Source organism: Ruegeria halocynthiae, assembly GCF_000743705.1.
In the GTDB taxonomy this organism is placed as follows: domain Bacteria; phylum Pseudomonadota; class Alphaproteobacteria; order Rhodobacterales; family Rhodobacteraceae; genus Ruegeria; species Ruegeria halocynthiae_B.
Genome location: NZ_JQEZ01000003.1, coordinates 805,508 through 861,703 on the forward strand (window position 1 = coordinate 805,508; position 56,196 = coordinate 861,703).

56 protein-coding genes, 2 pseudogenes and 1 riboswitch (2 of these 59 only partly in view) are annotated in these 56,196 nt (G+C 58.1%); of the genes and pseudogenes, 26 read left to right on the plus strand and 32 right to left on the minus strand.

From position 1 onward, the window contains the following. The 3 genes from JT51_RS14570 to JT51_RS14580 form a co-directional block, all read right to left on the minus strand. Positions 1–669 carry the 5' portion of a DMT family transporter gene (locus JT51_RS14570; RefSeq protein WP_037313868.1) on the minus strand. 267 nt of this gene lie to the left of the window's left edge, so the window shows 669 of its 936 coding nt (coding positions 1–669); its start codon is at positions 667–669; its stop codon lies beyond the left edge, outside the window. A gap of 144 nt (positions 670–813) precedes the next feature. Next, positions 814–1,227, minus strand: coding sequence for a group III truncated hemoglobin (locus tag JT51_RS14575; RefSeq protein ID WP_037313870.1), 414 nt, complete (start codon positions 1,225–1,227; stop codon positions 814–816). A 49-nt stretch (positions 1,228–1,276) separates the two neighbouring features. Next, complete coding sequence (locus JT51_RS14580) at positions 1,277–4,195, minus strand: error-prone DNA polymerase (RefSeq protein ID WP_037313872.1); 2,919 nt, start codon at positions 4,193–4,195, stop codon at positions 1,277–1,279. Positions 4,196–4,386: 191 nt separating this feature from the next. Here JT51_RS14580 and JT51_RS14585 point away from each other — a divergent pair, with 191 nt between their 5' ends. After that, positions 4,387–6,039 carry a DUF6504 family protein gene (locus JT51_RS14585; protein WP_037313873.1) on the plus strand — a complete coding sequence of 551 codons (1,653 nt, stop codon included), beginning with the start codon at positions 4,387–4,389 and terminating at the stop codon, positions 6,037–6,039. A gap of 18 nt (positions 6,040–6,057) precedes the next feature. On the opposite strand, the gene JT51_RS14590 is transcribed toward JT51_RS14585, so the two are convergent. Next, positions 6,058–6,783 (minus strand): SDR family NAD(P)-dependent oxidoreductase, encoded by a 726-nt coding sequence (locus tag JT51_RS14590; protein ID WP_037313875.1) that lies wholly within the window; start codon positions 6,781–6,783, stop codon positions 6,058–6,060. A gap of 167 nt (positions 6,784–6,950) precedes the next feature. On the opposite strand from JT51_RS14590, the gene JT51_RS14595 reads away from it, so the two are divergent. From JT51_RS14595 to JT51_RS14610, 4 genes are read left to right on the plus strand one after another with little or no spacing between them, the layout of a single operon-like run. Next, entirely contained in the window at positions 6,951–8,285 is a 1,335-nt protein-coding gene (locus JT51_RS14595; protein ID WP_037314369.1) for an NAD(P)/FAD-dependent oxidoreductase, read from the plus strand. Further along, on the plus strand, positions 8,236–8,781 hold the full coding sequence (locus tag JT51_RS14600; RefSeq protein WP_051927573.1) for a hypothetical protein: 546 nt from the start codon (positions 8,236–8,238) through the stop codon (positions 8,779–8,781). The genes JT51_RS14595 and JT51_RS14600 overlap by 50 nt, the downstream gene beginning before the upstream one ends. Further along, positions 8,781–10,004 carry an MFS transporter gene (locus tag JT51_RS14605; RefSeq protein WP_037314377.1) on the plus strand — a complete coding sequence of 408 codons (1,224 nt, stop codon included), beginning with the start codon at positions 8,781–8,783 and terminating at the stop codon, positions 10,002–10,004. Before JT51_RS14600 ends, JT51_RS14605 begins: the two co-directional genes overlap by 1 nt. Further along, a complete protein-coding gene (locus tag JT51_RS14610; RefSeq protein ID WP_037313877.1) occupies positions 10,001–10,612 on the plus strand; it encodes a DUF3833 domain-containing protein in 612 nt (203 codons plus the stop codon). The genes JT51_RS14605 and JT51_RS14610 overlap by 4 nt, the downstream gene beginning before the upstream one ends. 133 nt (positions 10,613–10,745) lie before the next feature. Here the strand turns inward: JT51_RS14610 and JT51_RS14615 are convergent, their stop codons facing one another. From JT51_RS14615 to JT51_RS21530, 8 genes and pseudogenes are all read right to left on the minus strand, one after another. Further along, a complete protein-coding gene (locus JT51_RS14615) occupies positions 10,746–11,762 on the minus strand; it encodes a porin (RefSeq protein WP_037313879.1) in 1,017 nt (338 codons plus the stop codon). A gap of 286 nt (positions 11,763–12,048) precedes the next feature. After that, complete coding sequence (locus tag JT51_RS14620) at positions 12,049–13,203, minus strand: energy transducer TonB family protein (protein WP_037313881.1); 1,155 nt, start codon at positions 13,201–13,203, stop codon at positions 12,049–12,051. Next, positions 13,200–13,577 (minus strand): ExbD/TolR family protein, encoded by a 378-nt coding sequence (locus JT51_RS14625; protein ID WP_037313883.1) that lies wholly within the window; start codon positions 13,575–13,577, stop codon positions 13,200–13,202. Before JT51_RS14625 ends, JT51_RS14620 begins: the two co-directional genes overlap by 4 nt. Continuing rightward, positions 13,574–13,900, minus strand: coding sequence for a biopolymer transporter ExbD (locus tag JT51_RS14630; RefSeq protein ID WP_037313885.1), 327 nt, complete (start codon positions 13,898–13,900; stop codon positions 13,574–13,576). Before JT51_RS14630 ends, JT51_RS14625 begins: the two co-directional genes overlap by 4 nt. Before the next feature lie 31 nt (positions 13,901–13,931). Further along, positions 13,932–14,597 carry a MotA/TolQ/ExbB proton channel family protein gene (locus JT51_RS14635; RefSeq protein WP_037313888.1) on the minus strand — a complete coding sequence of 222 codons (666 nt, stop codon included), beginning with the start codon at positions 14,595–14,597 and terminating at the stop codon, positions 13,932–13,934. Then, entirely contained in the window at positions 14,594–15,025 is a 432-nt protein-coding gene (locus JT51_RS14640; protein WP_037313890.1) for a hypothetical protein, read from the minus strand. Before JT51_RS14640 ends, JT51_RS14635 begins: the two co-directional genes overlap by 4 nt. A 336-nt stretch (positions 15,026–15,361) precedes the next feature. Beyond that, positions 15,362–16,195, minus strand: a complete 834-nt coding sequence (locus JT51_RS14645) for a dimethylarginine dimethylaminohydrolase family protein (RefSeq protein ID WP_051927574.1) — start codon at positions 16,193–16,195, stop codon at positions 15,362–15,364. A 168-nt stretch (positions 16,196–16,363) separates the two neighbouring features. Continuing rightward, a pseudogene (locus JT51_RS21530) lies at positions 16,364–17,111 on the minus strand (IS5 family transposase). Positions 17,112–17,370: 259 nt separating this feature from the next. On the opposite strand from JT51_RS21530, the gene JT51_RS14660 reads away from it, so the two are divergent. The 10 genes from JT51_RS14660 to JT51_RS14705 all read left to right on the plus strand — a co-directional run bounded on the left by JT51_RS14660 (position 17,371) and on the right by JT51_RS14705 (position 28,886). After that, positions 17,371–19,059, plus strand: coding sequence for a sensor histidine kinase (locus tag JT51_RS14660; protein WP_152563357.1), 1,689 nt, complete (start codon positions 17,371–17,373; stop codon positions 19,057–19,059). Beyond that, positions 19,056–20,393, plus strand: coding sequence for a sigma-54-dependent transcriptional regulator (locus JT51_RS14665; RefSeq protein WP_037313895.1), 1,338 nt, complete (start codon positions 19,056–19,058; stop codon positions 20,391–20,393). Before JT51_RS14660 ends, JT51_RS14665 begins: the two co-directional genes overlap by 4 nt. Further along, complete coding sequence (locus tag JT51_RS14670; RefSeq protein ID WP_051927575.1) at positions 20,390–21,637, plus strand: ABC transporter substrate-binding protein; 1,248 nt, start codon at positions 20,390–20,392, stop codon at positions 21,635–21,637. Before JT51_RS14665 ends, JT51_RS14670 begins: the two co-directional genes overlap by 4 nt. A 264-nt stretch (positions 21,638–21,901) precedes the next feature. Further along, a complete protein-coding gene (locus JT51_RS14675) occupies positions 21,902–23,218 on the plus strand; it encodes an ABC transporter substrate-binding protein (protein WP_200876090.1) in 1,317 nt (438 codons plus the stop codon). A gap of 142 nt (positions 23,219–23,360) precedes the next feature. Continuing rightward, positions 23,361–24,257 (plus strand): branched-chain amino acid ABC transporter permease, encoded by an 897-nt coding sequence (locus JT51_RS14680; protein WP_037313898.1) that lies wholly within the window; start codon positions 23,361–23,363, stop codon positions 24,255–24,257. Then, positions 24,254–25,234: a branched-chain amino acid ABC transporter permease gene (locus tag JT51_RS14685; RefSeq protein WP_037313899.1), complete on the plus strand. Its 981-nt coding sequence runs from the start codon at positions 24,254–24,256 to the stop codon at positions 25,232–25,234. Before JT51_RS14680 ends, JT51_RS14685 begins: the two co-directional genes overlap by 4 nt. Before the next feature lies 1 nt (position 25,235). Then, the gene (locus tag JT51_RS14690; protein WP_051927576.1) at positions 25,236–26,033 is read left to right on the plus strand and encodes an ABC transporter ATP-binding protein; all 798 of its coding nucleotides are present in this window, start codon (positions 25,236–25,238) and stop codon (positions 26,031–26,033) included. Beyond that, positions 26,027–26,686, plus strand: coding sequence for an ABC transporter ATP-binding protein (locus JT51_RS14695; protein WP_037313900.1), 660 nt, complete (start codon positions 26,027–26,029; stop codon positions 26,684–26,686). Before JT51_RS14690 ends, JT51_RS14695 begins: the two co-directional genes overlap by 7 nt. A gap of 2 nt (positions 26,687–26,688) precedes the next feature. Further along, positions 26,689–27,861 (plus strand): iron-containing alcohol dehydrogenase, encoded by a 1,173-nt coding sequence (locus JT51_RS14700; protein WP_037313901.1) that lies wholly within the window; start codon positions 26,689–26,691, stop codon positions 27,859–27,861. An 80-nt stretch (positions 27,862–27,941) separates the two neighbouring features. Further along, a complete protein-coding gene (locus JT51_RS14705; protein WP_037313902.1) occupies positions 27,942–28,886 on the plus strand; it encodes a cyclase family protein in 945 nt (314 codons plus the stop codon). A gap of 125 nt (positions 28,887–29,011) precedes the next feature. Here JT51_RS14705 and JT51_RS14710 read toward each other — a convergent pair whose 3' ends face one another. From JT51_RS14710 to JT51_RS14720, 3 genes are all read right to left on the minus strand, one after another. Beyond that, on the minus strand, positions 29,012–29,722 hold the full coding sequence (locus tag JT51_RS14710; RefSeq protein WP_037313904.1) for an IS6 family transposase: 711 nt from the start codon (positions 29,720–29,722) through the stop codon (positions 29,012–29,014). A gap of 88 nt (positions 29,723–29,810) precedes the next feature. Beyond that, positions 29,811–30,158, minus strand: coding sequence for a cupredoxin domain-containing protein (locus tag JT51_RS14715; RefSeq protein ID WP_081894702.1), 348 nt, complete (start codon positions 30,156–30,158; stop codon positions 29,811–29,813). Then, entirely contained in the window at positions 30,158–30,682 is a 525-nt protein-coding gene (locus tag JT51_RS14720; protein WP_037313905.1) for a DUF4142 domain-containing protein, read from the minus strand. The genes JT51_RS14715 and JT51_RS14720 overlap by 1 nt, the downstream gene beginning before the upstream one ends. A gap of 139 nt (positions 30,683–30,821) precedes the next feature. Between JT51_RS14720 and JT51_RS22390 the strand changes: the two are divergent. Further along, positions 30,822–31,058, plus strand: a pseudogene (locus JT51_RS22390) (cupin domain-containing protein); the annotation flags it as partial. Between the two features lie 100 nt (positions 31,059–31,158). Continuing rightward, positions 31,159–31,776: an AraC family transcriptional regulator gene (locus JT51_RS22395; RefSeq protein ID WP_327285342.1), complete on the plus strand. Its 618-nt coding sequence runs from the start codon at positions 31,159–31,161 to the stop codon at positions 31,774–31,776. A gap of 200 nt (positions 31,777–31,976) precedes the next feature. Here JT51_RS22395 and JT51_RS14730 read toward each other — a convergent pair whose 3' ends face one another. The 6 genes from JT51_RS14730 to JT51_RS14755 form a co-directional block, all read right to left on the minus strand. Beyond that, complete coding sequence (locus JT51_RS14730; RefSeq protein WP_051927578.1) at positions 31,977–33,008, minus strand: branched-chain amino acid ABC transporter permease; 1,032 nt, start codon at positions 33,006–33,008, stop codon at positions 31,977–31,979. Continuing rightward, complete coding sequence (locus JT51_RS14735) at positions 33,005–33,871, minus strand: branched-chain amino acid ABC transporter permease (RefSeq protein WP_235216183.1); 867 nt, start codon at positions 33,869–33,871, stop codon at positions 33,005–33,007. Before JT51_RS14735 ends, JT51_RS14730 begins: the two co-directional genes overlap by 4 nt. 16 nt (positions 33,872–33,887) lie before the next feature. Continuing rightward, on the minus strand, positions 33,888–34,598 hold the full coding sequence (locus JT51_RS14740; RefSeq protein ID WP_037313909.1) for an ABC transporter ATP-binding protein: 711 nt from the start codon (positions 34,596–34,598) through the stop codon (positions 33,888–33,890). Further along, positions 34,595–35,365, minus strand: coding sequence for an ABC transporter ATP-binding protein (locus JT51_RS14745; protein ID WP_037313910.1), 771 nt, complete (start codon positions 35,363–35,365; stop codon positions 34,595–34,597). The genes JT51_RS14740 and JT51_RS14745 overlap by 4 nt, the downstream gene beginning before the upstream one ends. Positions 35,366–35,384: 19 nt before the next feature. Continuing rightward, on the minus strand, positions 35,385–36,713 hold the full coding sequence (locus JT51_RS14750) for an ABC transporter substrate-binding protein (RefSeq protein ID WP_037313911.1): 1,329 nt from the start codon (positions 36,711–36,713) through the stop codon (positions 35,385–35,387). A 213-nt stretch (positions 36,714–36,926) separates the two neighbouring features. Further along, positions 36,927–37,874: a LysR family transcriptional regulator gene (locus JT51_RS14755; protein ID WP_051927579.1), complete on the minus strand. Its 948-nt coding sequence runs from the start codon at positions 37,872–37,874 to the stop codon at positions 36,927–36,929. A gap of 140 nt (positions 37,875–38,014) precedes the next feature. Between JT51_RS14755 and JT51_RS14760 the strand changes: the two genes are divergently transcribed. The 4 genes from JT51_RS14760 to JT51_RS21790 all read left to right on the plus strand — a co-directional run bounded on the left by JT51_RS14760 (position 38,015) and on the right by JT51_RS21790 (position 41,826). Next, entirely contained in the window at positions 38,015–39,256 is a 1,242-nt protein-coding gene (locus JT51_RS14760; protein WP_037313913.1) for a Zn-dependent hydrolase, read from the plus strand. Between the two features lie 251 nt (positions 39,257–39,507). Further along, a complete protein-coding gene (locus JT51_RS14765; RefSeq protein WP_037313915.1) occupies positions 39,508–40,095 on the plus strand; it encodes an MOSC domain-containing protein in 588 nt (195 codons plus the stop codon). 228 nt (positions 40,096–40,323) lie between these two features. Then, entirely contained in the window at positions 40,324–41,367 is a 1,044-nt protein-coding gene (locus tag JT51_RS14770; protein WP_200876091.1) for a dimethylarginine dimethylaminohydrolase family protein, read from the plus strand. A 225-nt stretch (positions 41,368–41,592) separates the two neighbouring features. Further along, positions 41,593–41,826, plus strand: a complete 234-nt coding sequence (locus JT51_RS21790) for a hypothetical protein (RefSeq protein ID WP_152563358.1) — start codon at positions 41,593–41,595, stop codon at positions 41,824–41,826. 250 nt (positions 41,827–42,076) lie between these two features. On the opposite strand, the gene dxs is transcribed toward JT51_RS21790, so the two are convergent. The 6 genes from dxs to JT51_RS14800 all read right to left on the minus strand — a co-directional run bounded on the left by dxs (position 42,077) and on the right by JT51_RS14800 (position 47,334). Further along, complete coding sequence (gene dxs, locus JT51_RS14775) at positions 42,077–44,005, minus strand: 1-deoxy-D-xylulose-5-phosphate synthase (RefSeq protein WP_037313916.1); 1,929 nt, start codon at positions 44,003–44,005, stop codon at positions 42,077–42,079. 16 nt (positions 44,006–44,021) lie between these two features. Beyond that, the gene (locus JT51_RS14780) at positions 44,022–44,888 is read right to left on the minus strand and encodes a polyprenyl synthetase family protein (RefSeq protein ID WP_037313917.1); all 867 of its coding nucleotides are present in this window, start codon (positions 44,886–44,888) and stop codon (positions 44,022–44,024) included. Continuing rightward, positions 44,889–45,131 carry an exodeoxyribonuclease VII small subunit gene (locus tag JT51_RS14785; protein WP_037313918.1) on the minus strand — a complete coding sequence of 81 codons (243 nt, stop codon included), beginning with the start codon at positions 45,129–45,131 and terminating at the stop codon, positions 44,889–44,891. Then, a complete protein-coding gene (locus JT51_RS14790; protein ID WP_037313919.1) occupies positions 45,128–46,054 on the minus strand; it encodes a histone deacetylase family protein in 927 nt (308 codons plus the stop codon). The genes JT51_RS14785 and JT51_RS14790 overlap by 4 nt, the downstream gene beginning before the upstream one ends. A gap of 69 nt (positions 46,055–46,123) precedes the next feature. Continuing rightward, positions 46,124–46,825, minus strand: a complete 702-nt coding sequence (locus JT51_RS14795; RefSeq protein WP_037313920.1) for a response regulator — start codon at positions 46,823–46,825, stop codon at positions 46,124–46,126. Beyond that, entirely contained in the window at positions 46,822–47,334 is a 513-nt protein-coding gene (locus tag JT51_RS14800) for a MarR family winged helix-turn-helix transcriptional regulator (protein ID WP_037313931.1), read from the minus strand. The genes JT51_RS14795 and JT51_RS14800 overlap by 4 nt, the downstream gene beginning before the upstream one ends. Before the next feature lie 159 nt (positions 47,335–47,493). Here JT51_RS14800 and JT51_RS14805 point away from each other — a divergent pair, with 159 nt between their 5' ends. The 5 genes from JT51_RS14805 (at position 47,494) to JT51_RS14825 (ending at position 52,030) form a co-directional block, all read left to right on the plus strand. Beyond that, positions 47,494–48,360: a branched-chain amino acid aminotransferase gene (locus tag JT51_RS14805; protein WP_037313936.1), complete on the plus strand. Its 867-nt coding sequence runs from the start codon at positions 47,494–47,496 to the stop codon at positions 48,358–48,360. A gap of 126 nt (positions 48,361–48,486) precedes the next feature. Beyond that, positions 48,487–49,437 (plus strand): AraC family transcriptional regulator, encoded by a 951-nt coding sequence (locus JT51_RS14810; RefSeq protein ID WP_037313938.1) that lies wholly within the window; start codon positions 48,487–48,489, stop codon positions 49,435–49,437. Positions 49,438–49,544: 107 nt separating this feature from the next. Continuing rightward, positions 49,545–49,910 (plus strand): SPW repeat domain-containing protein, encoded by a 366-nt coding sequence (locus tag JT51_RS14815; RefSeq protein ID WP_037313940.1) that lies wholly within the window; start codon positions 49,545–49,547, stop codon positions 49,908–49,910. A gap of 134 nt (positions 49,911–50,044) precedes the next feature. Further along, the gene (locus tag JT51_RS14820) at positions 50,045–51,613 is read left to right on the plus strand and encodes an alkaline phosphatase D family protein (protein WP_037313943.1); all 1,569 of its coding nucleotides are present in this window, start codon (positions 50,045–50,047) and stop codon (positions 51,611–51,613) included. A gap of 219 nt (positions 51,614–51,832) precedes the next feature. Beyond that, complete coding sequence (locus JT51_RS14825) at positions 51,833–52,030, plus strand: hypothetical protein (protein WP_037313946.1); 198 nt, start codon at positions 51,833–51,835, stop codon at positions 52,028–52,030. 33 nt (positions 52,031–52,063) lie between these two features. On the opposite strand, the gene cobO is transcribed toward JT51_RS14825, so the two are convergent. The 5 genes from cobO to JT51_RS14850 all read right to left on the minus strand — a co-directional run bounded on the left by cobO (position 52,064) and on the right by JT51_RS14850 (position 55,982). Beyond that, positions 52,064–52,663: a cob(I)yrinic acid a,c-diamide adenosyltransferase gene (cobO, locus tag JT51_RS14830; RefSeq protein ID WP_037313949.1), complete on the minus strand. Its 600-nt coding sequence runs from the start codon at positions 52,661–52,663 to the stop codon at positions 52,064–52,066. A gap of 57 nt (positions 52,664–52,720) precedes the next feature. Then, positions 52,721–53,656, minus strand: a complete 936-nt coding sequence (locus JT51_RS14835) for a DMT family transporter (protein WP_037313952.1) — start codon at positions 53,654–53,656, stop codon at positions 52,721–52,723. Between the two features lie 44 nt (positions 53,657–53,700). After that, positions 53,701–54,363: an HD domain-containing protein gene (locus JT51_RS14840; RefSeq protein WP_037313955.1), complete on the minus strand. Its 663-nt coding sequence runs from the start codon at positions 54,361–54,363 to the stop codon at positions 53,701–53,703. Then, positions 54,347–55,447: a chorismate synthase gene (aroC, locus tag JT51_RS14845; protein ID WP_037313958.1), complete on the minus strand. Its 1,101-nt coding sequence runs from the start codon at positions 55,445–55,447 to the stop codon at positions 54,347–54,349. Before aroC ends, JT51_RS14840 begins: the two co-directional genes overlap by 17 nt. A gap of 94 nt (positions 55,448–55,541) precedes the next feature. Further along, a complete protein-coding gene (locus JT51_RS14850; RefSeq protein WP_037314400.1) occupies positions 55,542–55,982 on the minus strand; it encodes a 6,7-dimethyl-8-ribityllumazine synthase in 441 nt (146 codons plus the stop codon). A 72-nt stretch (positions 55,983–56,054) separates the two neighbouring features. Then, positions 56,055–56,196: riboswitch (FMN riboswitch) on the minus strand (it continues 6 nt past the right edge of the window).

Genomic DNA, 56,196 nt, shown 5'->3' on the forward strand with positions numbered 1-56,196 from the left:
TTGCGCAATCACCGAAAACACCCCGACCAGGGCCATCATCGCCAGATGTAGTAGGGATGGTGGCTGATATACGGCGGGTTGGGCGATGCTCATGACCGCAATGGCCAGCAGCATCGGGTAGAGGATTAGTACGGCCGAGCGTTCCTCATTTCCGATCTTTCGCACCAGAACGGATGCAAAGGCGCTGCAAAACGCGGCGGTCAGGGCAGCCAGATGGCCCAGCGTGATGTCCGTTGATCCGGGTCGCAAGACGATCAGCACGCCGATCAGACCCACAGCAACAGCCGCCCAGCGCTGGGCGCGGACGACCTCACCCAGAATCGGGATCGACAGGACCGTGACGATCAGCGGAAATGAGAACAGCAGCGAATAGACCTCGGCCAATGGCAGGACCGAAAAGGCATAGAATGCGCACACCATCGAGGTGACCATCAAAGCAGACCGCAGCAGAACCAGCCACGGGTGATGCGGCAGAAAGTTCCCGGTTGTCCGGTCGGTCAGGATCGTCACCGCCATCGGGACAAAGGAAAACAATGTGGCGAAAAAGATGATCTGCATGACCGAGTAGGTCCCGCCCAGCACCTTGATCAGCGCGTCATGGCTGGCAAAGACCGCAAAGCCCAGAAATGCATATCCAAGTCCCCGCAGGGTGGTGTTTTGAGCGCTCATCTGTCGGGCCTCGGGTCATGAATCGGTATGCTGGCAATCTGCCTTGACGGCGCTGAGGTTACCCCCGCTGTCTTTATGGCTGCTTAACCGCATTTTGCTAAGGCGGGTAGCCTTTATTTTACCGCTAACATGTCATATCCGGGATCACCGCAGGATCGGCGGCGCATCCCTTGGTTGGCGCGCAGATTGCACACCGGCCCTCATCCCCACACCGATGCGGCGGGCCAGCGCCACCCACGGCGTGGCAGTTTCCGGCGGCAGCGTCTGGGTGGCGACCTCTTCGAACAAGTCCAGCCAATGGTTGAACATCTCAGGTTTTACATCGGGCCGTTCGATATGGACCCGCTGCGGATTGCCGTCATAGCTGCGCTCGAACAGGATGGCGTTGCGCCAGAAGGCGGCGATCTTTTCCTCATGTACGGGCCAGTCGGTGACGTGGCTGTTGAAGACGGGGCCCAGCACCGCATCCTGCCGGACGCGGGCATAGAATGCACGGACCTGCACGTTAATTTGTTCGGGCGTCGCGGGAAAGCGCGGGGGCAGGGTTGGTCTGGACATCAAGGCCTCGGGTTTTGGCACTGTACAAGGCCAATAGCCGGTTTTTGTGTCACGCTACAGGGGTGGTTTTGTCGCGCGGGTCTGGCGTCAGAAGGTGCCGCAGCAAGGCCACCGGATGCGCCTTGAGGCTGAGGCGGGTGGCGACGTAATCCTCGACTACCTGCTCACCCAGCGTCATCTGCGGCAGGTAGGCTTCGGGCTCGTCCAGCGCCTCGCCCTCCAGGTCCTGCGAGAACAGCGGTAGGGGCTTGGCGGTCGCAATCGCCTTGGCCTGCCACAACGCCTCGCGCCGGGTCAGATCGCAGGCGGCGAAGGCATCGGCCTCGGCCAGCCGTTCGATCACCGAGGGGCCAAGCCCCGCGCGGCGCCAGACATCGTCGACCTGATGGTAGCCGTTGCCGCGCGCGGCAGTCAGCCAGCTGGCATCCTCTTCGCTGAGACCCTTGATCTGGCGGAACCCCAGCCGCAGGGCCAGCCCGCCATGGCCGTCAGGCTCCATCACATTGTCCCAGAAGCTGGCATTGATGCAGACCGGGCGCACCTGAACCCCGTGTTCGCGCGCATCGCGCACGATCTGCGCCGGGGCGTAGAACCCCATCGGCTGCGAATTCAGCAGCGCACAGGCGAAGATGCCCGGATGATGACATTTGATCCAGGCCGAAGCATAGACCAACAGCGCAAAGCTGGCCGCGTGGCTTTCGGGGAAGCCGTAGGAGCCGAAGCCTTCGATCTGCGAAAAACACCGCTCGGCGAAATCCCGATCATAATTGTTTTGCTCCATCCCGCGCAGGAACAACGCGCGGAATTCGCTGACGGACCCATGTTTCTTGAAGGTCGCCAGCGAGCGGCGCAGCCTGTCGGCCTGTTCCGGGGTGAACCCCGCACCAACAATGGCAATCTGCATCGCCTGTTCCTGAAACAGCGGCACGCCCAGGGTTTTGCCCAGCACCTCGCCGAGTTCATCCGACGGGAAAACGACGGGCTCTTCGCCATTCCGACGCCGGATATAGGGATGCACCATGTCACCCTGAATGGGACCGGGGCGAATGATGGCAACCTCGATCACCAGATCGTAGAACTTGCGCGGCTTCATCCGGGGAAGGAAGTTCATCTGCGCCCGGCTTTCCACCTGAAACACGCCGATGCTGTCGGCCTTGCACAGCATGTCATAGACCACCGGGTCCTCGGGCGGCAGGGTGGCCAGCGTGTATTGGGTCTGATGGTGTTGTCCGATCAGATCAAACGCTTTGCGGATGCAGGTCAGCATGCCAAGGCTCAGCACATCGACCTTGAGGATGCCCAGCGTGTCGATATCATCCTTGTCCCAGCAGATGACCGTACGGCCTTCCATCGTGGCGTTTTCGATGGGGACGAGTTCGTCCAGCCGCCCTTCGGTGATGATAAAGCCGCCGACGTGCTGAGACAGGTGGCGAGGAAAGCCGTTGATCTCATAGACCAACATTAGAGTCTGTTTCAAACGTCTATCTTCGGGGTCAAGGCCGATTTCACGCATCCGTTCGGCCTCAAGCCCGGCGGCCGAGAAGAACCCCCAAAGCTGCGAGGACAGCGCCGAGATGGTGTCTTCGGTCAGCCCCATGGCGCGACCGACCTCGCGAATGGCGCGCTTGCCGCGATAGTGGATGACGGTGGCACACAGCCCCGCGCGGTGGCGTTCGTAGCGGTCGTAAATGTGCTGGATGACCTCTTCGCGGCGTTCATGTTCGAAATCCACGTCGATATCGGGCGGCTCGTCGCGCGCCTCGGACACGAAGCGTTCAAAAACCATGGTGCCCATTTCGGGGCTGACCTCGGTGATGCCGAGGCAGAAGCAGACTACCGAATTGGCCGCCGATCCGCGTCCCTGGCAGAGGATGTCACGCGAGCGCGCGAAATGGACGATATCGCGGACGGTCAGGAAATAGGGCTCATACTTCAGCTTGCCGATCAGGGTGAGTTCATGCGCCAGCATCTTTTTGACTTTGTCCGACGCCCCCGCCGGATAGCGCCATTGCAACCCTTCCTGCGCCAGACGGTGCAGGCGCTGGATCGGGGTTTCCTGTTCGCTGCCTTCGCTGGGGTATTCATAGCGCAGCTCATCCAGCGAGAAGGTGAGCTGTTCACTAAGCGTATGAGCGCGGGCAACCGCGCCCTCATAGCCCTTGAAGATACGCAGCATTTCGGGTTCGGATCGCAGACGTTGTTCGCCATTGGCCAGCGCGTCACGCCCCAGCTCATCCACCTTGCGGCGCAGGCGGATGGCGGTCAGCACATCCCCCAGCTTGCGACGGGTGCCGTGATGCATCAACGGCGTGGCACTGGCGAGTGTGGGGAGACCCAATAGCTTTGATTTAGTCTCTAATGCAGAGAAATACGCACTATCTGCGCCGTCATACCGGGGGTGCATCAGCAGATGCATCCGTCCGTCAAAGCGGCGCGTCAGCTGTTGCGCCTGTGTCCGCCATCCGTCCGCGCCGCCAGTGGACGGGGTCGTCTGTGGCCAGAGCAGCAGGTGGAGATCGTCGGAAAATTCCAGCAGGTCGGACAGGTGCAGGATGCAATCGCCCTTCTCGGCGCGCAGGCGGCCCTTGGACAGGATGCGGCACAGGTTAGCCCAGCCCTGCCGGTTCAGCGGCAGGGCCGTCACGGTGGGCGCGTCGGTAAAAATCAACCGCGCCGCAGGGATCAAGCGCGGCACCGCATGGATGGGGTAAGAGGGCGGTTTCGGGATGTGATCGGGGCAAGGCGGACCTACGGAGGTGTTCTGCGCCTCCCACTCCAGCCGTTCGCGGACTTTGCGGGCGATCTCACGCGCCTGGGTGTGGGCGCGGACGATTCCGGCGACCGAGTTGTCATCGGCAATCGCGATGGCTGGCAGGCCCAGGGTGACGGCACGCTCCATATACTCCTCGGGGTGGGAGGCCCCGGTGAGGAAGGTGAAATTCGACGTGATCGACAATTCGGCATACATGGCGATTCTGCATTATATTCACGTTTTGTTCTAATGTATCTATCGAAATTTCATACAGCGTGGATCGGGGCCTGTCGCATTCCTGCGGGTCAAAAGCTGTTATGCCAGAAAACGCGTCACATCACGGCAAGCGTGGACTCGGCAGGTGATTCCAAGATAAGAACAAAATAAGAACATGTGATGTCTGTCCGATGCCCAAACGCCGAATACTTTCCCTGTGGTTTCCCCGTCTGGGGGCTGAACGGCTGATCCGGGCCGCGCGGGGCCTGCATGCCGGGCCTTTGGCAGTGGTGACGGAACAGTCGAACATGCAGGTCGTCACCTCGCTGAATGCCGACGCTCAGGCCGCCGGGCTGCGTATCGGGCAGCCGGTGCGCGACGCCCATGCCATGTGTGCCAGCCTGATCACCCGCCCGCGCAACACCCCGGCCGAGGCCGCGTTCCTGACCGCGCTGCGCCGCTGGGCGGGCAAGTTCAGCCCATGGGTGGCCGAAGGGACACCGGATGGGCTGGTCATCGACCTGTCGGGCTGCACCCATCTGTTCGGCGGCGAAGAGGCGTTGCTGCGCGTTATTGAAGCTGACTGCGCCGATATGGGGCTAAGCGTGCAGATGGGCATCGCCGACACGCTGGGCGCGGCCTGGGCGCTGGCGCGCTATGCCGGGCAAGAGGCCACATCCGACCGCAACGGCGACGCCATCAGTCAAGAAGCCCGCGCCACCCGCGCCCGCGCCACCAAGCGGCGGCATTGGACCAAGGGCGGGGCCGCGCCGCAGGTGATGGCCTTGGGCGGTGGCGCACGGATTGCGGCGCCCGGGCAGGTTTATGGCGCACTCAGCCCCCTGCCCATCGCGGCGCTGCGGCTGGAAGATCAGATCGTGGCGCAGTTGAACCGTCTGGGCCTGCGCCGGATCGGCGATCTGCTGGGCCAGCCCCGCGCCTCACTGGCGCGGCGGTTCGGGCGCGGGCTGGTGCTGCGGCTGGATCAGGCCATGGGCAGCGCGCCCGAGCCGGTTTCCCCTGCCCGCCCACCGCATCACTTTGCGGTGCGGATGACCCTGCCCAACCCGATCGGGCTGATTGAGGACGTGATGGCCGCCATCGACCGGGTGCTGCCCACGCTCTGCGCCAAGCTTGAGGAGAAAGGCCGCGGCGTTCGCACCCTGCGGCTGGAGGCGCATCGCGCCGATCAGGCGGCTGAGATCATCGAGGTCGGTCTGGCCCGCCCAACCTATGACAAACATCGCATTCGCCCCTTGTTAGAGATGAAGATCGACAAGATTGACGCAGGCTATGGCATCGACATGCTACGGCTTGAGGCGGTGCAGTCCGAGCCCATCCACGCCCGCACCATGGCCGGTCACGCCGAGGCGCAGCGTGCCGTTCGCAACCGGCTAGAGGGTAATACCGCAGTCGATGACCTGATCGGCAAACTGGGCGCTCGGGTCGGGCTGGAGGCGATCACCCGGCGTCACCCGGCGGCCTCGCATATCCCCGAAAAGACCGCGCAGGTTCTGGCGGCGGCGTGGTCGGAACCCGCCCGCGACTGGCCCGCCGCGCCGCGCGCCCGTCCCTTGCAGATGTGGCAACCCGAGCCGGTGATGGCTCCGGAAACCCCGGATATGCCCGCTGCGTTTCGCTGGCGTGGGCGCGACTGGCAGTTGGCGCAGGCCACCGGCCCGGAACGGATCGCACCGGAATGGTGGCTGGATGATCCCAACTGGCGCAGCGGCGTGCGCGATTATTGGGTGGTGGTGACGGAACAGGGGGAACGGCTGTGGCTGTTCTACGGCCATGGCGGCAGCCTGTCGGCGGGCTGGTTCTGTCAGGGGCAGTTTGGGTGAATTTCACCCAATTAGGCTCTATCTTCCGCGATACACCAACAGATCCGGCAGATAATCGATCAGACGAACCACCCAGGAAAACGGTGCCGGGAAATCGGTGCGGAAACGGCGGCGCGACATTGCCTTGACCACGCGCTCTGCCGCGTCCTCGGGCGTCATCAGCATTGGCATCCGGAACTTGTTCTTCTCGGTCAGGCGGGTCTTGATGAAACCGGGGTTGACGATCCGTACGGTCACGCCGGTTCCGGCCAGATCATGCCGCATCGTCTCGGCCAGAGAAATCAGCGCCGCCTTGCTGGAGCCATATCCGATCGCCGCAGGCAAGCCATGGTAGCCCGCCAGAGACCCGATCAGGGTGATGTCGCCGCGCCCAACCTGCACAAACCCGGGCACTGTTTCGCCCAGCACGCGCACAGCGCCGGAATAGTTCACATCACTTATAGCCAGCGCGGATTCGGTCTTCCACTCGGTCGAACGCAAGGGGTCATACGCCCCGGCGTTATAGACCAGCCCGTCCACCTGTCCGATCCGCGCGGCAGCATCACGAACCGAGTCCAAATTGGTCACATCACAGGGCACGGAGCGCGCATTGGGCAGAGCAGCACAGATATCGCCCAGTCGGTCGGCATTGCGCGCGGACAGGATCAGATGCGCGCCATGACGGCTCAGCGCCCGGGCCAGCGCGCGGCCCAGCCCCTCGCTTGCGCCGACAATCCAATAGGTCTTTCCGTCAAAGCTGCTCATACCACGGCCACTTCTGTTGCGTATCAGGTATTACGGATAGGGGACGCGGCCGGATCATGCACCCAGGCATCACGACCCCGTGCATTTGCGAAAAACATCTGATCCGATTGATCCACCCCCGCATCTTCTGCGTATCCTATTGTAAAATGTCGCACAAAGAGGATGGCATGTTCGACGAAACCCGGGGCGTACGCAAGAAAATCGCAGTAGTAGGTGCAGGTATCTCAGGACTGTCCGCCGCTTACTATCTTTCAGAAAACCACGATGTCACCCTGTTCGAGGCCGAACCCCGGCTGGGCGGGCACGCCCGCACGGTCATGGCAGGCAGGAATGGCGATCAGCCCGTCGATACCGGGTTCATCGTGTTCAACTATGCCACCTACCCATACCTGACGAAGCTGTTCGATGAGCTGAACGTGCCGGTGATCGAAAGCGAAATGAGCTTTGGCGCCACCATCGACAATGGCCGTATCGAATATGGGCTGAACAACCTGCGCACGTTGACCGCACAGAAACGCAACCTCGCCCGCCCGGCCTATTACAAGATGATCGCCGACATCCTGCGGTTTGGAAAAGAGGCCCCCGACGCCGCGCAGGATGATGACATCACAATCGGAGAGCTGGTCGATCAACTGCGTCTGGGCCAGTGGTTCCGCCACAATTACCTGATGCCGATGTGCGGCGCGATCTGGTCTACCCCGGTCGAGTTTGTGGATCAATTTCCGGCCCGCTCACTGGTGCAGTTCTTCCGCAACCACGCCCTGCTGGCCAGCGGCCGTGCCAAACAGCATCAATGGTACACGGTCAAAGGCGGCAGCATCGAATATGTTCGCCGGATCGACGCCGCCCTGCGTGCGCGTGGATGCGAAATCCGTCTGGCCGCGCCGGTCGATCATGTACAGCGCGACGATACGGGTGTCACGGTGCACAGTCAGGGGCAGGCCGACCTGTTTGATGAGATCATTATGGCCACCCATTCCGATCAATCCCTTGCCATTCTGGGTGAGGCCGCCACATCTGAAGAAAAAGCCGCATTAGAGTCTATTCGCTATCAGCCCAACACTGCTATTTTGCATTGTGACCCCCGTCAGATGCCGCAGCGGCGCGCGTGCTGGTCCAGCTGGACCTATCGTTCGCAGGCTGGGAACGTTGGTGTCACCTATTGGATGAACCGCCTGCAAAACATTGCGGACAGCGATCCGCTGTTTGTGACGCTGAATGCATCGTCGGATATTTCCGCGGACAAGATTTACGATCAGGTCGAATTTGCCCACCCGGTGTTCGACAAGGCCGCCCTGAAGGCGCAGGGACAAATTCGCGCGATGCAGGGGCAGAACCGAACCTGGTTTGCCGGAGCTTACAACCGGCATGGTTTTCACGAAGACGGGATTGCCAGCGCGATGCATGTTGTCCAGCGCATAAACAGCAGCCCGCACACAATCGGAGCTGACAATGGCATGTCCGCAGACGACCCGACCCTCCCTGCTCCGGCAGATATTTGACATCTGCGGCGCAGCGTTGGTTTCCTTTGCTTTACTGGCTCCGACCGGGTTGGCGGCGTCGCCTGTCACTCAAACGCTGCCCGACGCGCAGCCAAGGGGCAGCGCGACATTTCGATTTCTGGGCGTGCCGGTCTATGATGCCCGACTTTACACCCCAAAAGGTGCCGCGTTCAGCTGGGATGAGGATTTTGGCCTGCAACTGACCTATCGCAAAACGCTCAGGCAAAAAGCGCTGGTGGAATCGACGCTGGATGAGATGGCCCGGCAGGGCAGCCCGGCCCCGACGCAAACCCAGTTGAAGCAATGCTTTCAGGCCGTTGGCAAGGGCGACATCTATGTTGCGATTTCCCGGGGGCCAAACAGGGTTGGCTTTTGGCGCAACGGGCAAAAAACTTGCACCCTGTCCTACCCCGGGGCCAAACGTGCCTTCATGTCCATCTTTCTGGGCGCTGACGCCAGATCAGCCAGCTTCGCCCGACAGTTGAAAGGCCGATGATGCTGTATCCGCGTGTCAGTCTTTATGCGCTGATGTTGGCTGCGGCGGGTATCCCGCTGTATATCCATCTGCCGCGTTTTGCTGCCGTCAATCTGGGTATGGGGCTGGCGCTGATCGGAACCATTCTGCTGATGATCCGGCTGGTCGATCTGATACAAGATCCGCTGATCGGCTGGGCCATCGACCGCTGGCCGCAGGCGCAATCCTTGTTTGCCGCAACCGCAGCGATTGGGTTGGCGGTTGGGTTTCCCCTGTTGTTTGACCTGCCACAGGGCGTCAGTATCCCTGTATTAGTCTCTGTTTTGGTGCTCTTGTTTTCCGCGTACAGCCTTGGAACCATCCTGCTGTACGGTCGCAGCGCGACATTGGCGAAACACCCTGATCCGTCCGAACTGATGACACTGGCCGCCTGGCGCGAGGGCGGTCAACTGACCGGCGTGGTTCTTGCCGCCAGCGCCCCGGCGATGTTCGTAGCTTTTGGAACAGGCGCCCAAGGTTATCCCGCCTTTGGCATGTTCCTGGGGGGTCTGGCCGTTGTCACGCTGATCGTGACCTTGCCGATCTGGCGACGCACCCCGATCACCGGAAACAGCCTGTCCCTTGCCGGTTTGGGTCAGGCCGGTGCATTGCGCCTGTTGGTGCTGGCTTTGGTCAACAGCCTGCCGGTGGCGATCACGTCGACCCTGTTTTTGTTTTTTGTCGAGGACCGCCTGCAACTGCCCGGTAAAGCCGGGCCGCTGCTGATCCTTTTCTTTCTCAGCGCCGGGGCCAGCGTGCCGCTTTGGGCCAGGCTCAGCAATCGAATTGGCGCGAAACAGACTCTGATAATCGCTATGCCGCTGTCGATCGCGGGCTTTATCGGGGCCGCCATGTTGTCGGCCGGCAACCTGTCCGGCTTTGCCATGATCTGCCTGGCATCCGGCGCAGCACTGGGCGCGGATATGGTGGTGTTACCCGCCATGTTCTCGGTCGTGTTGACGCGCGCGGGGCTGAATGCCTCATCCGCGTTCGGCATCTGGTCATTTGCGGGCAAGCTGGGCCTTGCGCTGGCCGCCTTTCTCACACTGCCACTGCTGGAACGCAGCGGCTTCACCCCAGGACATGCCAATTCGGCGCAGGCGTTACAGACGCTCAACCTCGCTTATGCCGTGCTGCCCTGCATCCTGAAACTCGGCGCGTTTGGATTGGTTCTGACGCTGCCTACTGAGGTCTCAGCCAAATGAAACTGATCCTTGTACTGCTTGTCGTCATCCTTGCCCTGTTTGCGGCCAAAGGCTGGTTCCTGGGCTTTCGGTCACAATCGCCGTCAGATTACGCCGGAACCGGACCGACCTTTAAAATGAAGGAAAACCTGAGTGGAGAAATCCTGTCCGAAGGGCTGATCTATGGGCCCACTGGCAAGATGACGAACAGCTTTGTTGCCCGCATGGTTGGGGAATGGGATGGAAACCGCGGCACGCTGACCGAGACTTTCACCTACTCCAACGGCAAGCAGATCACCCGAAAATGGCACCTGACGCTGGGCACCGGCAATACTTTCATCGCCACGGCTGATGACATCGTAGGTCGGGGGAAAGGCACCGTTTCGGGATCGACCGTCAAACTGACCTATCGGATCATCCTGCCCGAGGATTCGGGTGGGCACACTCTGGATGTGACCGATTGGATGTATCTGACCGAGAACGGCGCCATCCTGAACCGCTCGGAAATGCGCAAGTTCGGGATCAAGGTCGCCGAATTGATTGCCACAATGCGCCCCGCGCCCCAGATCAAGGCCGCCCATGTCAGCGGCACCAATGGCTATGACACCGCGGCTGAGGCGAGACCCTGATCAATACCGGCGACAAACACCGGAGCAGCGCCGTGACTTTCAACTTTGACGATTGGACATAGCGGCCAAGGTGCGGGCATGAAAAAGGGCGGGTCCGCAGACCCGCCCTTAAACCTTAACGGTTCAAATCAACTTAGAAGTTGAACTGAGCACCGAAGTCGGCTTGGATTCTGCTGTCGGCTTGGCCTTCTTTGACTTGGCCAACACCGCCGCGCAGCGTTGCGCCGCCACCCAGGTCGTAGATTGCGCCAACACCAACGTTACGGGTGTCGCCGTCTTCGGAACCGTCACCGTAAACCAGTTGCAGCGTGGTCGCGGCACCCAGGTTGTAAGCAACCGAGAAACCGTATGCGGTGCCGTCTTTATCGGCATCCGAAACGTCATCTTTAGCAACGAGCAGCGTGCCGTAGAAATCGCCCAGTTCCGCACCCAGAGTGAAGAGTGCCAGGCTTTCGTCGCCACCATCAGCCAGGTCCGTACGGCCATAGGCCAACGACGCGGTGATGTTGTTGAAGGTGTAGCTTGTGCTTACGTCCCAGCGGTCGGCATCCTTGGCGTTGCCATTCAGAGCAACGGTACGCTGGTCATAAGAAGCGCTGAAGTTGAAGTCGGCAACTGTGTAACGGAAGAACACAGCGTTCGCGCCGGAACCGGTCGAGCTGTACTCGAGGAAGTCGTAGTCCACGCCCGAATACTGACCCAGGAACTCTTCCAGGCCCGGCTCGGTGCCGAAGTAGTCGTCCAGGTTGTCGAACGAACCTGCAACGTTACCCGCGTCAACACGCAGACCGCCGTAGATGACCGAGAAGCGCGCGCCGTTCAGGCCAGCTTCGTTCTGCTCACCGTTGTCGTCGTTTTCGTCAGCTTGCAGACGAACACGTGCCTGGAATTCAACACCACCGTCGGTTTCTGCGGTGCCGTCGATGTTCAGGCGGAAACGCGAGATCAGGATGGTGTTGTCGGTGTCAACATCTGCGCTGCCGTCGCGAACAACTTCGCCAGCTGCGTTCGTGGTGAAGTTATCAACGTCACCGGAACGGTCTTCCAGATAGCCAATACCAAAACGGCCATAGCCGCTGAATTTAACGTCGGCCGCGGCAACGCTTGCTGTTGCGATCAACGCGGTCGATGCGATGAGAACATTTTTCATGGTGAATCCATAAGTTTGAGAGGAGTATAGCCACCCAGGGCAGCTGAGGGGGCTACTCGGATAATTTCAGGTTGTCTGCAATATGTTGGCTAAGATTTCCTTAGCGGTTCCAAGGCCCTGTTGCATCTTTGCAAAAGCCGTTCAGAATTCGGAAGGCAAGTTTTCTAAGGATTAGGCTTATTTTGACACTTCATGGGATCACGTTGCAAAAATTGATCGGAAAAAATTTTCGCGCCCCTTTAAATGGCGAAATTCTTACTTATTGCCCAATCACGGCCCGGATGGGTCAGTTGCTGGAATAGACAAATGACAGCTTGCGACTGACACCTCCGGGCGGTAGCGGGAACGGAGACGCCGCACGCACCTGTGCCTTGGCTGCGCGATCAACATCCGGAGTGCCGCTGCTGTCAACGACATCGACCCAGGCCAGAGTTCCATCCGGGTTGATCTCGAAGAAAATCTTCGCGAACCCTCGGGCCGCCGTATAGACGACCGGCGCGCGGTTCAGGTGAACCAGAACCCGCCCGGCATAGTTGGTTCTGTCCGAGTTCCCGGGACCGCGACCGCCCGAACGGGCACCGCTGTCGCCTGAGGTAAAGGTATCAATGCCCCGGCGTTTGTAAGTGGTCAGGGGCGACTCGATCTCGCGCGATGGGAACCGCAGGTTACTGAAGTCCCGCGCCCCGTTCAGCACCCCCTGAGGTTCGGGCCGCTGTCTGCGGTCTGGCAGTTGCGGCCGGATCGAAGACGTCACGGCCAATTCTGAACCCTCGCTGCTATCTTCTGCATCCGGAACCGGTTCGACTGGGGTGGCTGGGATATCGGCCTCGACCGCCTCACTTTCGATCGGAACGACCGGGGCGACCGATGGCTGTGTGTCTTCCGTCGGCTCTGGCAGCGCGGCCAACTGCTCGGTCTCGGCGGGCTGGGGTGCCGCCGGGGTTTCGTCGACCGGCGTGGGCGCTTCGGGGCTGCCTTCGGGCGATTCAATGGCTTCGGCTGTCTCGACGGGCGGGGTTTCATCCACGTCGTCGCTGGCAGTCTTGTCGCCATCCGTGGTGTCTTCGGTTTCGGGGATGTCCGCTTCGACCGGCTCGGGCGTGACCGGCTGCAATACTTCAGAGGAGCCGGTGTCAGGTGCGAATGTACGCTGAGGATTGTCCGAGGCCACATGCACCTCGCTGGTCGGAATCTCTGCCGGTTCAGGTTCGGGAGCGGCTTCAACAGGGGGCTCGGGGGCCTCAGCAGGTTCGGGTTCAACCGGTTCGGCAACCGATTCAACCAGATCCTCAAAGCTGCTGCCCAGATCGACCGTGTCCGGCGCGCCTGCTTCACGCGGCTCGTCCACCAGCCGGGGCGCTGTGAGGCTCAGCCCCATGAGGTGCAGCAACAGCGACACCAACGCGGCAAGAACCGCGATAACGACCGATCCCCGGATCATTCCAGCGCCTTTTCGGTCACGACAAATACGGATACCGCACCCAGACGGCGCAGATCGCCGGTCACCTCGATCAGCCGCGCGCCGGGGGCCTCGCGATCGGGTACGATGCGTACCGGGCCGGGGTCGCGCCCGCTCATATAAATTTCAGGATCGGTTGGTGTACCCCGATAGCTAAGCGTCCCATCCCGATGCAGCACCAGCGCATCAGGCGGCTCGCGCCCTTCCAACTCGGACGTGTCGACAAGGTTCAGATCAGGGTCCAGCGGCGTCGCCACGGTGCCCGCAATCAAAAAGAAGATCAGCATCAGAAACACGACGTTGATCAGGGCAATGGTTGAATCGCGTCTGCGGCGTTTGCGAATAAAGCGGATCATTCCAGCACCAGAACGCTCAGACCTTCGCGCCCGCGCAACAGGACCAGAAAATCCACCAGGCGTTGCGCAGTTGTGTCAGGGTCCAGGCTGACCAGAACCTGCCCGGATGTGACCTGCGTGGTCAGGTCGTCCAACGTAGTCGGCGTGCCATTCAGCACCAGACGATCCGCCCCAAGCTGAACAAAGGCGCGGTCCTGCGGTGCGTCAGATGTTGCGCCTCCGGCAGTCGCATTGCTCAGCTCGATCTCGCCATATTTCGAGAACGTCGAGGTCAGCATGAAAAACAGCAACAACAGAAAGATAACGTCGATGAGAGGTGTCATCGCCAAAGGCCGTCTGACGAAGGGTGCCGCGTTACGCATGTCCGGGTGCGGTCGCCGCAGTTTGCGTGTCTTCGGTCAACGGAATTGCCTGCCCCGGCACCAAAATCGTGCGCAGCGCCTTATCCGCGAAAACCCGTTCGCGGGCGGTGCGGCTTTCGAACCATGACAGCACCATCGAGGTCGGCATCGCGACCGCCAGACCAACAGCCGTGGTGACCAGCGCCACCCAGATACCGCCCGCCAACAGCGACGGATCAACCGACGAACCGGCAGATTGAAGGCTTTGGAACGCCTCGATCATCCCCAAAACCGTACCGAACAACCCCAGCAAAGGCGCAAGTTGGGCCACCGTGTCCAAAAACCGGAACCCGCGTTCCAGCCCCGCCAGGGCCAGCCCGGCCTCGGCATCAAGCCTTTGATCCAGGCCGGGCATATCCGGCGCGTCCATCGCAACGCCGACCAGTGGTGCAAGATAACTGCGGCTTTTGCTCAGCCGTGCGCGGGCAGTCTGTTCATCACCCGCATCCCAGGCTGCCAGGGCTTCGGACAACACCCGGTGTCGCCCCACGCCCGAGACCATAAATTGCCAAAGTTTGTATAGCGTAACTGCAAGGGTCACCACGGACATCGCGATCAAGATGGCGACCACCGGCCCGCCGAGGGCAAGGATCTCTTGCAGGGCGTCAAGAAAACTCATCCGATAAGCTCCACCTCTGTTCGGCTGCTCAGGGACAACCCTTGATCGCAGACCTCACTGTCTGATCCTTCGACGATACAGCTGTTCACGCCATTGATCAGCACGCGTCCGACCATGTCGCAGGTCATCCCTTTTACGTCGAACTGGCGCACACGCGGCCGGCTCGCCGGTAAATCCCTGAACTTGAAAAGCGTAAGGTTGACCACACGGCCGGTTGCGTCGAAAATCACCGTTTCAAAGCTGGCCGTTTCAATCGCCGCTCCGGTTTCGTTTTCGGCCAGAAAGGTCAAACGGCAGGCTCCTTCCACATCCTGAACTTTATTCAGCTCCAGATGCAGACCTTTTGGTGCTGTGTCTGCTGTTTGCGCCAACGCCTGCAAAGGCAATGTGGCAAGTATCGCAGCAAGAGCCGTACGGCGAAACATCATTGGCGCTCTCCCAGTTGTTCGACACCGGCCGCAAGGCCTGTCCGGCGTTTTATCCCTCATATCCAAGACGGTTGAGACGCGAAAGGGCCGCCGACACCTTTGTGATATCGGGTAATCCACCCGAAGCGGCCTGAGGGTCAGGTTCGAATGGCCAAAGTCATCGCCCAGCCGCGTGCTTTCGCGTTTGGCTGCAAAAAAACAGGTCGCCTGTGGTTTCGCCTGTTTCGGGCCATTTCAACAGGGCTGTGCTGCACAAACCACCCGAAGGATTCGGCCATCAAAACGCGACGTGGGCTGAGCGCAATACAATTGACAATCCAGTCACTGTCTTCGGCCTCACAAGACAGCAGCTCGATCCCCGAACTTCTCGAGAAAGTCAATGAAACTGAATGGAAGCTGGCTCTGATTGACCATAGCCAGATCCTTGTCCAGCATCACAAAGACCCTGTCGATATGCAGAAGATATCCGTTCATGTCGATGACGATCAGATCGACACCCGAACGTTCCAGGACGTCACGAAGCTGGTCGATTCCCTCGTCATTACCGCGAACCGATCTTGCAACAACAGCGGTGGTTTTGTTGATCCGCGCGTAGGAGCCACCTGCCAGCATTCCGGTACCGGTCACCGTGCGCAATATGGGCATACCCAGGCCTGCAAGAGTCCGCGTTGCCGTCAGTTCTTCGCCCTGCCGAATTCTCGGACCCATCCGGCCGATGACGGCACCGCCGTCCAACACGATGACCGGGTCGCGCGTATAGCAACTTTTCAGAAGCGGCGCGGCCACACCCTGCATTTCGATGACTTCGATGCCCTCGGATTTCAGAACATCAACCATTCCGTCATGCTGTTGCTGCATGTCCGCGACAGACGGCAGTTCTTGCCCCTGCCAGTACCAGCCAACCTCGCGGTCTCCGTATGTTCCAAGCTCTTCAATCCGTTTGTTCGGGTCGAGGATTGACAGTTCGGCCCCCGGGCGGTGCACTAGGATCGAACGTATCTTGCCAAAATCATTGTCACAGCCCCACTTGCGGCCCCAGATCTTTTCTTGACGGTCGGGCGTTTCAAATGAGGGTTCAGGTTCTGAACCAAACATCTTGATCGTGGCTTGATAGGCTTCTGCCGGGGTCATCGGCAGGCTCTGGTTTGACGGCGCCTTGATGTGCTTCATCAGATGTCTGCGAACGGTAGTGATGCAGTGCCTTGCATGATGTCGAAAACGATATTGCAGATCTGGAATGGGTCATTTCCAAGAAAGCTGAAGCAAAATTTGCAAAACACGATGGAATGAAGCAGCGCGAAAATGGGAACTATCGCGACCTAGGGTCAGGATTCATACTCAGTAGATGACGGTTTCTGCGAGTGCGATGGCGGAGAGGAAGACCTTGGGACAGCGATCATGGCGCGTGGCTACACGCCTCCAATCCTTGAGCCTGCCAAACATGATCTCTATGCGGTTGCGTTGTTCGTACCGACGCTTGTCGTACTTCACGGCAGTCTTGCGTTGCTTTCGACCTGGGATGCAGGCACGTATCCCTTTGTCTTTCAACGCATCTCGGAGCCAGTCGGCATCATAGCCACGATCCCCGAGCAGCCAGTCCACATTTGGTATGCTGCTGAGCAGAGCCCGAGCACCGATGTAATCGCTGACTTGCCCTGCGGTGACAAAAAGGCTGAGTGGCCGCCCTTGGTTCGACCAATCAGACGGGTAATCCCCCTTTTTTGCGGCCATGCCGGCCGCAGTACGGTGTGCCTTTAGGTAGGTCGCGTCCGCTGCCCGGCAGGGCATTGCGCAGCAATGTCCCGAGAGGGGATCATCACGGTCTTTTCTCTCCGTGTTCAGTTGCCAGGCCGACCATCATCCGAGCGAAGATACCCTTCTCGCTCCAACGCTTCCACCGGCTGTAAAGCGTCTTGTGCGGCCCGTATCCCTTGGGAGCGTCACGCCACCGCAACCCATTGCGATTGATGAAGATAATTCCGCTCAGTACCCTCTTGTCATCGACACGTGGCTTGCCATGCGACTGCGGGAAGAAAGGGGAAAGCTTGGCCATCTGCTCGTCGGTCAGCCAGAAAAGGTCGCTCATGTAACCGCTCCGTTTTCCGAGCCGTGAATCATGCGGCGCGTCGAAAATCAATGCATCCTGAGCCTAGCACTGACGCGGCATTTGGCCGGGAAACTCCGGTTTCAGCCAAAACGACAGCGTAAATTCAACCTACTTGGACCAGAAAAACCCTGACGACGGGCATCTGATGCACAATTGAGCGAAATCCGCTCACAAATCAACATGAGCGGTTTCCGCTCTTCCGCGAACCTCGCTAGTCTGCTTATTGGAGGAGATTGCAGTGCGGCCAAAGCCACCGACAACCCGTTTCAATGTTGCGCGCAGATACCTGTGGGGGTCACTTGTTGCGGCGCTCATTCCGCTTGCGATTATTGCGGGCCTGTATGATCGCTACAGCGCCAATCTGCTTAACAACCTGATCAAAAATCGCGTTGATGCCAATCTTGAGGCCACCGCTGCAAAGATGAGTAATTTCATGGCCGTTCAAGTGAACCGGCTTGAAAATATTGTCGATCTGCCGGACACGACCGCCTTTTTCCTGAGCGAGGATCGGGACGAGATTTCGACGTTGCTCAGCGATATTCTGCGGTTGGAAACGGAAAACCCCGACATTTATGCAGTCGAACTGTCGGATATGGGTGGCAAAATTCTGCATACGGTTCCAAGAAGCCGGTCGCGGGAAGAGCCACATGATTACAACACGCTTCCCCTGATCCAACAGGGAAACGTACAGGTGCTTGGGCCGGTCGTGCCACGCAATGGCCGGCCGGGCTGGTTTCTGATCACGATGCCGGTTGCAATTGATCAACAGCAGGTCGGGTCTGTGTCCCTCAGAATGAGGCTGGCTTCTTTGACAGAGCAGACTGCCGCATTGGTCGAGCCGAATGTCTACGAACCCCAGATCGTCGTCTTTGACCGCCTCAGGCTGACTGCGGTTGGCACACAAAGCAACGTGGTTGATACCATCGCGTCGTCCCGGCAGTTTTTCCCGGGCTGGCGCATTCATCTGGTCAAGGGGCGGGATATCTATCAGGAGCCGAAGACCTATATTCGCTATCTTCTTCTGGTGGCGGCGGCGCTGTCGGCTCTGGGTCTGATCTATCTGTTTCACAAGATGTCGGAACGCCTTTCGCGGCATTTGCAACCGCTGAGTGAGGGGGCGAGGGCGATTGCGAACGGCGATTTCTCGGTGAAAGTGTCCGAAGAAGCACCGGGTGAGCTTGGTATTCTGGCACGGTCCTACAATCGTATGCGCGAACAGCTGGGGCAGCTCATCGAATCCCGGATCGATGTTGAACGCCGCGCGGCGCTTGGCAGTATGGCGGCGGGTATTGCGCATGAAATCCGCAACCCGCTGACAACGGTTTCAACCACGGTCCATGGCCTGCGACGCGGAGAAGATGACCCGGAACGTCAGGAAATGTTCGAAGTCATTTCATCGGAAATTGCCCGGGTCGACACATCAATCGGCGAATTCCTGAATTACGCCCGGCCCAGCGAGCCGTCCAAGGACGTTATCGCGGTGAAAGAGGTCCTGCGGGCGATCAAAACGCTGATCGCCACCACGGCCCATGAACGCAACATCCGGGTCAGCCTGTCCGGGGAATCCAACCTTAGGATCACAATTGATCAGGCGCATTGCCGCCAGATTCTGTTGAACCTTGTGTTGAACGCGCTGGATGCCATGCCGCATGGCGGTCATCTGGCCATGCGGGCCTATCGCGACAATGGTGATGCCATCCTGTCCGTCTCGGACGATGGTGTCGGCATGGATGAAGAGTTGCAGTCAAAGATCATGCGGCCGTTTTTCACCACACGCTCGAACGGATCGGGGCTGGGGCTGTCTGTCACCAAGCAACTGGTTGAGGTCAACGGCGGAAAACTGACAATCGAAAGCGAGGCCGGGGTGGGCACCACGGCGCGCGTTGCCTTTCCGTACACGAAACAGCTTGAAGATGATATGTCATGACACACACGACAGTTCTCATTATCGACGACGAAGTAAAGCTGACACAGTCGCTGACGTTTACCCTGAAGCAAGCGGGCTTTGAATGTCTCAGGGCGCACAACGGGTCGGATGGGTGCAAACTGGCGCTCAAGGAAAAGCCGGGTGTGATCCTGCTTGATATGCGTATGCCGGGCAAAAACGGCATAGAAGTTCTGGATTGGCTGAACGAACAGGTGCCGGAAATCCCCGTGCTGATGATGTCAGCCTTTGACGACACCAAGGATGCCGTTCTGGCCATCAAGATGGGGGCCGTGGACTATCTGTCCAAGCCATTTGACGTCGACGAACTGATCCATCTGATCCAAGAGACAAGCAAGCGTAAACAGCTTGAGACCGAGATTCAGTATCTTCGGGACCGATACACCAATGACACGACGTTTATCGGAAACTCGCCCCTTATCAGGGAACTGCGCGACCAGATCGACCGCCTGGCGAACAGCCAGATCAACACGCTGCTTGTGTCCGGTGAAACAGGCGTTGGCAAAGCGGTTGTCGCCAAGCAGCTGCACCTGAAGGGATCAGGGGACGATACCCCTTTTGTCGAAGTCAACTGCGCGACCTTGTCGGAACACCAAATAGAAGCTGAACTGTTCGGAGCCGAAAAGGGATCGCTGCCGGGCGTGGTGTCGCGCCTTAGGGGGCTGGTTGAGATTGCCCATGGCGGGACCCTGTTTCTGGACGAGATCAGCGAGATGCCTCTTGCCGTGCAGGCAAAGCTGCTGACGTTCCTGGAAACCAGAAGCTACCGGCCGGTGGGCCTGCCCAGGGAACACCGCTCTGACGTCCGCGTCATCGCGGCGACCAACAAGTGCCTTGAACAAGCCGTCGAGGATCAGACATTTCGCCAAGATCTGTTTTTCCGTCTGAATGTGATGCCGATCGAAATCCCGCCGTTGCGCGACCGCGACAAGGACATCGGCCTTCTAGCGAACTACTTTGCCAACCGGTTTGCCAAAGAAGCCGCGACGCGGCCGATCAGTATCAGCAAGGCTGCCCAAAGCTATTTGGCCACGTACCCCTGGCCCGGCAATGTGCGCGAACTCAAAAACCTTATTGAGCGGCTGACCATCCTGCAGCCCGGCCAAACTGTCGGCCCGGAACAACTGCCCGCCGAGATTGTAACAGTGGAACCGACCCGCCCCCTTTCAATCGAAGAATCGATGGACGGCGTGGAACGGACGATGATCCAGGACGCCCTTTTGAAATCCGGGGGAAAGAAAGGCATTGCCGCCGAACGTCTGGGCATTTCCCGACACGCATTGAAACGAAAATTGCAAAGGCTGGGATTGCCATGAACCTGCGGTTTTTCCGGATTGCGCTTTTGGTCGGCCTGTCTGTGCTGACGGCGCAGGCGGTCATGGCCCAGCCCGGGGCAGTTCGTGTCGGGTGTCTTTTCCCGCTGACCGGACCAGGTGGGCTTTATGGAAGGGACAGCGCCATTGCCGTTCAGATGGCCAAGGATCACCTGCAGGCCCTTGCGCCGTCAGATTACCCGCAACTGGACATCAGCATTGAGGACACGCGTTCAAAAGCCCTGCGGTCCGTGCAAATTGCCAAGTCGTTTATTCAGGACAGCAAGGTCGATTTCCTGTGTGGTGTTGTCAGCTCCAGCATCGCCAGGGCGGTTTCGGCAGAGGCCCTCAGAAGCAGGACATTTTTCATCGGAACCGATCACGCCTCGCCCTCGCTGGTCACCGATGATCTGCACCCCTATTACTTTCGGGTCAGCAATGGCACGCGCCAGTCCATGTTTGCGGGTGCTCAATATATCGCCGAAAACCACCAACTGCCGGATCGGCCATTGCGCATTGCATTCATCGGGCCGGATTATGAATACGGGTATCAGGCATGGGATGATCTCAGGGCTTTTCTTGACCAACGCGGCGTCAGCTATGAGGTCGCCGGAGAATTCTGGCCGAAGTTGTTTGAAACGGATTACACCGTTTATCTGCAACAGCTTTCCACATCAGATCTGGACATTGTTGTCAGCGGTCACTGGGGTCTGGATCTTGTAACCTTTGTGAAACAGGCAACACAGTTCGATCTTTTCGAACAGGCGCAGTTCATGAACTTTGACGCCGGTGGCAATTATGAGGTGTTCGCCGGGCTGGGCAACGATATGCCCCTTGGTTTGGTTCTATCCGCCCGCCATCACGTAAACTGGCCCCCGACGGGGCAGAACCGTGACTTTGTGCAACAATTCTATGAGCGCGCCGGTCGTTACCCAAGCTATGCAGCACAGGGCGCCTATGCCGGTATTCTTGCCATCGCCGAGGCGGTTCGTGTCGCGGGTGGAACCAAAGACAAAGGCCGTTTACGTCTGGCGCTCGAATCCCTTGAGCTGTCGCTGCCGGAAGATCCCCAGGGATTCAAATCGCGCATGGATCCGGCAACGCATCAGCTTTTGCAGGTGCAGGCGATCGGGCATACGGTCTTCAACAACACGTACCCGCCAGCGACTGTGCAATTGGGCGACTGGTCGATCTATCACCCGCCCGCACAATGGCCTCGATTACCCCCAAGCCCGACGGCAGAGTAAATCCCCCCAATCCACGCATCATTCGCAAAAACACGTATCCGAGCGGTTTCCGCTCGGGGATTGCGCGGATTGAGCGCTATGCGCTCATGGGTCCGAGTCGCTGAAATTGAACCGGGTGGCGCCATACCTTTTCCTGTTTGGGTGACCTCTGCGAGGTCGCAAGGGAGGACTTCGTACAGACAACGACACGGGCGGCTCGTCGCCGGACTGTGACCACACGTGCGATTTTCCACCCCTTAACGGGTTAGAATCTGGAGGAAAATCATGACGAAATCTCGTCTCGGCGCAACCATGGGATCGCTTCTCAAAACCTCAACATCGCTGATGGCGGCTGCAACGCTCAGCGTGATGGCACTTTCGGATACCGCCAGCGCGCAGGATCAATCCGTCAAGGTGGGCTTTGTGACCTTCCTGTCAGGCGGTGCCGCTGGTCCGTTTGGCGTCCCGGCCCGCAACGCGGCCGAGCTGATGATCCAGTCCATCAACGCAGGAACGGTACCGGGTCCGTACAACACGCCCGGCATCGGCGGCGCCATGATCGAACCGATCTTTGTTGACGAAAACTCTAAGCAGAAGAACGCCGACTATCTGAAGCTTGTCGAAAAAGACGGTGTCGAGATGGTCATCGGTTACATTTCCTCGGGCAGCTGCAAAGCAATCGCGCCAGAGGCGGAAAAAGCCCAGAAACTGACCATTCTGTTCGACTGCGGAACCTCGCAGATTTTCGAAGAGATCGTGACCGATCCGAAGTACACCTTTCGTACTGGTGGGCATGCGACCATGGATAATGTGGCTGCGGCGCGCTACCTGAAACAACAAGGCGTCAATCTGGACAGCATCGCGGGCATCAATCAGAACTACGCTTGGGGACAGGATTCGTGGCGTGATTTCTCGGAAACCGTCGCGCAGCTCAACAGCGATGCATCCGTTGCAACAGAGCAGTTCCCGAAAATTTATGCAGGCCAATACGGGTCTGAGATTTCCGTCCTGCTTACGTCCAAACCGGATGTCGTGCACTCCAGCTTTTGGGGTTCGGACATGGAAGCCTTTATCATTCAGGGCTCGGCGCGTGGCATCTTTGAGCGGTCGAACGTTGTGCTTGTAACTGGTGAGACAGCCATGCAACGCCTTGGTCCGCAATTGCCAGACGGTACCGTCATCGGCGCACGCGGCCCGCATGGCGCGCTTGCGCCCGATTCAGAATTGAATGACTGGTTTCGCAAAGCGTACTTTGATCGCTTTGGCACCTTTCCCACCTACCCATCCTACAAAATGGCGCAGGCGTTGTTGGGTGTGAAAACGGCGGCAGACAAAGCCGGAAGCGCCGAGCAGGACGCCGTTATCGGCGCGTTGCAAGGGCTGGAATGGGAAGGCCCAAGCGGTACGGTTTCCATGGCGCTGGCCAATGGACACCAGGCAATTCAAGACACCGCCTACGGGACTTACAAATACGACAAGGACGCAGGTAAGCCCGTTCTGGTCGATGTGGTCAGGTTCAACGCGGAATGTGTGAACCCGCCAGCCGGTGTCACCTCGATCGAGTGGATCCAAGGCGGCTTTGAGGGGGCCAAGTGCGAATAACGCGCTGATCTGCCCTGTCGGGCGGGGCGGTAACGCCGCTCTGTCCGACATTTCGCCGAACCTCGGATCAAAGACGTCTTCCGGCACTTCTATGCAGCCGATCCGATCCCGCGCGCGAAATTGAAATGAAATGGAGTTATCTATGCTGACCGCAACTGCGATCGCAGTCGATGGCCTTGGCTTTGCCGCGTGGCTGTTTCTATCCTCGGTTGGACTCACGCTGATTTACGGCGTGATGAAAATCCTCAATATCGCCCATGGCGGATTTTACGCTCTGGGGGCTTATTCTTCGGCCTGGGCCATCGGCGTTTATACGACCACAGGATCGACCGTCGCACTGACATTTCTGCTGATCCCTCTGGCCGCTTTGATTGCCGGTGCGGTCGCGGGCCTTATTGTCGAACGTGGCGTTCTGAAATTCATGTATGGCCGGGACGAGGTTCTCATGGTGCTTGTCACCTATGCGATCTTTCTCATACTCGAAGACGTCACCAAGCTTATCTGGGGTACTCAATCCTATGTCGCGTGGCAGCCGGCCTTCTACTTTGGCACGGTGGAAATCTTCGATATTCCCTATACCGTCTACAAATTCATCACCATTGGAACCGCTCTGGTCGTCGGGGTGTCGCTGCTTCTTGTGCTCAACAGAACCCGCGTGGGTAAGCTGCTGCTGGTCGTTATAGAAGACCGCGAGATCAGCGGCGCGCTTGGCATCAATGTGAATTTGTTCTTCACGGTCACATTTGTCAGCGGTGCCATTCTGGGTGCTCTTGGTGGGGCCATCACAGCACCTGAAATCTCGGTTTCCCCCGGCATCGGCGCAGAGATCGTTGTGCTGTCCTTCGCCGTAATCGTGATCGGCGGCATGGGATCCATCGGCGGCGCCATGATCGGTGCCCTGATCGTCGGATTTGCACGCGCCGCTTCCGTGCACCTCTACCCGCCAGCGGAACTCTTCTCGATCTATCTTGTGATGGCGGCGGTTCTGGCTGTGAAGCCCTATGGCCTGTTCGCTTTGGCAGAAAGCAGAAAAATATGACCAAACACCTCGACCGAACCGAGCTTGGGCTGCTGATCGCTTTGCCCTTCCTGATCCTTGTCGCGTTCATATTACCGAAATGGATCGTCAACTATGTGCATGTCTCGATGGGAACCGGGCTGGTTGCCCTTGGCGTCATGATTCAGATGCGTGCGGGGTTGGTGTCTTTTGGCCAGGGCCTGTATTTTTGTGTCGGCGGCTACGCAGCTGGCCTGATGGCAAAATTCCTTGGGGTTACGGACTTTTTTGTCTTGCTGGCGTCCGGCATTGTCGCTGCCCTGATCCTGTCAAGTCTGCTGGGTTTCCTGCTGCGGCGTTATCGCGAAATCTTTTATGCAATGCTGACCCTTGCGGTGTCGATGATCCTGTTTGGGTTGCTGTCAAGCACAGAAGAGCTGGGTTCAACAGACGGTTTCAACCTGCCAACCCCGTCTTATCTGGGATGGCACCCGGAGGGTGAAACATCCCGGCTGACCCTTTACACACTGACCTGCTGCGTAGCGATCGGTTGCGCCATCGTCCTGAACCGTTTCCTGAAAGGCCCGACCGGCTATGTAAACGAGGCGATCCGTGAAAACGAACTGCGGGTCGAATATCTTGGCACCTCGGCCCGTCAGGCCGTTCATATCACCTATGTCCTGGCCGCCACCGTGTCCGCCATCGGCGGTGTTCTCTGGGCGTTGCCATTGGGGCATGTCGATCCCGAAATGACCAATTGGACAACTTCGGGTCAGTTTGTGTTCGTTTCGATCCTTTCAGGCACCGGCAATATTGTCGCGCCAATGATCGGCACATTCATTCTGGAAATCGTACGGGTTTATGCCGTCGAGATTTCGCCGAACACCTGGCAGATGATCCTGGGCACCATGATGCTGCTTACCATCATCTTCCTGCCCAAAGGCCTGTGGTCCCTTTTCGGCGGCAAAAAGAAGTCCGGAAAATCGGCCGGTGCGGATGCGCCGACAGCAGGTGAATGACATGACAACGATCCTTGAAACAAGAAATCTGGAAATGAAGTTTGGTGCCGTCTATGCGGCGCGCGACGTCAATATCTCGATCGCCTCGGGTGAGGTTCTGGGCGTGATCGGGTCAAACGGTGCCGGTAAGACGACATTTGTAAACATGGTCACCGGCTATCTGACCCCGACATCAGGGGAAATCATTTATCGCGGCAAGAACATCATCGGCAAGGCGACGCGGGATATCACCCAGCTTGGCATTTGCCGGTCTTTCCAAATCCCACAGCTATTTCCGGAACTTTCCGTGATCGAAAATATGCTGATTGCCCTGACAATTTCAAAACAGGACAAACCCGTTCTGTTCAAACGGGCTATTGATAGCGCGCTGGTGGACGAGGCCCGGGCGCTTCTTGCCCGGTTCGATATCGGCCAATACGCGGATCAGGAAATCCAGACCCTGCCGCAGGGCGTTCGCAAGCTTGTCGATATTGCCATGGCAACGGTCGCCGAACCCGACCTGCTTTTTCTGGACGAACCCACCAGCGGCGTCAGCGCCGACGAAAAGATGGACTTTATGCGCACCCTGATCGCGGCGCTGAAAACAACAGAAACCGCCGTGCTGTTCATCGAACATGACATGGAGATTGTTGAGGCATTTTCCCCCAGATGCGTGGCCTTTTACGAGGGCACCATCCTTGCAGACGGGCCCACCGCAGAGGTGCTTGAGAATGAAAAAGTGCGCGAATTCGTAATCGGCAGCGAAATGCACCGGACCGCGCGTCCCGAAACACAGGAAGTGGAGGCCACCCCATGTTGACGATGAACAATGTCAGCTTGTCCATTCAGCGCGTTCCAATTCTGCGGGGCGTCAATCTTGAGATCGAGACCGGCACGACCTGCGGGCTGATTGGCCGAAATGGGGCGGGTAAGACAACCCTGATGCGGTCGATCATGGGCATTCTGCCCGCCGAACAAGGCAGTATCCGCTTCAACCACACCGATTTGCATGACGCAAAAGCGCATGAACGCGCGATCCTTGGCATTGGATATCTGCCCGAAGATCGCCGTCTGGTGCCCCATTTCACCGTCGAAGAGAACATTCTGGTTTCACTCTGGGCGACGCGAAACAGCGATCGCTCGCGGTTGAAATGGGTGTACGAGCTGATGCCCGAAATCGGACGGTTTTCCGAACGCAAGGCCATGACACTAAGCGGTGGTCAACAAAAACTGGTCGCTCTGGCGCGGGCGCTGGTTGCGGGATCGAACCTGTTGCTGCTGGATGAGCCCTTCGAAGGTGTAGCCCCGGCGCTGGCGCAACGTTTGATGGAGGTGATCGGCAACCTGCGAGGGGAACACCTGACTGTCCTGATCTCGGAATCCGACTATTCGCATTCCGAAAAAGTGGTCGACAAGGTCTATTCAATCGAACGCGGGCAAATCAGCCTGATGTCACAGACACAGGCGGCATAAGCATGGATGATTTTACCTTCAACACCACCGCATCCATTCGCCAGGGCTGGGGAACCGCCGCGAAACTGGGCGATATTTTAGGCAGCCTTCCCATCCCCAATGACCAGGCTAAGGTGCTGTTTGTCACCGATCCCGGGATCATGAAACTGGGCCTTGCGGCGGATGCAATCGAAAACCTCAGGGCGTGCGGGTTGGATGTGGTCATTTATGACCAGGTTCAGGCAGATCCAAAAGCCGCATCCGTTCTGGAAGCTGTCGCTTTGGCAAAGCAGCACGTGGTGTCCTGCGTTGTGGGTTTTGGCGGTGGCAGTTCGATGGATGTGGCCAAGATGATTGCGCTTTTGGCCAACACCGATCAACCGCTGGACGACATGTATGGGGTCAATCAGGCCCGCGGAACACGCCTGCCGCTGGTTCTGGTTCCGACGACCGCAGGGACCGGGTCCGAGGTCACAGCCGTTTCGATCCTGACAACCGGCACAGACGAGAAAAAGGGCGTGGTGTCGCCAATCCTTCTGCCCGACATTGCGGTGCTAGACGCAAAGCTGACGCTGGGATTGCCGCCCCACATTACCGCCGCGACGGGCGTGGACGCGATGGTTCACGCGATCGAGGCGTATACCTCAAGAAGTCCAAACAGCAATCCGATCTCACGCGTGCTGGCCAAACAGGCGCTGGCAATGCTCGGGTCGGGCATCCGGCAAGCCGTCATGAACGGCAGCGACCGTCAGGCCCGCGAACAGATGCTTTTGGGATCAATGTTGGCGGGACAGGCTTTTGCAAACGCGCCGGTTGCAGCGGTCCACGCGCTTGCTTATCCGGTCGGCAGCCTGTTTCACGTCCCGCACGGGCTATCCAACGCGTTGGTTCTTGAGGCGGTGATGCGGTTCAATGCCCCGGACTGCGGGGCGGAATATGCCGAACTTGCACCCCTTGTCTTTCCCGACATCGATATCACGCGCGACGCTCAGACCATATCCGCCGAATTCATCGAACGTCTGGGGCAGCTTAACGTTGAACTGGGTCTGGCACGTGGCTTACAGCAGGTCGGCATTACCGCATCGGATATCCCCCGGTTGGCCACTGACGCCATGAATCAAACACGACTGTTGGTGAACAATCCGCGCACCCTGAAACAAGAGGACGCCGCGCGTATCTACGAAGCATCGCTCTGACGCGATCAGAAGCCGGCGTCTCTCGGTCGTCGCCAGCACTTGAACCAAGGGACCGGGGAACCAAAAGGGAGGAAGGCCAAATGAAAAAACTGGCTATTGCAACCGCCGTATTGTGCGGCATGACAACTGCGGGATTGGCGCAGGATTGGCGCGAGTCGCCATGGGGGCCTGACGATGAAATCGGGGCTGCAAACCATATTTCCGCTGAAAGTGTTCTTGCAGCGTCCAAGCTTATCAAGACAGGCAAAACTTACAATTTGGGGATCGTAGTCGATTCCGATACCCCGGCATTTTCACCCCGTTCGCTGAGCATTACCGTCCTTCAGCCGAACCAGATCACAACACAGGGTCTAGGCACCAACGGGATGACCTATAATGACGATATCTTTATGGGATGGCTCGGCATTGGCCCGCAGATTGACGGGCTTGGCCACATTGGAATCGAGCATGAATACTATAACGGTCTGCACGGCGCAGAGGTTGCCAAAGCCGACGGGCTGGCCAAGCTGGGCCTGGAAAACCTGCCACCTATCGTGACCCGCGGCGTGCTGCTTGATATGTCCGCCCATTATGGTCAGGACATTGTAAAAGAGGGCACGGCCTACACCAAGGAAGACATTATCGCCGCAGCTCAGTCGCAGGATGTTGAATTGAAAAAAGGCGATACCGTCCTGTTCCACTCAGGCTGGCTGAACCTGCTTGATGGTGAGAACCAGGATCACGATCGCTATGTGTCTGTCGAGCCGGGCCTTGGCATCACTGGGGCGGAATATCTTGCGGAAATTGGTGTTGTCGCTGTCGGGGCTGACACATGGGGCCTAGAAGCGCTGCCTTTTGAAAAAGGTACAGACGGTGTCTTTGCCGTCCACCAGATCCTGATACCGCAGAATGGCATCTATATTCTTGAGAATATGGATACACGTGAGATGGTCAAGGATGAGGCCTGGGAATTCATGTTTGTTCTTGGTGTGACGCGGCTGAAGGGGGCTGTTCAAATGATGATCAACCCAACGGCAATTCGCTGAAGACTATCGACCGAGGGGCCATCCCTCGGTCGCCAACAAATCCAGTATCGACTGATCGAAAAAGTGATTTTGTGGGTATTGCCAAGTTGTTGACGTGAGCTTGTGAGGTATTGGCAAAGGAAGGTTCAGGCCGCCATTTCGGCGGTGTAATCGTCCCAAAGGTTGAACGCATCAGAACGGGTGTGGCGGTTTGAGTTTGCAGTGAGTTGATATCGGCGGTGACTGAAGATCAGGTTGATTTGGTCATGCGCGGGCAGAAATCTCTGGGCATGCTGGTGAGATTTGAACCGGCCCATTATTTTCTCTCGTTTGCGGGTTGGTCGATGCGACACTTCGATTGCGTTGTTTAGACCTTTGTGGGCACGATGGTCAGCGTCCGGTGCCGGTGTTTTGATCGGCTTGATGTAGCTGCGCAGCTTGTCAGTCACGGCGACTCCGGGTTCGCCAAATTTGGCAACCAGCCCTTTGAAGAAGCGCTTTGCGGCTTTGGCGTTTCGGCGCGTTTGCACGAGAATGTCGAGCACATCGCCATTTGCAGCGATCGCGCGCCACAACCAGTGCTTCTTGCCACGGATTGTGATCACGACCTCGTCCAAATGCCACTTGTCGTTCGGCTGCGGCCGATCACGGCGAATGCAATCTGCAAAGTGCTGACCGAAGCGATTTACCCACAGCCGAACGGCTTCCCGGCTGACGATCACGCCCTTCGCAGTCAACAGATCCTCGACGTCAGCTGTGCTCAACGCAAAGCGATGGTAAGCCCAAACCGCGTAGGCAATGATCTCGCGAGGAAAGCGAAATCCCTTCAGGCGCAGCATGATCGTTAGGATGTTCATTAGCGCGACATAGCTGGATCACTCAGCCTGAACAACTTGGCAATACCGATCAGACACCCAGCACTTCGGAAATTGATGTTTCGCCAAATCACACAATCACTATTGTTCCCTTCATGTGTGGATGAAAAGCACAGAAATATTTTGTTTCCATGTCTTTAGTAACCTCGATTTTGGCGCTGACACCGTTCACTATCTCTCCAGTGTCCCAACCGAACTCATCGGCTGTCGCAGTATGAGGTGCCAGATCCTCATTGGTCCATCGAATGGTATCACCAACAGACACGTTCAGAAGCTTTGGCGTGAACGTGAATGCCTTGATATTGACTTCGTGGACTACGGGATCTGCCGCCCGAGCCCGTGTTCGGGTTAAAGCCAGAGCGACCGCCGATGCGGCCGCTCCAACCATCACGCGACGGCGTGAATGGGCTTTTCCCATCACTGCAGCGCCTCGACCATCATTTCGGCGTGGCCTTCATGGGCTTTAAAGATTTCAAGACCCTGCTCGAACAGAGCCTTCACCTCGGCATTGTCGATATTGGGGATCATTGTGTTTTCCACCAGATCATTCACCGCCTGGTGATAGGCCAATTCATTGGCTGCATAAGCGGCATCAAATTCTGCGCCACGCAGCTTGACGAAGCCATCGATGATCTCTTCGGCATTGGCATTCAGCGTCTGGCTGAACGCGTTGTCCTGCGCTGACGCTCCCAATTTTTCGAGCAGGCCCAGGGCCGCTTCGTTCACGGCAGTATGGTCACGGATCATCGTGTTTGCGAATTCATGGATGTCGGGATTCGACGACAAAGCCAGCGCCAGATAGGCATATCGAATGTCGATGTTGTCGGCCGTATAGGCAATGTGAGCGTATTCGAGATCGCTCATCTCGGCGACGTCCTGCGCAGAGGCTTGAGTGCCAGTCATGGCAAGTGCCACAGCAAATGCGGAAATCAGTTTCTTCATTTTGGAGACTCCACTGAGTGTTACGATGGCAATAGGAGTAATCCGAACTATGAAGTGAGATATATGCGGGAACGTACGGTTAATCGTGCAGATCGTTCAAGCAACTGTACAAAAGCGCAAAATACTGCGATGAAAATGTATGCTCGACCTGCTTAGCGATATCCTCACGAAACTGTCTGTTCGAGGTGCGCTCTATTTTCGAACTTCGCTGACCACCCCTTGGGGGATTGAAGTTCCCAAGTTCGAAAACGTCGCCCGATTTCATTTTGCCCATAGGGGCAATTGCCTGATCGAAGTTAAGGGATATGAAAAAGTGGTGGCGCTGGAACAGGGCGATCTGTTGATTATTCCGCATGGCGCGTCACACAAGTTGTACTGCGCGGCCGAAACAAGAGATGCGGTTTTGCCTCTGGACACGGTCATCGAACGTTCGGGATACACAGGCACTGGGGTTCTGGTTTACGGCGGCGACGGGGATGAGCGTGACACGCACACTTATATGCGGCCATTTTTCATTCGACCCTCATGCAAAACATATTCTGTTGGAACGCCTGCCACCGATCATTCACCTCAGGAATTACGGGGAAACCGCTGGAAAATGGATGGAGGCGACACTGCGCATGATCGGAGATGAGGCCGGGGGTCTTCGACTGGGCGGCGATCTCATTGCTTTGAAGATGTCAGAAGCCATTCTTGCGCAGGCCATACGTTCGTTTGTGGAAAGTGACGAATCCTCGAGATGGGGCTTGAACGGATTCTCTGATCACCATCTGGCCCGGGCCCTTGACGCGTTTCACAAGGATCCAAGCGCATCCTGGACAATAGAAACAATGGCGGGCTTTGCAGGCATGTCACGAACAAACTTTGCGGTTCAGTTTCAGAAAAAGATGGCGATGTCGCCAATGCAATATGTTACAGCTTGGCGGCTGGAGATCGCCAAACAGTGTCTCACTGACCCATCAAGTTCTGTTTCGGATGCAGCGGAACGTGCTGGGTACGCATCGGATTCTGCTTTTGCACGCGTTTTCAAGAGGGAAATTGGCCTCTCACCTGCCGGCTTCCGTCGGCAAATCACGTTAACATCGACGCATTAAACCGGACGCTCACCTACCTTTTTTGAGCGACCGGTTTGTCTAAGATTTTTTGATGCGGGCCAGTGCGTTAGGTTTGTGTCGGGCGACCTGACCCGCGTTGACAAATCTGGGGTTAAACGATTCAGTTTTCAGGGATCACAGTATCGGCCAAACAACCTGGAAGACGTCTCCGACTGGGGCACTCTTACACGGTATTACAGTTATTGTTTTGCTGGCGATGCCTGGTCTGTGCGGGATGGCTCGGCTTTCACCATTTTCTCCACTCCTGCCGAAATGACACCGCTCAAGCCCTTGGGCAACAACAAAACAAACAAGATCAGCACTGTACCAACCAGAGCGTTCTGGATATCGCCCCAGCCTTTGGCGAACTCGATCAACAGCATCATTGCCGCTGCACCCACAATTGGCCCCCAGGTTGATTTCAGGCCGCCAACCACGATCATGGCCATGACTATGACGAGGGTGGGAAATTCAAACAAGCTTGGTCCTGCAAAGCGAAAATGGGCGGCGTAGACGGCTCCGGTCAGGCCGGTAAAAAACGCCGTGACGACAAAAGCAACTACGTGAAATCTGGTTCGGTTCATCCCACGTGCGGCGGCGTAAACACGGCTGTCATGCAAGGCGCGGAAGGCCAGGCCTAGCCGCCCATGAATGACGACAATTGAGGCAAGCAGAGACAGCAACAAAACGGTGAGCACCACAAAGTAATTCCCGACGATCCACTTACCCTTCAGAAGCTTTCGGAACCCAAGGTCATCGAACCCCGAGAACCCCTGCCCCCCACCAAAAAGCGGCAAACAGCGCCCTCCGTGAGACATGAAGCATTCGACATCGGTTCGGATCAGGCTATCGACCATAAAGACGATGGCAAAGGTCAGCAGGGCGACATAGGGCATGGTCAGACGAAGGCAGGCGATCCCGATGATGAACGCAGCGACAGCGGCGACAACTGCGCCAACCGGCATCGAGAGCCAGGGCGTGACGTCATAGAACACGCCGAGCATCCCGACAGAATAGGCACCAATGGCAAAAAACAGCATCTGGCCCAGGGAAAAGACACCTGCATGGCCCAGCAGCACATTCCACTGGATTGCGACGGATGCCCAGATCATGAACAAGACGATTTCGCCCAGAAAGTAGCGCTGAGTCACAAAAAATGGCACCACCGCCATAAGTGCAGCAAAACCGATCAGGCCGACAAGGTGTCGGGTCAATACGCCGGATCCCATCATGATCGTATCACCTCTGCTTTACCGAAAAGACCCGCGGGCCGAAAAATCAGGACCAAAATCACCAGCCCCAGCAGAATGGGAAAGCCAAATCGCGCCCCGAAGTAATAGCCAATCGCGGCTTCCATCACCCCCAGCGCAAGGGCTGTCATACCTGCGCCTGCAACGCTGCCGAGACCGGCAACCACACAGATGACAAAGGCCCGGATCAGCGGGTTGGTTCCCATTCCGGGTGACAAGCTGGCCATGGAGGAAATCAGGATGCCCGCAGCGGCAGCCAGCACACCGGCAATGATGATGACCTGCAGATATGTCCGCTCGGTTTTCACCCCCATCAGCTTGGCCGCGTCCTGGTTCATCGCGGTGGCGCGGATGGCCAGCCCAAACCGGGTTTTCTTGAGCAGCCACGCCGTTGCACCAATCAGGACGGCGGCCGTGACAAGAATGGCCAGTGATTGATACGGAACCGCAACATTGCCGATCCTGAAGGTTCCCTCGATCTGGGCCGGCTGCCGGAACGGATAAGCACCATAGTACTTCAGGATCAGGTCCTGAAGCAGGATTGCGACACCCGCCGTTGCAACCATGATCGTTGTTCTGAAATCCTCGCGATCCAGCATGAACCGCACGATGACAAGGTGCATGAGGGCCCCAACGGCCCCTCCGGCGGTCAGACCTGCCAGAATTGCGATGCCAAGGGGCAGGTTCAGAACGGCGGCTGCCGAATAGGTGACATAGGCCCCGATGGTCATGAACAGCCCATGGGCCATGTTGAACATGCCCATTGTCCCGAATGTCAGGGCAAGGCCCACAGAGGCAAGCGCATACATGGCCCCCAATGTGACACCCGAGACGATAATTTGCACGATGGCATCCAAACCGTCAGCCTCCCAGATAAGTTTTTAGAACGTCGCCCGATTGTCTCAGGTCGTCGGCATTTCCGGTCCAGGCAAAATGTCCGCCGTCCATCAGCAAAAACGCACTGGCCACATCGGCCACGCGACTTGGGTTTTCCTCGACAACAATGATGGACCGGTCTTCGCGCGCCAGTTTGCCAAGCGCGTCGTAGATCTGTTCGACGATCAGCGGTGCCAGCCCCAGTGAGGGCTCATCAATCATGGTCAGCTTGCCGTTGGCCATCATTCCGCGCCCGATCCCGACCATTCGGCGTTCACCGCCCGACAGGCTCTCAGTGCGCTGCGTGCGGCGTTCCCGCAGGCGGGGGAAAAGTTCGAAAACTTCGTCCAGATTGGCCTTGATCGCATTTGTGTCCGTGCGGGCAAACGCCCCCATCAGCAGGTTTTCCTCGACGGTCATGGCGGTGAACAGCTGATCCCCCTGGGGCACAAGAACGACCCCCCGGCGCGCCCGGTCCGGGGCACCTGCGGGCAGTCTGTTGCCGTCAAAAACCATCTCGCCTTCCCAACTGGGCAATAGGCCGGCAATAGCCTTTAGTAGGGTCGATTTACCGTGCCCATTCGGGCCGATCACAGCAGTGACACTGCCAATGGGAATATCCAGATCCAGCCCATGCAGAACCTTTTGATGGCGATACCCCGAGCTTAGCCCCCGGACGGATAACAACGGGGTCATGCTGCGCCCCCAACCATCTGGTCGGCGCTGGAGCCCAGATAAACCGATTTGACAGTTTCGTCCGAGGCGATCCCCTGTGGGGTTCCGTCGTAAATTAACCTGCCTTGATGCATGATCAGTGCCCTGTCGGCCACCGTGGTCAGAAACCGCATCACATGTTCGATAAACACGATGCTGATGCCCTTTTTGCGAACATCGGCCATAAGCTCGATGAATGCGTCGATCTCAGGAGGGGTAAGCCCCCCGACGGGTTCATCCAGCAAAAGGACTTTTGGATCATGCATAACGGCTGTTGCCACCATAAGTTTCTTTCGGTCCAGCGCGGGAATGTCGGAAACCATCGCCTGCGCCAGGTGGCTGAGATGGTATTCCTCCATGATTTCGGCGGCCCGCATGCGGTGACGTTTGCCCAACAGGATTCCGGGCCGCTCCTTGCCGCCGCCATAAACCAGCGATGCCAGGATGTTCTGTTCGACCGACAGGCTGCCAAAGCCGTCAGTCACCTGAAACGTACGCGCAAGGCCCATGTGAAACAGCTGGTGTGGAGGGACCCCAATTATGGGGTCGCCGTTGAACAGGACCTGACCGCCACTTACGGCGGTCAGACCTGATATCAAATCGAAGAACGTGGTTTTGCCAGCTCCGTTTGGCCCCCCGATGCCAACGGTCTCGCCTGATTGTATCCGGAGATCGATGTCATCAACTGCCACCAATGCGCCATAATGCTTGGAGACATTTCGACATTCGAGAATGCACTGCTCGGCCATGTTCACGTCCCGCGCTAGATCAGGACTTGATCCATTTGGGCGTGCGGAAATCCACTACGCCGTAAGGTGGTGGCGAGATGATCTTGCCGTTTTCTTCCTTACGTTCGATCTGGCTGAAGATATGCGCCATGCCAAGCGATGGGTCGTCGGTCTGCACCGGATAAGAAAAGGCCTGCTGTTTGGACTGATCGAACCGGATTACGCCCGTCGGGCAGCGATAGATCATGCCGCGCAGGCGATCCGCGACCCTTTTGTTTTGCTCATCGTCATAGGCTTCGCCCACACCGCCTGCCATCGCGGCGGCCTGTGCAAACAAATGCAGGGCTTCATACGTCTGGGCCCCGCCGTTCGGGGAAGCGGCCTCACCATATTTCTCCAGATAACGGGCGCTGAAATCGGTGCCGATTTCACCTGTCAGAACACCGATGCTGGTGGCGTAAAGCACATCTTCGGCGGCGTCGCCCGCGATGTCACGGAATGCTGCAAGCGATGCACCGTATTGCAGATAGACCAGGCTGTTGGTCGGATTCTGCAGGAATTGGATCATGAACTGCGCCTGATCGCCTGGGAAGAAGTGAGTGATCACCACAAACCCGGGCTCGTCCTCACGGATCTTTGCCAGCGTGGGGCCCCATTCACTGGTCGGGGCCTCGACAGTTTCATAAAGCGAAATTTCATAGCCGTATTCGGCAGCGGCATCGCGGATCGAGTTTGCGATGTTGATCGAATAAGGAATCGGCCCTGTCACCAGGGCAATCTTGTTGTTGGTGGGGGTGAACTGGCCGGTGTCTTCCAGATTGCGGATGAAGTTCAGATATGCCGAGCCATAATACAGTTCGGACGGGCAATACATGAACGACCCCCAGAACCGGTCGGGATCGCCGCTGACCATTTCACCATGCGCGCGACTGGTATCCGCGTGCATGTAGATGACCGATGCGTCCGCCGCAACGTTCTGTAGGGCGGTTGCCGATCCAAAATTGTAACCTGCAATCAATGCGCTGGCCCCATCGCGGTCGATCAACCGCTGACCTGCGCTGGTCACCTTGTCGTCGCCACCGGATTCGGTGTCGCTGTGGGCCAGAACAATGGGCCGCCCGAGAATACCACCGGCGGCGTTGATCTCTTCGGCGGCCATTTCCATGCCCTGCTTGAATTCGATGCCATCCGCTGCGGCCGCACCTGACAGGGGAACCGGATGTCCGATCACAATCGGCTCACCGGTCTGTGCCGAAGCGGATGAATTCAACCCGGCCAGAGCTGCGGCAGATCCAACCGTTCCCACCCCGGCGGTCTTAAGAAAGTTGCGGCGTGATGTAGCCCGCGCAGGTTTCTTGGAAATTGACATATGTTCACCCCTGTTTTTGGCAACGTGTTTCGGATTCAGGAAACGCGAGCCGTCCCAACCTTGAAAAAGGTGTGATCGAGACGTCGCGCATCAACAAACCCGCCAGTTCCCAGAAAGCCTGCCAAACTAACCACGGTTGAAATATGCGAAAGTAACAATGTTCTCTTTAGATTTTATCTATGCAATCCAGTCGCTGGATTTCAAAAGAAACGATCACGCAGAACCGCTGACGTCCTCATGGCCATCAAGAAGATTGCTGCGACCGACTTCCTCTACCAGCATTTGATGAAACTGTTTTTCCGCCGGGGTTCGGGGAACGGATTTACGCCGGATCAATTCATATGTCGCCACATACCCATAGCTGTCCCGCATCAATTGCCGCATCTTCCCGGCTTTGACAAAGCTTTGTGCGTAATGGACGGGCAGAAACGCAAGATGCTCACCTGACAAGATCAGATGCGCAATTCCTTCGATGCTTGGCGCACGCGCGGTATACTGGAAAGATCGTTCTTTTTCCGAAAGCTGATCAAAGGACATATAACCCCGCTGCGCGTGCGAGTGCCCCTCGATATCCTCGACGGAAATATGCGCGTCGTCCCGCCCGAAAAGTGGGTGGAACTGCCCACAAAACAGCCGAACCTCGGATCGGAAAAGTGGCACATATTCAAGCTGCGACAGGCGTCTTGGGAAAAACCCGATCGCCATATGCGCCTGTCCGCCAAGAACCATCTGTTCAAGCTGGTTGGGCGAGCCGACATGGACGGTTACATCAACCCTGTGATCAAGCGCCCCAAACTGTTTAATTACTTCGGACAGCTGAAACCGCGGGTGAAAGATTGAGTTGTCGATTATCGCGACCTGAAGTTCTCCGACCAGTCGTTTGTCGGAAAGCACCATGGTGCGAAAATCCTCAAGATGACTGAAAAGCGCGTTCGAGGCGTCATAGACACGCTGTCCGTCTTCGGTCAGTGCAAATCCGGCCCGGCCCCTTTGGCACAGGGTCAAGCCCAGCCGCGTTTCAAGGTTCTTTATGTGAATGCTGATGGTGGCCTGACTGACATTCAGTTCAGCCTGCGCCAGAGAAAAACCGCCGCATTGCGCAACCGTTCGAAACACATTGAGAAGTTTGAGGTCGACATTGCTGATCGGTGGAAGGCGCATGATTTCTCACATTTAGGAATATCTAACTAAACATTATTACATCGAAATACCGGACTCTATTGTCAAGCGGTAGGTTAAATTTGAGGACTGCTGATTTGCGGCATCCGGGGACGTCTAAAACAATTAGGACCGAGGTCAAAATGAACAGAACCAACGCGCTGGAAATCAATCCGGACCGTTTATGGGACACACTTTTGGTTTCCGCACAGATTGGACCTGGAAAGGCCGGGGGGCTCAGCCGCCTCACACTTAGTGATGATGATAAGATCATGCGGGATAAATTCGTGCATTGGTGCAAGGAAGCCGGATGCAAGGTTTCTGTCGATCAGGTCGGGAACATTTTTGCCAGGCGCGAGGGGCAAGACCCTGACCTGGCACCTGTTATGGTCGGAAGCCATCTGGATACCCAGATCGCGGGTGGCAAATACGACGGTATCCTTGGCGTGCTGTCGGGGCTGGAAATCATCCGCACTCTGAATGATCGAAACATCGAAACCAAACGCCCCATTGAAGTTGTTTGCTGGACCAATGAGGAAGGTGTGCGGTTTCACCCCCCGATGATGGGGGCTGCTACCTTTGTAGGTGCGCTTGAGGTCGAACAGGCGCTGACCCAGACTGACGCGGATGGCGCTGTGTTCGGGCAAGAGTTGGAGCGGATTGGCTACGCAGGCACAGGCAGCCGAACGCCTGCTGACATTGCCGCATACTTTGAACTTCATATCGAACAGGGGCCGGTTCTTGACGAAGAAGGCATTCATGTCGGCATCGTGACGGGCGGGTTTACGTCTTTTGGCGCCCGTCTGGAAATCAAGGGTGAAAACGCGCACGCCGGACCTACGCTGATGAAACGCCGAAAGGACGCGCTTGTCGGCGCTGCGGTCATCGTCGCCGAGGTCAACAAGATTGGCTGGGAATACGAACCCGAAGGTCGTAGCACCTGCGCCAAGCTCGATGCCTCTCCGAATATGTACGGAATTATCGCGGATTACGCCGCAGTGACGGTTGATGTCCGTCATCCCGATCCGGCCGCCGCACGTGAAATGTATCAAAAAGCGCTGGCGCTTATCCCGGTTGCCGCAGGGCAGGCAAATGTCGATATCTCAATCGCTGATGAATGGTCATTCGGGGAAATTGCATTCGATCAGGAATTGATCAGTCTGGTCAGGAAAACCGCCGCGGATCTGAATGTTTCTCATAAACATATGCTCAGCGTGGCCGGGCATGATGCTTATCAGCTGGCAGAAGCCGTTCCAACCGCGATGATCTTCACGCCTTGCAAAGATGGCATCACCCATAACGAGGCGGAACATGTCGAAGCTGGCTATACTGTTCCCGGCGTCAATGTATTGCTGAATTCGGTTGTGGTCCGCGCGAACGGTTGAACTTTGGGTCTGAAATCCAGCAAGGAAGCTTGGCACGGTTCGATCTGCAAAAACCTCATTGCGACGTAAGGCTCTGTTGAAGGTTGTAAGCAGGAAGGGTTCTGGGCCAGCGATACGTTCCTTTCATTTGCCTTCGCGAATGTGGTGTTTTGTAATCCGTTATTCTTTTGGGGCAGCGCATTCTATAGGCAATTCCCAATCTGTCACGACGCTCAAATCGAGTGTATTTAGCCAATTAACGAGGAATTCTCATGGCAATTCTCAACCCCGTTGATGTTATTGGCCGGGTGGACAAGATTTTGGTGAACCAAGATCGCGCCCGAGGTCTGGAAACCCAATCTGTGGATCGGGTAGATGTAGAGTTCACCGGTTTTCAAGGTGACAGCCATGCCAGCCTGGTGCGTGAAGCCTGTGTGCGTACGAGGCGGCAATATGAACCCGGCACGCCGATCCGAAATGTTCGCCAGATCTCGATCGTATCATTGGAAGAGCTGAGCATTATAGCCTCCAAATTGGAGATGGATACATTGCAGCCGGAATGGCTTGGGGCAAATCTGGTACTATCTGGCATTCCCGCACTGACGCAACTCCCGCCATCGTCACGGCTGATTTTTTCATCGGGCGCGTCTCTGGTTGTGGACATGGAAAACGAGCCCTGTAAGTTCCCTGGCGACGTGATTGAAAAGCAGCACCCCGGCAAAGGCGCCAAGTTTGCCTACCACGCCCGCAACTTGCGCGGGCTGACGGCGTGGGTTGAACGTGAAGGCCAGCTTTCAATGAAGGACGAAGTTGCGGTTCACGTACCTCGCATTCAGCCGTGGCCAAAAAACGCAGAGTGAGACCTCAGGCTTTTCGGACAATGTCGGCAAAACTAGAAATTGCGATCGGGTCTTGAGTGCGAGGGTGTCCAGTTGACGCCCAATCTTGGTCACTCGCATTCGTTGATTTCATTCCATCGTGTTTTGCAAAATTTGCATCAGCTTTTTTGGATATGACCGCGCTCAGGCCAGCAATATTGTTTCCGACATCACGTGGGGCACGGCCCCGCCATCGTTCGGAGACCAGCAATGAAACATGACAAGGCACCGTCAACCCAACGTCTGCCGATGACTCCGGCTGAAGCGTATCAAGCCACAATCAAGATGTTCGGATCCGAACCGGAACCCTCATTTGAAACGCCCGACCGTCAGGAAAAGATCTGGGGCCGCAAGTGGGGCTGTGACAATGATTTTGGTAAGATACGTTCGATCCTAGTGCACCGCCCGGGAGCCGAACTGTCAATCCTCGACCCGAACAAACGGATTGAAGAGCTTGGAACATACGGAGACCGCGAGGTTGGCTGGTACTGGCAGGGGCAAGAACTGCCGTCTGTCGCGGACATGCAGCAACAGCATGACGGAATGGTTGATGTTCTKAAATCCGAGGGCATCGAAGTCATCGAAATGCAGGGTGTGGCCGCGCCGCTTCTGAAAAGTTGCTATACGCGCGACCCGGTCATCGTGTTGGACGGCGGTGCCGTCATCGGCCGGATGGGTCCGAGAATTCGGCAGGGCGAAGAACTGACGGCAACGCGGACTCTTGCAGGCCTGGGTATGCCCATATTGCGCACGGTGACCGGTACCGGAATGCTGGCAGGTGGCTCCTACGCGCGGATCAACAAAACCACCGCTGTTGTTGCAAGATCGGTTCGCGGTAATGACGAGGGAATCGACCAGCTGCGTGACGTTCTTGAACGCGCTGACATCGATCTGATCGTCATCGACATGAACGGATATCTTCTGCATATCGACAGGGTCTTTGTGATGCTGGACAAGGATCTGGCTATGGTCAATCAGAGCCAGCTTCCATTCAGTTTCATTGACTTTCTCGAAAAATCGGGGATTGAGTTGCTGTCCTGCGAGGCGGAAGACAGTGACTGGATTGTAAATTGCCTCGCGCTCAGTCCGCGCCGCGTTCTGATGGCCGAAGGCACGTCTGACAATACGCTGGCCAAGCTTGCGCGTGCCAATGTCGAAGTGATCCAGATCCCCTACGACAAAATGCAACTTGGCGGCGGCGGAATTCACTGCTCAACCAACCCGCTTGTACGCGATGCAGTCTGGGCCGATTAGGTGGAAGAAGCGCAACTGTTGCAATGCATCCGACGACCGACAAACAAACAACTTGGCAATATCCATCAACCTACCATCCTGCACACTATTGATAATACCCCAAGATGCAGGAATTGATCAATTTTTACCTGCCTTAATAGGATGCTTCCGTGACGGATCGCCCACCTGGGTGTGGATCATTCGGCAGGCCGAAACCTACCGACAGATGTCAATAGGGAGAAAGAAATGAACAAATTGAATTTGATGATGGCTACTGCGCTTGCCGCTAGCCTGGTTGCAGGAATCGCTGCAGCGCAGGAAAAAGTGCAAATAGCGTTCATCGATCCGCTGTCCGGACCGTTTGCAACAACTGGCGCGCAAGGGCTGGCGATTTCCTCTTGTATTTCTCCAACTCTGCCGGAACGGGGTTGCCTGAGAGCAAGCTTTTCGGGATGCCGTCGATGGGGTGGGGTCAATTAGTAGGGTCCTACTAATTGAGTTAGTAGGACATTAGTAGGGCGTGTTCGTCAAACGTTCTGAAACGCTGTGCAATGGCTTTTAATGGTGAAGCCCGAATTAGTCAATTAATTATAAGGCCTTATGTGGTAACCTATGGCGCGATCCGGCTCCGTGCAACGACACGACGCCAAAATTCGTAAGGACAGGGTCGGGGGTTCGAGTCCCTCTTGAGGCACCATTTTCCCTAAACCCACAGGTTGATCAATGTCGCCTAAGCGCGTTTTTCGCCGATGGTTGTCACGCCAAGAACCGACAGGACCTTGGCTTCGATGTGCTCTGCATTCATGCTCGCAACGGCGTACATGTCCGCCGGGCTGGCTTGATCAATGAAGATATCGGGCAAGACCATCGAGCGGTATTTCAGCCCGTGATCGAACACGCCCTCATCCGCCAAAAGCTGCGCCACGTGGCTGCCAAAACCGCCGACGGCGCCTTCTTCGATGGTGATCAGGGCCTCGTGGTTTGCGGCCAGATCCAGAATCAGCTCGCGATCCAGCGGTTTGGCAAAGCGGGCGTCGGCGATGGTTGGGGTGATGCCCCGGGCCGAGAGGGCCTCGGCGGCCTTTTGAACCTCGGCCAGGCGGGTGCCAAAGGACAGCAGCGCCACGCGCGCGCCGGTCTGAATCATGCGGCCCTTGCCGATCTCAAGCACTTCGCCGCGTTCGGGCAGATCGACCCCCACGCCTTCGCCACGCGGATAGCGGAACGCGATGGGACCGTCGTCATGTGCGGCAGCGGTGGCGATCATATGCATCAGCTCGGCTTCATCAGCGGCGGCCATGACCACAATACCGGGCAAGTTGGCCAAATAGGCGACATCGAACGATCCGGCGTGGGTTGCGCCATCGGCCCCCACCAGACCCGCACGGTCGATGGCAAAGCGCACAGGCAGGCGCTGAATGGCCACATCATGGACAACCTGATCATAGCCGCGTTGAAGGAAGGTCGAGTACATCGCGCAGAACGGCTTCATCCCGCCAGCCGCCAATGCTGCGGCAAAGGTGACACCGTGCTGTTCCGCAATCGCCACGTCGAAGCAGCGCGAAGGATAGCGTTCCGCAAACAGATTCAGCCCGGTGCCATCGGGCATCGCGGCCGTGACGGCGACGATCTTGTCATCGCGCGCGGCCTCATCCACCAATGTCTTGCCAAAGACCGAGGTGTAGGAGGGCGCGTTGGACGGTGTCTTTTTCTGCTTGCCCGTCACCACGTCGAATTTAGCAGTGGCATGACCCTTGTCGCGGGCTTGTTCCGCCGGGGCATAGCCTTTGCCTTTTTTCGTCAGGACATGGATCAGGATCGGACCGGTCGCCCGCGCCTTGACCGTGCGCAGAACCGGCAGCAGTTGATCCATATCGTGCCCGTCGATGGGGCCGAGATACGAAAAGCCCAACTCTTCGAACAGCGTTCCGCCCACGGCCATGCCTTTCAGCATCTCCTTGGCGCGCTTGGCCCCTTCGCGGAAGGGTTCCGGCAGCAGCGACACTGCGCCCTTGGCGGCGGCTTTCAGATCGTGAAAGGGCGCTTCGGCATACATCCGAGAGAGATAGCTGGACAGCGCACCGACGGGCGGGGCGATGCTCATCTCATTGTCGTTCAGGATCACGATCAGGCGTTTTTTCAGGTGGCCGGCGTTGTTCATCGCCTCGAACGCCATGCCTGCCGACATCGACCCGTCGCCAATCACGGCAATCGCATCGCCCAGCCCCTCGGGGGTGACACCGCCCAGATCACGGGCAACGGCAAAACCAAGCGCCGCGCTGATCGAGGTGCTGGAATGCGCCGCGCCAAATGGGTCATAGGGGCTTTCGCTGCGCTTGGTGAACCCGCTGAGGCCACCCTTCTGGCGCAGCGTGCGAATCCGATCACGGCGTTCCGTCAGAATTTTATGCGGATAACACTGATGTCCCACATCCCAGATGATCTTGTCGCGTGGCGTATCGAAAACGGCATGCAGTGCTGTGGTCAGCTCCACAACACCCAGACCCGCGCCCAGATGCCCCCCGGTTTCCGACACAGCCGAGATTGTCTCAGCCCGCAGTTCGCTGGCAATCTGGTGCAATTGCTCATCCGAGAACTGCTTGAGGTCCGCAGGGCGACCTACAAGGTCCAGCAGGGGCGTATTCGGGCGGTCAGACATGTGGCGCGTTCCTGGCTTAGCTGTCCCGGGCAATAACGAAGCGGGCGGCATCCTTCAAGGTTTCTGCCCCGGGCCCGTACCCGTCCAATGCAGCGCAGGCCTGATCCACCAGGTCTGCCGCACGGGCTTTGGCCGCATCCAGCCCCAACAACGAGACAAAGGTCGCCTTGCCAGCCTGAGTGTCTTTTTGCAGCCGCTTTCCGGCTTTCGACACGTCACCCTCAATATCCAAAATGTCATCGGCGATCTGAAAGGCAAGGCCAAGCGCGCGGGCATATTGGCGCAATGGTTCGGGGTCCGCCTGCGCCAGATACGCACCTGCGCTGGCCGACCATTCGATCAGCGCACCGGTCTTGCCCGCCTGCAACTGCGTAATCTGGTTCAGCGTCAACGGGGCCGCAGCGGTTTCCGCCGCAATATCCAGCGCCTGACCCAGAACCATCCCTTGTGCCCCGCTGGCTTTGGCCAGTGTCAAAGCCAGTTCCGCCCGAACCTCGGCCGGGCCAACCTCGGGCCGTGTACAAAGCTCAAAAGCAAGGGTCTGCAAGGCATCTCCGGCCAGAACGGCGGTGCCTTCGTCCCATTTCACATGCACTGTCGGGCGTCCGCGACGCAGGTCGTCATCGTCCATACAGGGCAGGTCGTCATGCACCAGCGAATAGGCGTGCAGCGCTTCGATCCCGGTGGCGGGCCAGATCGCGCGGCCCGTATCAACGCCATGCAGACGAGCGCTTTCCAGCACCAGAAATCCGCGCAACCGCTTGCCGCCCTGCGTGGCATAGGCCATCGCTCGGGTCACATCCAGATCGTCCAGCGCGCCCAGAACCAGATCGAACTGATCCTGAATGCGCGACGCATCCTGCGCTAGCTTGTCGCGAAACATTTACTGACCTTCGACAGGCGTTGTCCCAGTCGGTTGGCCATCTGCGTCCAGCGTGATCGCCGCCACCTTTTCCTCGGCCCGCTTCAGCTCATCCTCGCAGCGTTTCTTTAGTGCCGCCCCGCGTTCATACAGCGCGATGGACTGGTCCAGCGCCACATCGCCGCGCTCAAGCTGGCCGACCACAGCCTCCAGCTCTTTCATGGCCTGTTCGAATGTCATCTGGTCAACGGGGGTATCGGTCATCGGGCTGCCTTCATCAGTTCTTCCACATGGGCGCGTGTGGCCTCGGCCAGCGCGTTCAGATCATACCCGCCCTCCAAAGTCGAGACGATACGGCCATCACACATCTCCTCGGCAATCCCGCACAATTCCGCGGTCAGCCAGGCGAAATCCCCGGTGGACCAGTTCAATTCGGCCAGCGGGTCATCCTGATGGGCGTCGAACCCGGCCGAGATGATGATCAGTTCGGGCTTGAACGCCCGCAGACGCGGAAACGCCTGCGCCTCATAAGCCGCGCGCATTTCAGCCCCACCGGTGCCGGGGGCCAGCGGGATGTTCAGAACGGTTTCAAACGCACCGGTCTCATCCGCGCGCCCCGAACCGGGCCACAGCGGCATCTGCTGGCTGGTGATCACCAGCGCGCGTTTCTCATCCCACAGCAGGTCCTGGGTTCCGTTGCCGTGATGCACATCAAAATCAACAATGGCCACACGGTTCAGCCCGTGATGGTCCAAAGCGTGCTTTGCCGCCAGAGCCGCATTGCCAAACAGACAAAACCCCATGGCCGTTTCCGTTTCGGCATGATGCCCCGGGGGCCTGATTGCGCAGAACGCATTCGGGGCCTCGCCGCCCAGCACCATATCCACCGCCCGCACGACCGCCCCGGCGGCGCGATAGGCCGCATCGACCGAACCCGGAGACATGAAGGTATCGCCGTCAATCTGCCGGTACCCTTCGGTTGGGCGGTTGCTGCGAATGTCCCGGATGTGCGATTCCGGATGGATGCGCAACAGATCGTCATCCGCCGCCAAAGGCGCGGTTTTCCGATTCAGGTCCAGCGATTCCAGCGCGTGCAGGATATGCTCCAGCCGCGCCACCCGCTCGGGGTGCCCCTCCGGGGTCACATGTTCAAGACAGTCGGCATGGGTCAAAAGAGCGGTGGTCATCTGGGTCCCCTGTTCATCTGGCTACAAGTATCCTCGCCGAAGGCATAAAACCGCCGCGCAGCGGCCAAATCAATCCGGCGCCAACATATACCCGGCCCCGCGTACTGTCTGCAGGTAACGCGGCTGCTTGGGGTCCTGTTCGATCTTGCGACGCAGCCGGGTGATCTGCACATCCACCGCGCGTTCCTGCGCCTGACCTTTGTCGCGGCCCAGATCCTCGACCAGCTTGGCGCGGCTGATCGGCTCTCCGGGCTGGGTCGAGAAGATCTTCATCAACTGGCTTTCCGTTGCCGTCAGGCGCACCGGATCTTCACCCTGCCACATCTCGCCCCGTTCCACATCATACCGGATCGGGCCGAGGTTCAGAATTTTGGTCGCCGCATCCTGCGCCGGAGTTTCGGGCATCCGCCGCAGGATCGCATTGATGCGCAACAACAGCTCTTTCGGCTCGAACGGTTTGGCCAGATAGTCATCCGCCCCTGCCTCAAGCCCGGCAATCCGGTGCTCGGTCTCGCCGCGTGCGGTCAACAGAAGAACCGGCGTGGCATGGGTTTCACGCAGCGATTTGGTCAGGCTGACGCCATCCTCACCGGGCATCATCACGTCCAGAACGATCATGTCGAAGTCCAGCCCGGATAACACCCGCCGCGCATGGGCCGCATCGCGCGCCGCCGTCACCAGAAATCCGTTTCGCATCAAGAATTTCTTGAGCAAATCGCGAATGCGCTCGTCATCGTCGACGATCAACAGGTGGGCGTCCATATCGCTCATGAGGTGGTATCCCGCAGTTTCGTGTAAGCATGACGCATATCAGCATCCATCATTGCTTCAAGCACTTTACGAAAACCTGACACCGCTTCGGGGCCGGCTTCCTTGTAGGCGGCACGCATCCGCACGCGCTGGGCCTCGGACAGTTTGGCCTCCAGCGCCTTGCCCTGGTCCGTCAGAAACAGATGCCGCTCGCGTTTGTCCATGCTACCCACGCGGCTTTCGACCAGCCCATCGTCGATCAATGTCCGCAGCACCCGGTTCAGCGACTGTTTCGTCACCCCCAGGATCGCCAGCAGGTTGTTGACCGTGGTGCCCGGCGCGCGGTTGATAAAGTGGATGGCGCGATGGTGTGCCCGCCCATAGGCCATCTGTGTTAGAATGCGATCAGGGTCCGCCGTAAAGCCGCGATAGGCGAAAAACATCGCCTCGATCCCTTGCCGCAGCTGTTCGTCGGTCAAAAACAACAGGCTCTCACCGCCATAGGTCTGGGCGGGGCGGGTGTCCGACATGGTACGCCTCATTCGTTACTCGGGTCCGAGTTTATGTCAGCGTTATTGACATTCCAAGGGCAGAGAGGTATCGAATCGCAGTTTTTGCGCAACTTTATGTCCGGTCCGGACTTAATCAGCGCAATAATTGAAAATTCAGCCCAGTTCAGGAGGTTTCGCATGGCGGGGTATGACGATCGAGACGGTGTCATCTGGATGGATGGCAAACTGGTGCCCTGGCGCGAGGCCAATGTGCATATCCTGTCTCACGCGATGCATTATGCGTCTTCGGTCTTCGAAGGTGAACGCGCCTATAACGGCAAAATCTTCAAAAGCCGCGAACATTCCGAACGTCTGATCGCCTCGGCCGAGGCGCTGGATATTCCGATGCCCTATGACGTGGATCAGATCGAAGCCGCCAAGGAAGAAGCGCTGAAAGCCAGCGGGTTGCAGGACGCCTATGTACGCGCGCTGGTCTGGCGTGGTTCGGGTGAGGATATGGGTGTCGCTTCGGCGAAAAACCCGGTGCGCATGGCCGTCGCTGTCTGGCCGTGGGGGGCCTATTACGGCGACGCCAAGATGCAGGGTGCCAAGCTGGATATCGCAGAATGGAAACGGCCCAGTCCGGAAACCATCCCGGTGCACGCCAAGGCGGCCGGTCTGTACATGATTTGCACCATCTCAAAGCACAAGGCCGAGGCCAAGGGCTGCTCGGATGCGTTGTTCATGGATTACCGCGGCTACGTGGCCGAGGCCACGGGTGCCAATGTGTTCTTCGTCAAGGATGGTGAGGTGCACACCCCGCTGGCCGATTGCTTTTTGAACGGCATCACCCGCCAGACCGTGATCCAGATGCTGAAGGACAAGGGCCTTACCGTCCACGAGCGCCGCATCAAGCCCGAAGAGATGGCCGAATTCGAACAGTGCTGGCTGACCGGCACGGCGGCCGAGGTCACCCCGGTGGGTCAGATCGGCGACTATACCTTTGCGGTTGGCGACATCACCCGCGAGATCGCCGCAGACTATGAGGCGCTGGTGCGCGCCTGATCTTTCAGGACAATGGTATTGGGAACCCTCGCTTTTGGCGGGGGTTTTTCTTTGCCCGTCGTTCAAGCTTTTGTGCAGATCGTTCAGATGACTGGACGAATGCGCAGCCGGGTATAGGTTACCCCTATGTTAGACCTGCTCAGTGATATCCTCACCCGCCTGTCGTTGCGGGGTACTTTCTACTTTCGCACGTCGTTCACACCACCCTTTGGCATTCAGGTTCCGGCTTTTGAAAATGTCGCCCGGTTCCACTTTGTTCAGCGGGGTGAGTTGAAGGTTTATGTCTCTAACACGGGGGAAACCCTGCGTCTGAAACAAGGCGATCTGATCCTGATCCCCCACGGGGCGGCCCATGCCTTGCTGTGCAATGAGGTCAACCCACTGGACGCCCTGCCGTTGGAGCAGGTGCTGGAAGAGGCCGGATATCAGGGCGATGGTGTTCTGGTTTATGGCGGTCAGGACAAAAGCCGCGATACCCAGCTGATCTGTGGGCATTTCTCGTTCACTGGCCCGCCGGGGCGGCAGGGCACCGGGCATATGCTGATCGACCGGCTGCCGCCCTATATCCTGATCGAGAATTATGGCGAAGAGGCCGGGGCCTGGATCGAGGCCACCCTGCGCATGATCGGGTCCGAGGTCGGCGGCGCCCGGATCGGCGGTGATCTGATTGCGCTGAAACTGTCGGAAATTCTGTTTGCACAGGCCATTCGCGCCCATCTTGAACTTCAAAGCCCCAGCGACACCGCCCTTGCCGGGTTTGCCGACCCTCGCATCTCGCGCGCGCTGACCGCTTTTCATCAGGCCCCGGCGCATGAATGGAGCGTTGAAGCGTTGGCGCGCGAGGCTGGCATGTCGCGCACCGCCTTCGCCCAGCTGTTTGCCGAAAAGATGGCTGCGACGCCGATGCAGTATCTGACCGACTGGCGGATGCAGATCGCCTGCCATGGGCTGACTGAAAGCCGGTGGAACGTCGCGGATGCTGCGGCCGAGGTCGGCTATGCGTCCGAGGCCGCCTTTTCGCGGGTGTTCAAGAAGCAGATCGGCGTGTCACCGGCGGCCTATCGGGCCATTCACTGAAACGCCCGATTTCTGAACGATCTGCAATATCTTGCGGACGATCCGGACTAACCGTTCGAATTGCCAATCCTACCTTGGAAGCATGCCAAGCCAGGAAAGGAAAATTCATGTCTGTCCGTTTCGTTACCCGCACCGTTCACGCTTATCTTGATTACCCGGTCGCATTTGCGTTGATGGTGCTGCCCTTTGTTTTGGGGCTTGGGCAATCCAATCCGATGGCCCTGTGGCTGTCGGTGGTTACCGGGATGGCGGCCTTTGTGCTGACCGTGCTGACTGATCACCATCTGGGGATCTGGCGCGTTCTGCCCTATAAGTTTCACCTGACCGTGGACCTGATTGTTGGCGTCACGTTCCTGGCCGCGCCCAGCTTGTTTGGGTTCTCGGGGCTGGATGCGATATACTACTGGCTGAACGGTGCGGCAGTGGTCGCCGTCATCACGCTCAGCGCACCGGAACAGGGCGCAACCGCCTGAGCCTGATTTCCATGGGTGTCACAATATCATCGTGATACTTTCAAGAATCTGAGCCGCTTGTTTTACAAACAGGCGGCTCACTGCTGCTCACCAATCGCGTGACCACCCACAGGTCACCAGACAGGAGAGCCCCAATGACCCGAATCCTTCGCCCAAACCGTCGCGCCTTTTTGGCGGGCAGCACCGCCTTTGCCGCATCGCTGGCGACGCCCGCAATCAGCCGCGCGTCCGCGCGCCCTGTTTTCACCCATGGGGTGCAGTCGGGGGATGTTGATACCACGTCTGGCATGATCTGGACCCGTACAGACCGCCCATCACGGGTGATGATGGAGGTTTCGACCACCCAGAGCTTTTCGGATGCCCGCCAGTTAACGCCGTTGGACGCAATCCCGAACAGCGATTTCGCGGTCAAGCGGCTGGTTCAGGGGCTGCCTTTGGATCAGGACATCTTCTATCGCTTCGTGGCCGCTGATCTGAGCGATATCAACGTTACATCAGAGCCTATTGTAGGGCAATTTCGCACCGCCCCGACCGCGCGCCGCAATATCCGCTTTGCCTGGTCGGGCGATACTGCCGGTCAGGGCTGGGGCATAGATGACGAGGGTATGCGCACCTATGCGACCATGGCGCAGCACCGGCCGGATTTCTTTATCCATTCCGGCGACACAATCTATGCCGATGGTCCGATGCAGGATGAGGTTGAAAAAGACGGCCAACTGATCTGGAAAAACACCACCCTGATCGACGAGAAACGCAAAGTGGCCGAAACGCTGGACGAATTTCGGGGACAGTGGAAATACAACATGATGGACGCGCATGTGCGTGCGATGAATGCGGTGTGCCCGACGTTTTTTCAGTGGGACGACCATGAGGTTGTGAACAATTGGTCGGACGCCAAGGACCTGATCTCGGACGATCGCTACTCTGAGAAATCGGTGCATGTGTTGCAATCCCGCGCCGCGCGGGCGTTTCACGAGATGACGCCGCTGCGGATCACACCAGCGGAACCGGGGCGGGTGTATCGCAAAATCTCATACGGTCCGATGCTGGATGTATTCTTTCTGGACCTGCGCAGCTATCGCGGGCCGAACGGGCCGTCCATGGAGCAAGACATCACCGATCAGTCCCGCATCCTGGGGGCCGAGCAACTGGCGTGGCTGAAACGCGAGTTGGCCTCGTCTGACGCGACGTGGAAGGTGATCGCATCCGACATGCCAATCGGGCTGATCGTCTGGGACAATTGGAAGGAACAGGCTGGGGCCGAGGCAATCGCGAACGGTGACAACGGACCAGCCATAGGGCGCGAGTTGGAGATCGCCGACTTGCTGCGGTTCATCAAGACAGCAGGGGTCACCAACACGGTCTGGTTCACAGCCGACGTTCACTATACCGCTGCGCATTATTATGACCCTAACAAAGCGCAATTTCAGGATTTCGAGCCGTTTTGGGAGTTTGTATCAGGCCCATTGCATGCCGGAACCTTTGGTCCGAATGCGCTGGACGGCACCTTTGGCCCCGAAGTGAAATTCGTCAAAGCGCCAACCGAAGAGCAGGGGGCAAACCTGCCGCCCAGCGCGGGGCTGCAGTTCTTTGGCCTGGTGGATATCGACGCGGACACCCAGCAAATGACCGTGCGCCTGATGGATCGCGTCGATACCGCCCTTTGGTCGGTTACGCTCGACCCGCAGCCGCAAGGGATATGATCACCCGATTTGCCGCGCCCTGGGGGTCGCCTTGGGGCGCGGCATATTTTACCCTTGAAATTCCCGACAAAAATAATCAGATAACGCGTAACGCTGGACAGGATAACGTCCGGCACCGGGTTTCGGGGCGGTCTGCGGGCTTAGCGCATGACATGGTGAGGGCTGGCCGCCGCCCCGAAAACGAATTGCCGGGGCGGCGGCGCGGGCAGAGGGTTGGAAATGGGCGATCCGATGGATGAAATCATGGCACGGCACGAGGCGGCCACCGCCTGCGGGTGCTGTTGTGACGATGACTATTGCGCTTATGTCGACAAACAGACCCCCGCCGCAGAGGATGATCCGGCCCGAACCCTTCCGGACAGCGCCGCCAGCCGACGCGGATCGGTCAGGTATCTCAACGAAAACCCGCCTGCGTAACAGCCCCTGATCGGGGCTGTTGAGGCATAGCTCTTAGAAATCCACGCCGCGTTGGGCTTTGATCCCGGCCTGAAACGGGTGTTTTTCTTCGGTCATTTCCGTGACCAGATCGGCATAGTCGCGCAGGGGCTGTGGGGCATCGCGACCGGTCAAGAAAACGCTGGTCTTGTCCGAGCGCGCTTTCAGGCCGTCGATGACCTGTTCTACCGACAGATATTCATAACGCAGCGCGATGTTGATTTCGTCCAGAACCACAAGATCATATTCGCCGCCAGCCATCAGCGCGCGCGCCTTGTCAAAAGCAGCGTTTGCGGCGGCGATGTCGCGTTCACGATCCTGGGTATCCCATGTGAAACCTTCGCCCATCGTGTGCCAGGTGACCAGATCGCGCTCTTCAAAGAATCGCCGCTCTCCAGTTTTCCACTTGCCCTTGATGAACTGCACCACGGCCACCTTCTGACCCCAGCCAAGCGCACGAATGACCACGCCGAATGCGGCTGAGGATTTGCCCTTGCCCTTGCCGGTATTGATCAGCACCAGCCCCCGGCCGGGATCGACCGTCTCGGACACTTTCTTGCGGTGCTTGGCCTGCACCTCTTGCATTTTTTCCTTGTGATCCTGCGCGTCGCTCATGGGAAACCCTCATCTTGTGTCGGGCACACCCTAGGGGAAGTTCGGCAAAGGTAAAGGTCAGGCCTTGGGATCGGTTGCAGCGCGCGCTTTGCTGCGTTCCAGCCCCAGCTGATGTTCGCGCCAGATCACCACGATATTGCCCGCAATCACCAGCGCCGCACCCGCCAGCATCACCAGTGTAGGCAGTTCGCTGAACCAGACGTACCCGATGGCAATGGCAAACAGCATCGAGGTATAGTCGTAAGGTGCCAGCATCGACGCCTGCCCAAAGCGATACGAAGATGTCACCAGAATCTGCGCCACCCCGCCGATCAGCCCGGCCAGAATCAACAACGCCGCCTGTTCCCAATTGGGCATGACCCATCCCCAGAATGCCGTCATCCCCGACAGCAGGGTCGCGGTCACCGAGAAATAGAACACAACGGCGGCGGGGTGATCGGTCTGCACCAGTTGCCGGATGTGGATCTGCACAAACGCCCGCGCCATGGTGGCGGCCAGGACGCACAGCGCCCCGATTGTGGCGGCGCTGTCCATGTTGTTTCCGCCCAAACGGGGCCAGATCATGATCAGCACCCCAAGCAGGCCGATGGCTACCGCGCCGATGCGGATCATTCGGATGCGTTCACCCAGCATGAATGCGGCCAGAATCAGCGTGAAGATCGGAGTGGCATAGCCGATTGCCGTGACCTCGGGCAAAGGCAGCAGGCTGAGGCCGGTGAACGTCAGCCCCATCGCCGTTGTGCCCAGCACGCCGCGCCAGAAATGGCCCATGGGTTTCTTGACAACCAAACCCTGCTTCAACTCTCGACGCCAGGTCAGCCAGACGATGATGATCGGAACGGCAAAGAGAGAGCGGAAGAACACCATCTCGCCGGGTGGGAAATCGGCGGACAGGGCTTTGATCAACGCCTGCATCACGGTGAACAAAACCAGGGCGCTTAACTTCAGCGTCACGGCCAGGGCAGGTCGATGCGATGTTAAAGGTTTTGCCATCGGCGCGACCCTGCGCCTTTGGCTGGAAAAGATCAACGCGTCGTTTACTGATCTGTCCAATCGACCGGCAGGGTGCCGCCAATCTCTTGTGCAAAGTCTTCCAGAAACCGGATCATGCGCGTGGTTCTTCGCTGTGCGATTTCTTTGCCTGTTTTGGTCAGCATATCGCCGGGCAGGCGCAGCAGCTTGATCTTCCAGTGATCTATCGAATAATGCAGGTCGTCCAGCGGACGGTGCGCGGCAAATGGATCCGCCGGGTCATAAAGCGACCGCCCCAACGCCCCTGAAACCGAGAAGTTCCGCGCAATGCCAATCGCGCCCAGCGCATCCAGCCTGTCTGCATCGCGCAGAATGCAGGCCTCGGGCGATTCCGGCGTGATATTGGCCGAAAAACTATGCGCCTCAATCGCGTGTGTGATGGCGCGGATCTGGCCTGGATCATAGCCCAATTTGGCCAGAATAGACTCTGATTCCTCAGCCGATTTGCGCGATGCCAGATGACGTTCGGGATCGTCTTTGGACAGGTTGACCAGATCATGCAGGTAACTGGCGGCCAGCAGCACCGGCATGTCAGTCTGATCGTCAGCGATGGCCTGCGCGTTCATCCAGACCCGGTCCAGATGGGCCAGATCATGGGCCGGATCGGTCGCCATGCGCTGCGCGACGACGGCGCGCAGGCGGGACCGCAGATCAGCCGATCCGTCCACGGTTCTCGCCTATTTGTCCACGGTGCAGCAACAGGTGATCCAGGATCACGCAGGCCATCATCGCCTCACCCACCGGAACGGCGCGGATGCCGACGCAGGGGTCGTGGCGGCCCTTGGTGATGATCTCGGTTTCTTCGCCGGATTTGGTGATGGTCTTGCGCGTGGTCAGGATGGATGAGGTCGGTTTCACCGCGAACCGCACCACAAGATCCTGCCCGGTCGAGATGCCGCCCAGAATCCCGCCCGAGTGGTTCGAGCTGTATTGCGGGCCGTTCTGACCCATGAAAATCTCATCCGCGTTGGCCTCGCCAGTCAGTTCGGCGGCTGCCATGCCTTCGCCAATCTCAACGCCTTTGACTGCGTTGATCGACATCATCGCGGCGGCCAGATCAGTGTCTAACTTGGCATATACCGGCGCGCCGATCCCGGCTGGAACGCCGCGCGCGACCACCTCGACCACAGCGCCGACCGAGTTTCCGGATTTGCGCAGATCATCCAGATAGGCAGCCCAATCCCGCGCGGCCTGCGCGTCCGGCGTCCAGAACGGGTTCTGTTCGATCTGGGACCAGTCGAAATTGCCCCGGTCGATCTTATGCGGCCCGATCTGGGTCATAAAGCCGGTGATCTGTACATTTGGCGCGATCTGCTTGATCGCCTCGCGCGCCAGCCCCCCGGCGGCCACACGCGATGCGGTTTCACGGGCCGAGCTGCGCCCGCCGCCGCGATAATCCCGGATGCCGTATTTCTGCCAATAGGTGATATCAGCATGGCCCGGGCGAAACTTGTCGATGATATCGCCGTAATCCTTCGAGCGCTGATCGGTGTTTTCGATCATCAGCTGTACAGGCGTGCCGGTGGTCTGGCCTTCGAACACGCCGGACAGGATTTTCACCTGATCGGGCTCGCGGCGTTGGGTGGTGAACTTGTTCTGCCCCGGTTTGCGCTTGTCCAGCCAGTGCTGGATCATGGCTTCGTCAATGGTGACGCCCGGCGGGCAGCCATCGACGGTTGCACCCAAAGCGGGCCCATGGCTTTCGCCCCAGGTGGTGACGCGGAAAAGATGTCCAAAGCTGTTCATCGACATGGGGCGTGCTCCTTTGAGCGTTGTGATTAGCGGGCAAGGCCCCCGGCCTCAAGCGGATTTGCGGTTGGGGCTGTGTGGCCCCAACCCGTTCCGGTCACGCAGCCCTGGTCAGCGCGGCGCGGGTTTCGGTGATTTTCAGCGCCGCTTGCGCCGCCTCGCGTCCCTTGTCCACGAAATGGGCGCGGTAGATCGCGTTGTGGTGATCGGTTTCCTGATACTGATGCGGGGTCAGCGAAACCGACAGGACCGGAACGCCCGTGTCCAACCCGGCGCGCATCAACCCATCGACCACGGCCTGAGCCACGAAATCGTGGCGATAGATGCCGCCATCCACAACAAAGGCCGCGCAGGCCACGGCAGCATAACGGCCGGTCTGGGCAAGGTCGCGGGCCAGCAGGGGCATCTCGAACGCGCCGGGAACGTCAAAGACGTCGATCTGACCGGCTGGGATAAGCTCTTGAAAGCCCTCCAGCGCGCGGTCAACGATATCGGAATGCCAGTTTGCTTTGATAAAAGCATAGCGGGTGTGTGTCATCATGATCTCCTTCTCAAAACAGACACGTCACCCAAGGCGATCACGAGCAGACGCGCCGTTGGTTGGCCCGCTGCACGTTCTCTTCCATCCGGACTTTGACCGTCGGCTCTGGTTTCTCACCAGATCTGCTGTCACCCCGAAGGCCGGGGCCGCTCGCGGGCTTACGGGTCATGGCCCGCTTACCGCCGGTGGGGAATTTCACCCCGCCCTGAGA

What these genes read in the sequence shown, in the direction of transcription:
- JT51_RS14835 (WP_037313952.1), bottom strand. Translation starts at nt 53,656, where the DNA reads ATGGCAAAACCTTTAACATCGCATCGACCTGCCCTGGCCGTGACGCTG.
- JT51_RS14780 (WP_037313917.1), bottom strand. Translation starts at nt 44,888, where the DNA reads ATGTTTCGCGACAAGCTAGCGCAGGATGCGTCGCGCATTCAGGATCAG.
- JT51_RS14715 (WP_081894702.1), bottom strand. Translation starts at nt 30,158, where the DNA reads ATGGGAAAAGCCCATTCACGCCGTCGCGTGATGGTTGGAGCGGCCGCA.
- dxs (WP_037313916.1), bottom strand. Translation starts at nt 44,005, where the DNA reads ATGTCTGACCGCCCGAATACGCCCCTGCTGGACCTTGTAGGTCGCCCT.
- JT51_RS14585 (WP_037313873.1), top strand. Translation starts at nt 4,387, where the DNA reads ATGCCCAAACGCCGAATACTTTCCCTGTGGTTTCCCCGTCTGGGGGCT.
- JT51_RS14580 (WP_037313872.1), bottom strand. Translation starts at nt 4,195, where the DNA reads ATGTATGCCGAATTGTCGATCACGTCGAATTTCACCTTCCTCACCGGG.
- aroC (WP_037313958.1), bottom strand. Translation starts at nt 55,447, where the DNA reads ATGTCGATGAACAGCTTTGGACATCTTTTCCGCGTCACCACCTGGGGC.
- JT51_RS21790 (WP_152563358.1), top strand. Translation starts at nt 41,593, where the DNA reads ATGAACAAATTGAATTTGATGATGGCTACTGCGCTTGCCGCTAGCCTG.
- JT51_RS14575 (WP_037313870.1), bottom strand. Translation starts at nt 1,227, where the DNA reads ATGTCCAGACCAACCCTGCCCCCGCGCTTTCCCGCGACGCCCGAACAA.
- JT51_RS14625 (WP_037313883.1), bottom strand. Translation starts at nt 13,577, where the DNA reads ATGATCCGCTTTATTCGCAAACGCCGCAGACGCGATTCAACCATTGCC.
- JT51_RS14755 (WP_051927579.1), bottom strand. Translation starts at nt 37,874, where the DNA reads ATGCGCCTTCCACCGATCAGCAATGTCGACCTCAAACTTCTCAATGTG.
- JT51_RS14720 (WP_037313905.1), bottom strand. Translation starts at nt 30,682, where the DNA reads ATGAAGAAACTGATTTCCGCATTTGCTGTGGCACTTGCCATGACTGGC.
- JT51_RS14750 (WP_037313911.1), bottom strand. Translation starts at nt 36,713, where the DNA reads ATGTCAATTTCCAAGAAACCTGCGCGGGCTACATCACGCCGCAACTTT.
- JT51_RS22395 (WP_327285342.1), top strand. Translation starts at nt 31,159, where the DNA reads ATGAGCGTGACACGCACACTTATATGCGGCCATTTTTCATTCGACCCT.
- JT51_RS14790 (WP_037313919.1), bottom strand. Translation starts at nt 46,054, where the DNA reads ATGACCACCGCTCTTTTGACCCATGCCGACTGTCTTGAACATGTGACC.
- JT51_RS14785 (WP_037313918.1), bottom strand. Translation starts at nt 45,131, where the DNA reads ATGACCGATACCCCCGTTGACCAGATGACATTCGAACAGGCCATGAAA.
- JT51_RS14685 (WP_037313899.1), top strand. Translation starts at nt 24,254, where the DNA reads ATGACCAAACACCTCGACCGAACCGAGCTTGGGCTGCTGATCGCTTTG.
- JT51_RS14705 (WP_037313902.1), top strand. Translation starts at nt 27,942, where the DNA reads ATGAAAAAACTGGCTATTGCAACCGCCGTATTGTGCGGCATGACAACT.
- JT51_RS14710 (WP_037313904.1), bottom strand. Translation starts at nt 29,722, where the DNA reads ATGAACATCCTAACGATCATGCTGCGCCTGAAGGGATTTCGCTTTCCT.
- JT51_RS14610 (WP_037313877.1), top strand. Translation starts at nt 10,001, where the DNA reads ATGAAACTGATCCTTGTACTGCTTGTCGTCATCCTTGCCCTGTTTGCG.
- JT51_RS14815 (WP_037313940.1), top strand. Translation starts at nt 49,545, where the DNA reads ATGTCTGTCCGTTTCGTTACCCGCACCGTTCACGCTTATCTTGATTAC.
- JT51_RS14825 (WP_037313946.1), top strand. Translation starts at nt 51,833, where the DNA reads ATGGGCGATCCGATGGATGAAATCATGGCACGGCACGAGGCGGCCACC.
- JT51_RS14605 (WP_037314377.1), top strand. Translation starts at nt 8,781, where the DNA reads ATGCTGTATCCGCGTGTCAGTCTTTATGCGCTGATGTTGGCTGCGGCG.
- JT51_RS14700 (WP_037313901.1), top strand. Translation starts at nt 26,689, where the DNA reads ATGGATGATTTTACCTTCAACACCACCGCATCCATTCGCCAGGGCTGG.
- JT51_RS14820 (WP_037313943.1), top strand. Translation starts at nt 50,045, where the DNA reads ATGACCCGAATCCTTCGCCCAAACCGTCGCGCCTTTTTGGCGGGCAGC.
- JT51_RS14760 (WP_037313913.1), top strand. Translation starts at nt 38,015, where the DNA reads ATGAACAGAACCAACGCGCTGGAAATCAATCCGGACCGTTTATGGGAC.
- JT51_RS14665 (WP_037313895.1), top strand. Translation starts at nt 19,056, where the DNA reads ATGACACACACGACAGTTCTCATTATCGACGACGAAGTAAAGCTGACA.
- JT51_RS14740 (WP_037313909.1), bottom strand. Translation starts at nt 34,598, where the DNA reads ATGACCCCGTTGTTATCCGTCCGGGGGCTAAGCTCGGGGTATCGCCAT.
- JT51_RS14680 (WP_037313898.1), top strand. Translation starts at nt 23,361, where the DNA reads ATGCTGACCGCAACTGCGATCGCAGTCGATGGCCTTGGCTTTGCCGCG.
- JT51_RS14645 (WP_051927574.1), bottom strand. Translation starts at nt 16,195, where the DNA reads ATGAAGCACATCAAGGCGCCGTCAAACCAGAGCCTGCCGATGACCCCG.
- JT51_RS14850 (WP_037314400.1), bottom strand. Translation starts at nt 55,982, where the DNA reads ATGACACACACCCGCTATGCTTTTATCAAAGCAAACTGGCATTCCGAT.
- JT51_RS14695 (WP_037313900.1), top strand. Translation starts at nt 26,027, where the DNA reads ATGTTGACGATGAACAATGTCAGCTTGTCCATTCAGCGCGTTCCAATT.
- JT51_RS14615 (WP_037313879.1), bottom strand. Translation starts at nt 11,762, where the DNA reads ATGAAAAATGTTCTCATCGCATCGACCGCGTTGATCGCAACAGCAAGC.
- JT51_RS14635 (WP_037313888.1), bottom strand. Translation starts at nt 14,597, where the DNA reads ATGAGTTTTCTTGACGCCCTGCAAGAGATCCTTGCCCTCGGCGGGCCG.
- JT51_RS14765 (WP_037313915.1), top strand. Translation starts at nt 39,508, where the DNA reads ATGGCAATTCTCAACCCCGTTGATGTTATTGGCCGGGTGGACAAGATT.
- JT51_RS14620 (WP_037313881.1), bottom strand. Translation starts at nt 13,203, where the DNA reads ATGATCCGGGGATCGGTCGTTATCGCGGTTCTTGCCGCGTTGGTGTCG.
- JT51_RS14630 (WP_037313885.1), bottom strand. Translation starts at nt 13,900, where the DNA reads ATGACACCTCTCATCGACGTTATCTTTCTGTTGTTGCTGTTTTTCATG.
- JT51_RS14805 (WP_037313936.1), top strand. Translation starts at nt 47,494, where the DNA reads ATGGCGGGGTATGACGATCGAGACGGTGTCATCTGGATGGATGGCAAA.
- JT51_RS14730 (WP_051927578.1), bottom strand. Translation starts at nt 33,008, where the DNA reads ATGATGGGATCCGGCGTATTGACCCGACACCTTGTCGGCCTGATCGGT.
- JT51_RS14675 (WP_200876090.1), top strand. Translation starts at nt 21,902, where the DNA reads ATGACGAAATCTCGTCTCGGCGCAACCATGGGATCGCTTCTCAAAACC.
- JT51_RS14590 (WP_037313875.1), bottom strand. Translation starts at nt 6,783, where the DNA reads ATGAGCAGCTTTGACGGAAAGACCTATTGGATTGTCGGCGCAAGCGAG.
- cobO (WP_037313949.1), bottom strand. Translation starts at nt 52,663, where the DNA reads ATGAGCGACGCGCAGGATCACAAGGAAAAAATGCAAGAGGTGCAGGCC.
- JT51_RS14640 (WP_037313890.1), bottom strand. Translation starts at nt 15,025, where the DNA reads ATGATGTTTCGCCGTACGGCTCTTGCTGCGATACTTGCCACATTGCCT.
- JT51_RS14600 (WP_051927573.1), top strand. Translation starts at nt 8,236, where the DNA reads ATGGCATGTCCGCAGACGACCCGACCCTCCCTGCTCCGGCAGATATTT.
- JT51_RS14795 (WP_037313920.1), bottom strand. Translation starts at nt 46,825, where the DNA reads ATGAGCGATATGGACGCCCACCTGTTGATCGTCGACGATGACGAGCGC.
- JT51_RS14745 (WP_037313910.1), bottom strand. Translation starts at nt 35,365, where the DNA reads ATGGCCGAGCAGTGCATTCTCGAATGTCGAAATGTCTCCAAGCATTAT.
- JT51_RS14670 (WP_051927575.1), top strand. Translation starts at nt 20,390, where the DNA reads ATGAACCTGCGGTTTTTCCGGATTGCGCTTTTGGTCGGCCTGTCTGTG.
- JT51_RS14800 (WP_037313931.1), bottom strand. Translation starts at nt 47,334, where the DNA reads ATGTCGGACACCCGCCCCGCCCAGACCTATGGCGGTGAGAGCCTGTTG.
- JT51_RS14810 (WP_037313938.1), top strand. Translation starts at nt 48,487, where the DNA reads ATGTTAGACCTGCTCAGTGATATCCTCACCCGCCTGTCGTTGCGGGGT.
- JT51_RS14690 (WP_051927576.1), top strand. Translation starts at nt 25,236, where the DNA reads ATGACAACGATCCTTGAAACAAGAAATCTGGAAATGAAGTTTGGTGCC.
- JT51_RS14595 (WP_037314369.1), top strand. Translation starts at nt 6,951, where the DNA reads ATGTTCGACGAAACCCGGGGCGTACGCAAGAAAATCGCAGTAGTAGGT.